The sequence below is a fragment of the Bacillus australimaris genome, assembly GCF_001307105.1.
Taxonomy (GTDB): Bacteria; Bacillota; Bacilli; order Bacillales; family Bacillaceae; genus Bacillus; species Bacillus australimaris.
Genome location: NZ_LGYN01000023.1, coordinates 288,358 through 346,028, shown reverse-complemented (window position 1 = coordinate 346,028; position 57,671 = coordinate 288,358). Strand labels below are relative to the sequence as shown.

General features: G+C 41.4%; 52 protein-coding genes (2 of these 52 only partly in view). 31 read left to right on the top strand and 21 right to left on the bottom strand.

Features of this window, described 5'->3' with window-relative positions:
- Positions 1–547, top strand: the final stretch of a protein-coding gene (locus AKG37_RS11100) for a glycoside hydrolase family 1 protein (RefSeq protein WP_060698863.1). The gene continues 920 nt to the left of window position 1, outside the view; the window shows 547 of its 1,467 coding nt (coding positions 921–1,467); its start codon lies beyond the left edge, outside the window; it ends in the stop codon at positions 545–547.
- 30 nt (positions 548–577) lie between these two features.
- The gene (locus AKG37_RS11095; RefSeq protein ID WP_060698862.1) at positions 578–1,426 is read left to right on the top strand and encodes a PRD domain-containing protein; all 849 of its coding nucleotides are present in this window, start codon (positions 578–580) and stop codon (positions 1,424–1,426) included.
- Positions 1,427–1,526: 100 nt separating this feature from the next.
- On the opposite strand, the gene AKG37_RS11090 is transcribed toward AKG37_RS11095, so the two are convergent.
- The 5 genes from AKG37_RS11090 to AKG37_RS11065 form a co-directional block, all read right to left on the bottom strand.
- Complete coding sequence (locus tag AKG37_RS11090) at positions 1,527–2,705, bottom strand: response regulator aspartate phosphatase (protein ID WP_060698861.1); 1,179 nt, start codon at positions 2,703–2,705, stop codon at positions 1,527–1,529.
- 660 nt (positions 2,706–3,365) lie between these two features.
- Positions 3,366–4,127: an ABC transporter ATP-binding protein gene (locus tag AKG37_RS11080; RefSeq protein ID WP_060698859.1), complete on the bottom strand. Its 762-nt coding sequence runs from the start codon at positions 4,125–4,127 to the stop codon at positions 3,366–3,368.
- Positions 4,128–4,140: 13 nt separating this feature from the next.
- The gene (locus AKG37_RS11075; RefSeq protein ID WP_060698858.1) at positions 4,141–6,468 is read right to left on the bottom strand and encodes an FtsX-like permease family protein; all 2,328 of its coding nucleotides are present in this window, start codon (positions 6,466–6,468) and stop codon (positions 4,141–4,143) included.
- Positions 6,465–7,718: an MFS transporter gene (locus tag AKG37_RS11070; protein WP_060698857.1), complete on the bottom strand. Its 1,254-nt coding sequence runs from the start codon at positions 7,716–7,718 to the stop codon at positions 6,465–6,467. Before AKG37_RS11070 ends, AKG37_RS11075 begins: the two co-directional genes overlap by 4 nt.
- A gap of 68 nt (positions 7,719–7,786) precedes the next feature.
- Positions 7,787–8,437, bottom strand: a complete 651-nt coding sequence (locus AKG37_RS11065) for a TetR/AcrR family transcriptional regulator (RefSeq protein WP_060698856.1) — start codon at positions 8,435–8,437, stop codon at positions 7,787–7,789.
- Positions 8,438–8,839: 402 nt separating this feature from the next.
- On the opposite strand from AKG37_RS11065, the gene AKG37_RS11060 reads away from it, so the two are divergent.
- The 5 genes from AKG37_RS11060 (at position 8,840) to AKG37_RS11040 (ending at position 13,066) form a co-directional block, all read left to right on the top strand.
- Positions 8,840–9,979, top strand: a complete 1,140-nt coding sequence (locus tag AKG37_RS11060; RefSeq protein ID WP_060698855.1) for a glycerate kinase — start codon at positions 8,840–8,842, stop codon at positions 9,977–9,979.
- A 93-nt stretch (positions 9,980–10,072) separates the two neighbouring features.
- Positions 10,073–10,411: a zinc ribbon domain-containing protein YjdM gene (locus AKG37_RS11055; protein WP_034281410.1), complete on the top strand. Its 339-nt coding sequence runs from the start codon at positions 10,073–10,075 to the stop codon at positions 10,409–10,411.
- A gap of 292 nt (positions 10,412–10,703) precedes the next feature.
- Complete coding sequence (locus AKG37_RS11050) at positions 10,704–11,663, top strand: ABC transporter ATP-binding protein (protein ID WP_060698854.1); 960 nt, start codon at positions 10,704–10,706, stop codon at positions 11,661–11,663.
- Positions 11,660–12,613: an ABC transporter permease subunit gene (locus AKG37_RS11045; RefSeq protein ID WP_034323368.1), complete on the top strand. Its 954-nt coding sequence runs from the start codon at positions 11,660–11,662 to the stop codon at positions 12,611–12,613. Before AKG37_RS11050 ends, AKG37_RS11045 begins: the two co-directional genes overlap by 4 nt.
- 24 nt (positions 12,614–12,637) lie before the next feature.
- Entirely contained in the window at positions 12,638–13,066 is a 429-nt protein-coding gene (locus AKG37_RS11040) for a DUF4064 domain-containing protein (protein WP_060698853.1), read from the top strand.
- A gap of 42 nt (positions 13,067–13,108) precedes the next feature.
- Here AKG37_RS11040 and AKG37_RS11035 read toward each other — a convergent pair whose 3' ends face one another.
- The 7 genes from AKG37_RS11035 to AKG37_RS11005 all read right to left on the bottom strand — a co-directional run bounded on the left by AKG37_RS11035 (position 13,109) and on the right by AKG37_RS11005 (position 22,685).
- Entirely contained in the window at positions 13,109–14,437 is a 1,329-nt protein-coding gene (locus AKG37_RS11035) for a CitMHS family transporter (protein WP_060698852.1), read from the bottom strand.
- A 275-nt stretch (positions 14,438–14,712) separates the two neighbouring features.
- The gene (locus AKG37_RS11030) at positions 14,713–16,779 is read right to left on the bottom strand and encodes a beta-galactosidase (protein WP_060698851.1); all 2,067 of its coding nucleotides are present in this window, start codon (positions 16,777–16,779) and stop codon (positions 14,713–14,715) included.
- A 23-nt stretch (positions 16,780–16,802) separates the two neighbouring features.
- The gene (locus AKG37_RS11025) at positions 16,803–18,011 is read right to left on the bottom strand and encodes a glycoside hydrolase family 53 protein (protein ID WP_060698850.1); all 1,209 of its coding nucleotides are present in this window, start codon (positions 18,009–18,011) and stop codon (positions 16,803–16,805) included.
- An 11-nt stretch (positions 18,012–18,022) separates the two neighbouring features.
- Positions 18,023–18,865 (bottom strand): sugar ABC transporter permease, encoded by an 843-nt coding sequence (locus AKG37_RS11020; protein WP_060698849.1) that lies wholly within the window; start codon positions 18,863–18,865, stop codon positions 18,023–18,025.
- Position 18,866: 1 nt separating this feature from the next.
- Positions 18,867–20,105, bottom strand: a complete 1,239-nt coding sequence (locus tag AKG37_RS11015; protein ID WP_060698848.1) for a carbohydrate ABC transporter permease — start codon at positions 20,103–20,105, stop codon at positions 18,867–18,869.
- Positions 20,106–20,251: 146 nt separating this feature from the next.
- On the bottom strand, positions 20,252–21,517 hold the full coding sequence (locus AKG37_RS11010; RefSeq protein WP_060698847.1) for a galactooligosaccharide ABC transporter substrate-binding protein GanS: 1,266 nt from the start codon (positions 21,515–21,517) through the stop codon (positions 20,252–20,254).
- Between the two features lie 172 nt (positions 21,518–21,689).
- Positions 21,690–22,685, bottom strand: coding sequence for a LacI family DNA-binding transcriptional regulator (locus AKG37_RS11005; RefSeq protein ID WP_060698846.1), 996 nt, complete (start codon positions 22,683–22,685; stop codon positions 21,690–21,692).
- Positions 22,686–22,857: 172 nt separating this feature from the next.
- Here AKG37_RS11005 and AKG37_RS11000 point away from each other — a divergent pair, with 172 nt between their 5' ends.
- Positions 22,858–23,757: a LysR family transcriptional regulator gene (locus tag AKG37_RS11000; protein WP_060698845.1), complete on the top strand. Its 900-nt coding sequence runs from the start codon at positions 22,858–22,860 to the stop codon at positions 23,755–23,757.
- A gap of 14 nt (positions 23,758–23,771) precedes the next feature.
- Here the strand turns inward: AKG37_RS11000 and AKG37_RS10995 are convergent, their stop codons facing one another.
- The 3 genes from AKG37_RS10995 to AKG37_RS10985 all read right to left on the bottom strand — a co-directional run bounded on the left by AKG37_RS10995 (position 23,772) and on the right by AKG37_RS10985 (position 27,437).
- Positions 23,772–25,448, bottom strand: coding sequence for a hypothetical protein (locus AKG37_RS10995; RefSeq protein ID WP_060698844.1), 1,677 nt, complete (start codon positions 25,446–25,448; stop codon positions 23,772–23,774).
- Positions 25,449–25,529: 81 nt separating this feature from the next.
- Positions 25,530–25,940, bottom strand: coding sequence for a hypothetical protein (locus tag AKG37_RS10990; RefSeq protein WP_060698843.1), 411 nt, complete (start codon positions 25,938–25,940; stop codon positions 25,530–25,532).
- Positions 25,941–25,952: 12 nt separating this feature from the next.
- Positions 25,953–27,437 carry a lipase family protein gene (locus AKG37_RS10985; RefSeq protein WP_060698842.1) on the bottom strand — a complete coding sequence of 495 codons (1,485 nt, stop codon included), beginning with the start codon at positions 27,435–27,437 and terminating at the stop codon, positions 25,953–25,955.
- 127 nt (positions 27,438–27,564) lie between these two features.
- Between AKG37_RS10985 and AKG37_RS10980 the strand changes: the two genes are divergently transcribed.
- From AKG37_RS10980 to AKG37_RS10955, 6 genes are all read left to right on the top strand, one after another.
- Positions 27,565–28,065 (top strand): DUF1433 domain-containing protein, encoded by a 501-nt coding sequence (locus AKG37_RS10980; protein ID WP_060698841.1) that lies wholly within the window; start codon positions 27,565–27,567, stop codon positions 28,063–28,065.
- A 99-nt stretch (positions 28,066–28,164) separates the two neighbouring features.
- Positions 28,165–29,100 (top strand): nucleoside hydrolase, encoded by a 936-nt coding sequence (locus AKG37_RS10975; RefSeq protein ID WP_060698840.1) that lies wholly within the window; start codon positions 28,165–28,167, stop codon positions 29,098–29,100.
- An 88-nt stretch (positions 29,101–29,188) separates the two neighbouring features.
- The gene (locus AKG37_RS10970) at positions 29,189–30,046 is read left to right on the top strand and encodes a MurR/RpiR family transcriptional regulator (protein ID WP_060698839.1); all 858 of its coding nucleotides are present in this window, start codon (positions 29,189–29,191) and stop codon (positions 30,044–30,046) included.
- A gap of 184 nt (positions 30,047–30,230) precedes the next feature.
- A complete protein-coding gene (gene gntK / locus AKG37_RS10965; RefSeq protein ID WP_060698838.1) occupies positions 30,231–31,775 on the top strand; it encodes a gluconokinase in 1,545 nt (514 codons plus the stop codon).
- A 24-nt stretch (positions 31,776–31,799) separates the two neighbouring features.
- Positions 31,800–33,128, top strand: a complete 1,329-nt coding sequence (locus AKG37_RS10960) for a GntP family permease (protein WP_060698837.1) — start codon at positions 31,800–31,802, stop codon at positions 33,126–33,128.
- 278 nt (positions 33,129–33,406) lie between these two features.
- Positions 33,407–34,318, top strand: a complete 912-nt coding sequence (locus AKG37_RS10955; RefSeq protein WP_060698982.1) for a DNA alkylation repair protein — start codon at positions 33,407–33,409, stop codon at positions 34,316–34,318.
- A gap of 72 nt (positions 34,319–34,390) precedes the next feature.
- Here the strand turns inward: AKG37_RS10955 and AKG37_RS10950 are convergent, their stop codons facing one another.
- The gene (locus AKG37_RS10950) at positions 34,391–35,728 is read right to left on the bottom strand and encodes an amino acid permease (protein WP_060698836.1); all 1,338 of its coding nucleotides are present in this window, start codon (positions 35,726–35,728) and stop codon (positions 34,391–34,393) included.
- A gap of 316 nt (positions 35,729–36,044) precedes the next feature.
- Here AKG37_RS10950 and AKG37_RS10945 point away from each other — a divergent pair, with 316 nt between their 5' ends.
- On the top strand, positions 36,045–37,559 hold the full coding sequence (locus AKG37_RS10945; RefSeq protein WP_060698835.1) for a methyl-accepting chemotaxis protein: 1,515 nt from the start codon (positions 36,045–36,047) through the stop codon (positions 37,557–37,559).
- A gap of 41 nt (positions 37,560–37,600) precedes the next feature.
- On the opposite strand, the gene AKG37_RS10940 is transcribed toward AKG37_RS10945, so the two are convergent.
- Positions 37,601–38,584 carry a Gfo/Idh/MocA family protein gene (locus AKG37_RS10940; RefSeq protein WP_060698834.1) on the bottom strand — a complete coding sequence of 328 codons (984 nt, stop codon included), beginning with the start codon at positions 38,582–38,584 and terminating at the stop codon, positions 37,601–37,603.
- A gap of 131 nt (positions 38,585–38,715) precedes the next feature.
- A complete protein-coding gene (locus AKG37_RS10935) occupies positions 38,716–39,075 on the bottom strand; it encodes a MerR family transcriptional regulator (RefSeq protein ID WP_060698833.1) in 360 nt (119 codons plus the stop codon).
- A gap of 308 nt (positions 39,076–39,383) precedes the next feature.
- Between AKG37_RS10935 and yidA the strand changes: the two genes are divergently transcribed.
- On the top strand, positions 39,384–40,196 hold the full coding sequence (yidA, locus tag AKG37_RS10930; protein ID WP_060698832.1) for a sugar-phosphatase: 813 nt from the start codon (positions 39,384–39,386) through the stop codon (positions 40,194–40,196).
- Between the two features lie 35 nt (positions 40,197–40,231).
- On the opposite strand, the gene AKG37_RS10925 is transcribed toward yidA, so the two are convergent.
- Positions 40,232–41,236 (bottom strand): helix-turn-helix transcriptional regulator, encoded by a 1,005-nt coding sequence (locus tag AKG37_RS10925; protein ID WP_237697724.1) that lies wholly within the window; start codon positions 41,234–41,236, stop codon positions 40,232–40,234.
- Positions 41,237–41,368: 132 nt separating this feature from the next.
- Between AKG37_RS10925 and AKG37_RS10920 the strand changes: the two genes are divergently transcribed.
- Positions 41,369–42,076: a class I SAM-dependent methyltransferase gene (locus tag AKG37_RS10920; RefSeq protein WP_060698830.1), complete on the top strand. Its 708-nt coding sequence runs from the start codon at positions 41,369–41,371 to the stop codon at positions 42,074–42,076.
- Positions 42,073–43,161, top strand: a complete 1,089-nt coding sequence (locus AKG37_RS10915) for a saccharopine dehydrogenase family protein (protein ID WP_060698829.1) — start codon at positions 42,073–42,075, stop codon at positions 43,159–43,161. Before AKG37_RS10920 ends, AKG37_RS10915 begins: the two co-directional genes overlap by 4 nt.
- Positions 43,162–43,189: 28 nt before the next feature.
- Here AKG37_RS10915 and AKG37_RS10910 read toward each other — a convergent pair whose 3' ends face one another.
- Positions 43,190–45,019: an acyltransferase family protein gene (locus tag AKG37_RS10910; protein ID WP_060698981.1), complete on the bottom strand. Its 1,830-nt coding sequence runs from the start codon at positions 45,017–45,019 to the stop codon at positions 43,190–43,192.
- Positions 45,020–45,258: 239 nt separating this feature from the next.
- Between AKG37_RS10910 and AKG37_RS10905 the strand changes: the two genes are divergently transcribed.
- From AKG37_RS10905 to AKG37_RS10855, 11 genes are all read left to right on the top strand, one after another.
- Positions 45,259–46,134, top strand: a complete 876-nt coding sequence (locus tag AKG37_RS10905) for an aldose 1-epimerase family protein (RefSeq protein WP_060698828.1) — start codon at positions 45,259–45,261, stop codon at positions 46,132–46,134.
- 60 nt (positions 46,135–46,194) lie between these two features.
- Positions 46,195–47,139 carry a sugar-binding transcriptional regulator gene (locus AKG37_RS10900; protein ID WP_060698827.1) on the top strand — a complete coding sequence of 315 codons (945 nt, stop codon included), beginning with the start codon at positions 46,195–46,197 and terminating at the stop codon, positions 47,137–47,139.
- An 83-nt stretch (positions 47,140–47,222) separates the two neighbouring features.
- Positions 47,223–47,894, top strand: coding sequence for a deoxyribose-phosphate aldolase (gene deoC / locus AKG37_RS10895; protein ID WP_060698826.1), 672 nt, complete (start codon positions 47,223–47,225; stop codon positions 47,892–47,894).
- 166 nt (positions 47,895–48,060) lie between these two features.
- The gene (locus AKG37_RS10890) at positions 48,061–49,242 is read left to right on the top strand and encodes a NupC/NupG family nucleoside CNT transporter (RefSeq protein WP_060698825.1); all 1,182 of its coding nucleotides are present in this window, start codon (positions 48,061–48,063) and stop codon (positions 49,240–49,242) included.
- Positions 49,243–49,267: 25 nt separating this feature from the next.
- Positions 49,268–50,569: a pyrimidine-nucleoside phosphorylase gene (locus AKG37_RS10885; protein ID WP_060698824.1), complete on the top strand. Its 1,302-nt coding sequence runs from the start codon at positions 49,268–49,270 to the stop codon at positions 50,567–50,569.
- A 193-nt stretch (positions 50,570–50,762) separates the two neighbouring features.
- Positions 50,763–51,206, top strand: a complete 444-nt coding sequence (locus AKG37_RS10880) for a MarR family winged helix-turn-helix transcriptional regulator (RefSeq protein WP_078061006.1) — start codon at positions 50,763–50,765, stop codon at positions 51,204–51,206.
- Positions 51,207–51,221: 15 nt separating this feature from the next.
- Complete coding sequence (locus AKG37_RS10875; protein WP_060698822.1) at positions 51,222–51,860, top strand: nitroreductase family protein; 639 nt, start codon at positions 51,222–51,224, stop codon at positions 51,858–51,860.
- 25 nt (positions 51,861–51,885) lie between these two features.
- Positions 51,886–52,179: a putative quinol monooxygenase gene (locus AKG37_RS10870; protein ID WP_060698821.1), complete on the top strand. Its 294-nt coding sequence runs from the start codon at positions 51,886–51,888 to the stop codon at positions 52,177–52,179.
- 188 nt (positions 52,180–52,367) lie between these two features.
- Positions 52,368–54,749, top strand: a complete 2,382-nt coding sequence (locus AKG37_RS10865) for an immune inhibitor A domain-containing protein (RefSeq protein ID WP_060698820.1) — start codon at positions 52,368–52,370, stop codon at positions 54,747–54,749.
- 208 nt (positions 54,750–54,957) lie between these two features.
- Complete coding sequence (locus AKG37_RS10860; protein WP_060698819.1) at positions 54,958–55,212, top strand: ORF6C domain-containing protein; 255 nt, start codon at positions 54,958–54,960, stop codon at positions 55,210–55,212.
- A 5-nt stretch (positions 55,213–55,217) separates the two neighbouring features.
- Positions 55,218–55,589: a DUF1304 domain-containing protein gene (locus AKG37_RS10855; protein ID WP_060698818.1), complete on the top strand. Its 372-nt coding sequence runs from the start codon at positions 55,218–55,220 to the stop codon at positions 55,587–55,589.
- Between the two features lie 34 nt (positions 55,590–55,623).
- On the opposite strand, the gene AKG37_RS19010 is transcribed toward AKG37_RS10855, so the two are convergent.
- Positions 55,624–55,788: a hypothetical protein gene (locus AKG37_RS19010; protein ID WP_162838478.1), complete on the bottom strand. Its 165-nt coding sequence runs from the start codon at positions 55,786–55,788 to the stop codon at positions 55,624–55,626.
- Between the two features lie 255 nt (positions 55,789–56,043).
- Between AKG37_RS19010 and AKG37_RS10850 the strand changes: the two genes are divergently transcribed.
- Positions 56,044–56,700 carry a type 1 glutamine amidotransferase domain-containing protein gene (locus AKG37_RS10850; RefSeq protein ID WP_060698817.1) on the top strand — a complete coding sequence of 219 codons (657 nt, stop codon included), beginning with the start codon at positions 56,044–56,046 and terminating at the stop codon, positions 56,698–56,700.
- A gap of 140 nt (positions 56,701–56,840) precedes the next feature.
- A protein-coding gene (locus tag AKG37_RS10845; RefSeq protein WP_060698816.1) for a hypothetical protein crosses the window boundary here: on the top strand, positions 56,841–57,671 show its 5' portion. 297 nt of this gene lie beyond the right edge of the window; only the first 831 of its 1,128 coding nucleotides appear in the window; its start codon is at positions 56,841–56,843; the stop codon falls past the right edge of the window.

Genomic DNA, 57,671 nt, shown 5'->3' with positions numbered 1-57,671 from the left:
AGATGATCTGACTATTTTAAAAGAAAATACAGTAGATTTCATCTCATTCAGCTACTATATGTCTTTAACTGAATCAGCCCAAGAAGGATTAGAAAAGACAGAAGGGAATACCATTCGTGGAGTCAAAAATCCTTATCTTCCTTCAACTGACTGGGGATGGCAAATTGATCCGGTTGGTCTGAAAATTTCTTTGATCGAATTGTATGATCGCTATCAAAAACCGCTTATCATTGTCGAGAACGGCATGGGTGCAAAGGATGTCGTTGAAAGTGATGGCTCTATCCATGACGAATATCGAATTAACTATTTTAAAGAGCATTTCCGTCAAATGAGAGAAGCGATTGAAGAAGGCGTCGATCTCTTTGGATATACGAGCTGGGGCTCGATTGATATCATTAGTGCAGGTACATCACAAATGTCAAAACGTTATGGCTTCATTCATGTAGATCAAGATGATGACGGGAACGGGACATTAAAACGATCTCGAAAAGACTCATTTTATTGGTACCAAAAAGTCATTGAGACAAATGGTGAATCGCTTGATTGAACACCACAATCTTGAAAACAGGTGATGACGATGTTTAAAATTAAAAAAGTTTTAAACTCGAGCGTGGTCCTGGCTGAAGATCAGAACCAACAGGAGGTAGTTTTGTTTGGCCGAGGAATTGGCTATGGACAGAAAACAGGTCAAATGATAGAAGAGAAAAAAGCGGACCAAGTCTTTATGTCAGTCGATAACATGAGAGCGAAAGAATTTCTTCAGCTGTTAGATTCAATGCCTCAGGAGTTGATCGATTTAACTCAGCACATCGTCCAATATGCAGAAAAGCGTTTAAACTCAAAGCTCAATTCAGGTGTTTATTTTACCTTAATGGATCATTTGAATTTTGCAGTTGAACGGCATAAAAAAAATATTAATATTACGAATCGTGTGTACTGGGAAATCAAAAATTACTATACGGAAGAATTTGAAGTAGGGAATTACGCACTTGAGTTAGTCAATGATAGATTGGGTATACAATTACCAAAAGAAGAAGCTGCCAATATTGCCTTTCACTTAATTAATGCTCTAGGTGAAGAATCTGATTCGAAAAATGGTATGAAATACGCCAAGATGATCGGGAGTATCGTCAATCTTGTGCGCTATACGTTGAATATGAAAATGGATCAAGAGAATATTCATTACAGCCGGTTCATTACACATGTGAAATTCTTTGTCGAAAGATTTTATGCAAATAAATTATTATCAGATCAAGAAAATGAGTTATTTGAACAAATTGCACACTTGTATCCTCAAGCGATGGATGTTGCTTTTAAAATCAAGGATTATATTAAACAGGTGCATAGTATCGTCATTCCTAATGATGAGCTTACTTATCTTGCGGTACATATACACCGCCTTATATCTTATCAACAATTAAAATAAATGTGGAACCACTTGCCTTTGGATGAGACGAGTGGTTCTTTGTATGAAAAATTTTCTATGTTAAGTTCCGATAGGTCGTTCTGTTGTGCCAGGGTTTGTATCATTTAATGAATTGATAGCCCCTGTTTGTCCTAAAACTACGATGCTTAAAGCGAAAATCAATAAACTCATTTTTTTCATTAGAATTCCTCCAGTCAATGATAGGATGTTTCATGTGATAAGCTTCCTTTAAAAAGTGATAGGCTTGATGTGTTGCGCCCAGCTCTTCAAAGTGTTTTGCGGCTAGTGCACTTAATTCACATACACCTTCAGCATCTCTTAATTCTTTTAGAATGCTGATTTCAGCGAAACAGGCTCGAGCTTTTTGAGCCATATCATTAGTGAAATATAAATGGTAAAGCAGATTCATTTTTGCTGTATAGATGGGGCACTTCTCTGTTGCATGTTTTTGTTTGACCAATTCGAAGTAATAGAGAGCTTGTGTTCTCTCATCGATAGAGAGCAGCTCTTTCATTAACATAAACATGGTGTGATGGAAATAACTCGATGAGAGATAGTCTTCATGACTAAGAGCCTTTTCTAGGGCATCGATGCATTTTTTTGATTTTCCAACTTCGGCGTACAAAATGCTGATATTATGATGAAGCTGTGATATTAGAAAATGATCGTTTAGACTTTCTGCGGTGTGTAATGCTTTTTTGTAGTAGGTTTCTGCTCTTCTGAAGTCACCAATGTCCATATAATTAGCAGCAGCGATGACAAAGGCTGTGGCTAATCTTCTTTCATATCCTTCATGACTTTTGAAAATATCAATAGCATTCTGAATATAGTGAAGAGAAACTAGGCTTTGGCGAAGAAGCATATATAAGTTGGCGATTTTCGTATGAAATTCTGCTACTTCTATTTCATCAGGAATGTGTTGTAGTTTTTTCTCAGCAATTTCAAACAATCCAATGGCTGATGCATAATCTCTTTTATATGAAGCGTAAAGGGCTTTATATAGGTAAAAATAGTATTCAATTAAATCGTTTGTTTTAGAGGGGCAATCTAGATCTGTTTGTTCCTTCAGTTTTTCACCTCTCCGTTCATATAACATGAGTTTATACTTGCCTTCTAGTAATGAATAATAGGTCAATACCTCCTGATTCTCTTCCATTTCTTGAAGTAATACTTTTAATTCTGCGTACATTGCTTTTGCACTGTGTACATCATGCTTGCGAATGGCAATTCGCCAATCGTTTAAACGGTTCCCCACCTGTTCAGCTGAAATGATAGTCATGAAAATTTCACCTCTTTAAGATCCTTTCACCTGTTTCACTAAAAAACGATATCACAATTTTTGGAAGAATATAATCATTTTTGGGAGGTGATTGACAAGAGGTAATAAAAAGGACCTAAGGTCATGTGATGTACGATATTGTAAAGCTGATTGCTTGTTTGCACAAATGAATAAAATTTTTTTTTGAAGTCTAAAAAAGGGATATATACAATAGATTTTTTAATTATGTTCGAAAATATCGCTTATATATTTGGGATAAAGAAATTTCAGTTATTTCAGGAGGGAAATGGGAGGTCGATCTATGAAAGAAAATCGTGTATGATGTTGCTAGATCATGAAGTAAGAAACTGATGAATGTAGACAAAGGCAAGTGCCAAACACGAACTCTCACTCTTTTGAAAGGATGCTGAAATGAAAAAAAGATTTCAAAGTGTAAACAGGCAAATCACAGTTATTATCACGACTCTTTTAATTGTTTTAGTAACTCTTTATATGTCAAAGAGATACTTTTATAGCAAAGAAATTGAACTTCTGACAGAATCATGTCAACAAGCTGGTGGCAAAATTATGTTAGACACAAATAGTTTGTCTATGGATTACTCATTTGATTGCCAGAAAAAGTAGAACAAACAGGCAGTTTCCTGCCTGTTTTTCCTCAAATTAAAAACCTAAATCTTGCAGCCATTGATTTAATCTAATTTCTCTAATCTCGTCGGTTGAGTGATCATACTTCCCTAGTCGTAAACTTGATGCAATTTCTCCGTCATTCATAAACATGATTCTTTCAGAACGAAGAGCAACCTTGGGGTCATGTGTGACAAGCAGCAATGTTGCTCCTTCAGAGTGGATCCGTGAAAAAATATTCATTACTTCCTTCGTTGTACTGGAGTTAAGAGCACCTGTTGGTTCATCAGCGAAAAGAATGTCTGGTTCATTCATGAGTGCTCGACAGATAGAGGCTCTTTGAAGCTGTCCTCCCGATACTTCTGTTAAATATCTATTTGATAAATGATCAATATCAAGTTTTTTCATTAAATATTGAGCTCGTTCATTCAATTCTTTTCTTGGCTTTTTCTTTGCTAAATAGGCTGCAGCAATGATGTTGTCAAATAGATTAAGATTTTTTAATAAGTGGCTGTGTTGAAAAACAAATCCCATCTCTGTTAAACGCAGAGCAGTGAGCTGTTTATCTGTCATTTCTGATAGTAATCGGCCTTTATATTTGATCTCTCCCGTAGAAGCTGTGTCTATACCGCTAAGCTGATAAAGTAATGATGTTTTCCCACATCCAGAAGGCCCCATAATGGTCACGAATTCCCCAGGCTTTATCGATAGATGAATATCCTTAAGAATAGTTTGTTTCTGTCCCTTTAATGAATCAATTTGCAAAGACAGTTGCTTCGTTTCAATCAAGTGTTCCATGTGAAACATCTCCTTATAACAGTGTATGCCGTGTAGTTTGTCTAGAAAAAAACGTCTTCAATAAACAGGCGGTTAAAGCTAAGTTGACAATCAACAATGTGACTGGGTACACGATTGACACCCATTGTGGTGACAGCCACTGAAGGCTGGATGCCCCTAAAGATGCTCCGCCTGCACTCATCAAAGCGGGACCTATGGTATTGACTGCGATTGTTCCAATAAAGGTGCCAAAAGAGAGTACGACGATAAAACTAGTTATATATTGTGATGTTATATCTTTTATAGAAAATCCAATTGTTCTTAGCATGTAGTTTCGGCTTGAATCTTTCGCCTTTAACATGTGCAGAAACATGAATAGCATTAAGCTGGCTGTTGCAAAAGCAGCTAATGCAGAAAAAAATGCAACGACTTTTACTATAGAAGCTGTGCTGCCAATGGTTTGATGAACGTATTCTTTCATATCAGTCACTTTTGCAGGAGTTGCCTTTTTTTCAAATACTGCCTTTTTCTCTGCAATATTTACTCCTGGTTTTAATTGGATTTGAATGGTTCTCCAAAGAGCTGATTGAGGGAATGGCTGTGATAGTGCTTTTGCTGTTTTCCCTCCATTGGTAACGTCCTGATAAATGCCTGTCACCGTTCTTTGGATTTCAAGTCCATTAGTTACGAGAGTCATTTTTTCTCCTACCTTTTTCTGAAGTGAATCTGCATTTAACACAGATAAGGCAATTTCTTCATTCTTTAAAGGTTGCCTTCCTTGTAAATAGGTGAGGGGAAAGGCTGAGAGTTCACCTGTTTCTAAATAGAGCGTTTCTAATGTGTTCTCCTTTGATTTTGCCTGAAGAGATGTAGTTTCATAGATGGCTGATGTTTGAATGCCCTGATCTTCACGAAGCATTGATTCTATTTCGTTTGTATTATCCTTTAGATGATTTCCTTGCCGTATATCAATTCGAAGGTCACTTTTACCAGAGCCAAGGTATGTGATGAAATCCGGTGATTGTAAGGTATGCCATAGTTGAATTGGTATCAGCATTAAAAATGTACAAAGTGCGATAATACAAGTAATCGTTGTGTACAACTTCATTCGTGATAACAAGTCTTTTAAACCAAGCCAAATATTGACTGGTAGGAATCTGTTTTTCCTGAGGTGCATAGGTATTTGTTTCTTATGATTCGATGAAGTGAGACCACCTTGAATAGCTTGAGCGGCTGATATTTGACCAAACTTTCTTAGGACAGCATAGCTGAAAGAGATAACGATGATTGCCGTCACAATAGAAACAAGAAGCGGAATCAACCAATGGGCAAAAGAATGCTGATTCCCCATGTATTGTTGAATATTGGCTGTAAACATATCACCAAATATAAGTGTTAACACATAGCCTGCTATACATCCTGCACAAGCAAGCACAGCATACTTTCCAACGTATAATTGCTTAATTTTTGTTAAAGGAATTCCAAGTACCTTCAGTATGCCAATTTCCCGTTCATCCTCTTCTATGGAAGCTGTCATAGCAAGACGGAGAGAGAGGAGAGCTATACTGATGAGCAGTATGCAAACAAGCAGGAGAATGGCAATCACCATTCCATCTGTTAATGCATTCAGCATACGCAGCAAAGGTAATGTGACAGATGGACCTTGTTGTGGCAGCTGTGTTGATTGATAGATTGCTTGAAAAGCATCTGCCTGAGCGGCATCATGCAGCAAAAACTCGATCAAGTATTCCTTTTTTTGAAATACTTGATTCAGTGTATTCCAATCGTCATTATGAAGAAGGAATCTTTTTGAACTGACAAGACTGGGATTCATTTGCGCATCTCGCAAGAATGCTTTGATGCGAAAGGAAAATTGATTAGTCCCTTTCTCAATCAGTAATGTTTCACCTATGTTGAGGTGATACTTTTGTTGAAAGTAAATTGGGACAGCGACTTCACCTTTATTGACCGTGAGCTTTTCGTTTTGTTCGTTTAAAAGAAAATCGAAATCACGGTTTTGTTTCACAAATAAATGGTCCATCACACCTGTTTTGGCAGGCTCATGTCCGAATCTGATGTTCGCATGTTCGATTTGAATCATTGGGACGATTTGATGTGCTTTTACCATGGACTGCTTGCTTGAAAATATATCAATATCTTTTTCATTTAGAGTGCCGTCATGCATTTGGACAAAGTCTGGCGCTTTGGCAGAATGGAGCAGGTTAGAAATGGAACCATTCAGCTGTATTGTCATTTGAGCTGCACTTGCTGCGAGAAACGAAGTCATCATGATGCAAATAGTTAAGCCAATTGAAATAAGACGATGGCGGGTTAAGTCTTTCTTTATAAACTCGCATCTCATGAGGCTGATTCTCCTTCATGCTGAAGCATATTTTTTGTTAGGTAGGCTAGTGCAAACATCAAAATACTGACGATCAGCACAGTCACATACATGTTGGCTGAAAACGTATTAAACAAGAACCCATACATCATTTGACCAAGCGGAACAGCACATTGAGAAACCATTGTCAGGTTGGCCATCACTTTTCCTAATTGATGATTTGGTGTTTTCTTTTGAATATGTGATATCACAACGATCGAGATCATTGTAAGCAGCATAGCAATTGGAAGACATCCTACTAAAAAGAGAAAATAAGCTGGATAAGTGCCAAATTGTAGAGCTGTAGTGGATGTTGAGAACGCCACAGGCAGCAAGATGATGGCGATGACAAGCAGCCAGCGATATAAAGTAGGAATGCGCCAATGCTTCGCTACAAGTCCAACTAGCAGAGCCCCTGCGATGACAGCGAACTCAATCAAGCCCATTCCTATTCCATACATGATGTCACTGGTTTTCATTGTGACCCTTAAAATGATTGGACCACCCACGATAAAAAATGGTGTAAGGATGAAATTTAACATTGCAGCAAGTAGCATGGTTCTTTTTAAAAATGGCTGGCTGCCAATATAAGAAAATCCTTGTTTCATATCTTTTATGAGCACTTTGCCCATGGACTCTGTCAGCGGACTAGGAGAGAAGGAAATTTTTAACCGTAACAGCATGCACGCTGATAGGAAAAATACGATGGCACTGATACCTATGATGAATTGACTTCCAATCATTCCGTATAGAACTCCACCGATAACAGGTGCGAGAACACCTGAAAGTGCCTGAACGCCATTGACGATGCCGTTGGCTTGTTCTAATTGCTCTTGTTTCACTAGCTGTGGAATGCTGGACATCACAGTAGGTGCATAGAACGTACTCATCACACCAAGCAGTATCATGACAGCTCCGATCATATAGAGTGAATCATTTCCAGATAATAACCAGAAATAAAAAGCCAGAATCATGATGCCAGTGAGGACGTCAAATAAAATCATCAAGTTCCTTCTGTTAAATCGGTCAGCGACTGCACCAGCTAATGGGGAAAGAAGGAATGGGATATTGGATAAAGCGAAAAGTAAGGCAAATAAATCAACTCGTTGCGTTATATCCAGCACATGTAAAGATAGAACAAAACGAATAAGGGAAGACCCGAAAACGGAAATAATCTGTCCGAGAACGAGGTAGATAAAGTGGGATGAATCTCTTTTGAATAACAAACTCATGAATATCACTCTCCTTTAGACCGACCGTCAGTCTATAATGTATGCAGGATTGGTATTGAAGTGACCAATCACTGATTATTTTCATCCAGTTCTCCAGTTAAGCGCCGGAGCAGAAAGGAGAAGCTTCCCTTTTCTGCATGTAATGATGATTCAAGCATATCAATAAAAGCTAAAGCGCGTTGTATACTTTCTTCGGCCGTCCATTGAAAAAGGCCCTCATCAAATATGACTTGTGCAGAAGCAAGAAGGAATTCGACTGTCTCTTGCGGATAATTCGTTTTGAATGTCCCTTCCTCTACACCTTGCTGAATAACATCTGCCAAAACGGGTGATAGTTCTTTAATGGCTTTGATTAAGCTCTTTTGATGCATTTCTGCATTAGAAGGTTGATGAAATTGATCGATCATACCTTGTTTATGACTTCCTTGCTGAGGCGATTGCGCCATGATGATACGAAATAGTTTGTCAACGACTGGAAGGTCTGGCTCAGCCGCAATACGTTTTGCCACGACGATATCTTCTTTGATGATCCTGTCAATAATGGCATCCATTACTTCTTCTTTGGATGCGAAGTAATAATAAAAAGTGCCTTTTGCAATGCCAACGGCTTTTAATATGTCTATGATCGTTGTTTTCTGATAACCTTTGGTTGAAAAAAGCTCTTGTGCAGCGTTTAATATGTCATTTTTACGTTCCTCAGGATGTTTAACAGTTCTCATAAAGCCATCCTTTCTTTTAACTAGACTGTCGGTCGGTCCTTTGATTTGATTAAACACTTTTCAACGTACCTTTGTCAACAGCTGGTTTTTGAACACTTTGCATTTATTGTGCAATATCACTATGATACATTGAATGAAAACATCTTCAGGAGAGCTGCTTTAACTAGTGAATTGGCTCATGAAATGTTGAACGAACAACCCATATTGATTTAAAAACAACAATGTGATGAATGCATTTGTGTAACTATTGATGAGACAAAGGACATTCGGCATTGTAGCGAGCGGTTGAAACTCATGCCTTTTAAATCGTTAATCGATTTGACGTTAACCATTGTATGACCATTATTTTTGACGTTTTCCAGCTGTTTAGCTGAGACATGATAAGAAACGAGGGGCTTTAGGATGAAAATTGTGATCGCGCCAGATTCATTTAAAGAAAGTTTATCTGCTTATGAGACAGCCTGTGCCATTGAACGAGGATTTCGTTCTATTTTGCCAGCCGCAGAGTATATCAAACTTCCAATGGCAGATGGAGGAGAGGGCACTGTTCAATCGTTGGTTGATGCGACGGACGGATATATTGTCAGTCAAGTAGTCACGGGCCCGCTTGGTGAACCTGTGGATGCCTTTTTTGGCATGCTAGGAGATGGTCAGACAGCTGTCATAGAGATGGCCGCAGCCTCTGGGTTACACCTTGTTCCGCCAGAAAAGCGCAACCCGTTGTTCACGACGTCGAGAGGAACTGGGGAATTAATACTTGCGGCGCTGGATAAAGGAGCGAAGCATGTGATGATTGGGCTTGGCGGGAGTGCGACAAATGATGGGGGCGTTGGGATGATGCAGGGATTAGGTGCGGCTTTCCTTGATCAAACAGGAAACGACTTAACTCCAGGCGGGGGCACACTTCATCAATTAGCTTCAATTGATCTCTCTGGACTTGACCCAAGACTGCAATCTGTTCGGCTTGAGGCGGCTTGTGATGTGGATAATCCTTTAACGGGGGAGAGAGGAGCATCTGCTGTATTCGGCCCTCAAAAGGGAGCAGATGAAGCAATGGTTCAAGTGTTAGACAAGAATCTAGCTCATTTTGCACAAATAGCTGAAAAGCAGTTGAATGTATCCTTTGGAGATGCAGCAGGGACAGGAGCGGCAGGAGGACTTGGTGCGAGTTTATTAGGCTTTTTACAGGCCGATTTGCAAAAAGGAATTGATATTGTGCTGAAGGCAGTTCATTTTGATGACGTCATCAAGGAGGCAGACCTTGTCATTACGGGAGAAGGCCGAATTGACCAGCAGACCATTTATGGAAAAACGCCAATTGGTGTAGCCAAAGCAGCAAAACAGTATAACCTGCCTGTGATTGGCATTGCTGGCACACTCTCTAAAGACAGTGCCATCGTACACGATCATGGTATTGATGCCCTTTTTAGTATCGTTCCAGGTATCGCTACCCTTTCAGAGGCGATGAGAGATGCGGCTCTTCATGTTGAGAGAACGGCTCGAAATATTGCGGCTGTGATAAAAATTGGAAGAAATAAGTAAACAGTGAAAAATGTTTCCTTTTCTATCACGTTCCTTTCGATAGAAATGTGGTAAAATTGTTATAAATCATGTAGAAAGTTGGAGGAAACAAAAATGTCTAATCTACCGAATTGTCCTTCGTGCAGTTCACCTTATACTTACGAGGACGGCAGCCTGCTGATTTGCCCTGAATGTGCGCATGAATGGTCACTTGAACAAGAGCAAGCGGCAGAGGAACAGCTTGTTGTCAAAGATGCGAATGGGAACCTGTTAAGTGATGGGGACACGGTCTCTGTCATAAAAGATTTAAAAGTAAAAGGTTCTTCATCCGTTTTGAAAATAGGGACGAAGGTCAAAGGCATTCGTTTAGTTGAAGGCGATCATAATATTGATTGTAAAATTCCTAGCTTCGGCGCAATGAAGTTAAAATCAGAGTTTGTGAAAAAGATATAATAAATGAAAGGGGCTGTCAGTAAGAGGCCTCTTTTCTTTATTTATAGGTGAAAGGAATAATCTTAATTAGAATTCCATACATATATACCTGTTGAAAAAGGTTCATTTTTTTAAAAAATCAAGCCTCTTTTCACATAAAAATCTGCCGTTTTCTTAACCCTACCTTAAAAAAGGCAGATGATTCGCTAAATTTCGGCAAATCCCCTTCACAACTTTTGGGCATTGCTGTACCATATGGAAGTGTTCTTCTATTTTTGACGGATCATGGTGTTTATCAGGAAATAGATGATAGATGATACTTAGACAAAGAAGGAGAGGTAACGTGACGAACGTTTTAGAACTGCATAATGTATCTAGGCATATTCGCGGGAAAAAGATTGTTCAAGACTTGAGCTTTTCTGTCCAAGCGGGCGAAGTCTTTGGCTTCTTAGGACCAAATGGTGCAGGGAAAACAACAACCATTCGCATGATGGTCGGTCTTTCTCCCATTACATCTGGTGATATTCTGATTAATGGTCATAGTATTCAAACCTCATATCAGCATGCGATCCAAGATGTCGGTGCGATTATTGAAAACCCAGAAATGTATAACCACTTAACAGCAAGACAAAATCTTGTTCACTTTGCCAGAATGAATGGAAAAGTGGATGAAGGACGAATTGATGAGCTGCTAGAACTTGTCAGCTTACAGCATGTGAAACATAAACGTGTCCGTACGTTTTCATTAGGAATGAAACAGCGTTTGGGTATTGCACAGGCACTCATACACAGACCGAAACTGCTGATCTTGGATGAGCCGACCAATGGACTTGATCCTGAGGGAATTCGTATGATACGAGATTACTTGAGAAGGCTTGCGAAGGAAGAAGGGCTGGCTGTTATTGTCTCAAGTCACCTCATGTCAGAAATGGAATTGATGTGTGACCGGTTTGCGATTATCCAAACAGGAAAGCTCATTGCGATTGAGGATCAGCGTGCTGAGACGAAGCAGGATGATTTGATCAATTATCGAATGAAGGTAGCCGCTGGGGAGCTTGAAGAAGTACAGAAGCTCATTGGTATATTCGAGGAAGGCATCACTGTAAGAGAAGAGGAGCAGTACTTATTCTTCTCTATGCAAGAAGAAAAAATGCCAGAATTAATCCGTCATTTAAGCAGCGCGTCTATTCATTTGTACGAAATCAAAATCGAAAAACAAACCCTAGAAGATAAGTTCTTAAGCTTAACAGGTAAAAAGGAGGCAGACGTATGATTCGCCTCATTCAAAACGAGTGGATGAAAATTAGTTATCGTGTTGGTACTTGGATTATGGTTGGACTTCTTGTTTTAGGTATGATTGCCACGCTCATCTTTGCAGTGAAAACAAATGACGAAGATCAAGCTTCAGGTGATTGGAAAACCGAACTGAGAATGATGAATAAAGAGAAGAAACAAGAATTGAAAGAAAATGACTTAGCATTTTATAAGAGAACCCTTGAACAGGAAATAGCGATCAATGAGTACCGAATCAAACATGATTTGCCTCCTGCGGATCAATTCGGTAAAAATGCATGGTCTTATGTGAAGATCAATGCTGATTTGCTTCAGTTGGTTGGTGTATTTGTGATTATCATTGCAGCCACGATTGTCTCGGCTGAATATAAGCATGGTACAATTAAATTATTACTGATTCGTCCACCATCAAGAATGAAGATTCTCTTATCTAAATACTTTACTGTTCAACTTTACTCTCTATTTTTGATTGCGGTCCTATTTATCCTGTCATTTATCCTTGGTGCGATATTCTTTGGACTCAGTCATGATTATGTGTATTTGTCCTATCAAAATGGAGAAGTCATTGAACGATCTCAGCTTGCAAATATGATCTCTTATTATTTGGCACATTGTGCTATGTTTGTTGTATTAGGGACACTTTCTTTTGCCATTTCAACGGTATTTAGAAGTGAGGCCATATCTATTGCAATCAGTGTGTTAGCTTATATTGTTGGAGCATCCATCACAAGTATTTTGATGTTCTTCTTTGATTGGGCGAAATACTTATTGTTTGCCAATGATCCTGCACAATATTTCGCAGACACACCTACTTTTATCGAAGGTATGTCTCTAGGATTCTCATTAACAGTCCTAGTCATCTATTGGGCTATTTTCTTGGCCATTGCCTTGATTGTTTTCCAAAAGCGAGAAGTGAAAACAGGCAGTTAATTTAACTTTTTAGGAGGTTTACACATGATTAAACGTAAAGGTGAAAAAATTATGGGGATTATCAGTGTTGTCCTCAGTGTCATTGGTGTTGGTTTTGGTGCTTTAATGCTTTCCGTGGATCCATCATTTTATGAGGAAATGAATGATGTATTACAAGAGGAAGGCAGCGCATTGCCGATTGAAACACTTGAGGCTTCAGTTCATGCATTTGGTATTCAGTACATGATCGTTTCGGCGATTGCAGCTGTGTTAACCATCGTAGGTTTGATTTTCTTGAAAACAGACCGCCGTGCTGTGCTTTCTGGTATTCTCTTCTTGGTTTCTGCTGTGACTCTTTTAATTGGAACAGTAGGCCTTGCATTCGTACCGATGGTTCTATTATTTGTGATTGGCTTGATGTCACTTATTAAAAAGCCGAAAACAGACATTCACACAAGTGAATATCCTTCATAATCAAAGAAAAGACATGCGCCCATCAGCGCATGTCTTTCTTTTTTAAATGATGCCAATCAGCATGGCAATGAACAGAAGGATAATGCTGAATCCCCACATCCAAAAGAAGGAGTAGCGGATGTGTTTCCCCATATCAACCCCTGCAAGACCTACAGCGAGCCAAACAGCGGGAGCAAGCGGGCTGACAAAGGTTCCGATGATGTTTCCAATCATCATGGCATATGCCGCAGAAGTGCCTGGTACGCCAACTTCAGATGTAATGGATTCAACAATTGGCAGAAGGGCGTAATAATAGGCATCTGTACTAGTCAGCATATCAAGCGGCACCCCAAGCATCCCAACAATGATATGTAAAAATGGCAGCAAGAAGGCTGGCAAAATGTGAATACTGTCAACCGCAATGGCTTTGAGCATCCCTGTGCCTTCAAGAATCCCTAAAAATGAACCTGCGGAGAAAATGACAGCCGCCATCATCAGTGCACTAGGTGCGTGTGCCTTGATCCTTTCCATCTGCACATTCACATTCGGAAAGTTAATCAACAGTGCCAGTGACAGGCCAATCATAAACATATAGCTAGCAGGCATCACGTTCAACACGAGAAGCACGACAACAGACACAAATAGGATGAGGTTGACCCAGATGAGATGATAACGCTTTAAAGAGGCGTCTCCAGTTTCGCTGATCGACTGAATGGCGCGATCCCAATCTGCGCCTTCAAGTTGCACCGCAGCTATCTCGTTAGCAGCAATTTTCACCCGAATTCGTTTTTCTTCCCTTTTTCCTAAAATAAATGCCATTCCTAACACGAGTACAACGCCAATGAGCTGAATGGGAATGAGCGGAACCCACAGTTCAGATGGGTCCATATTGAGGACGCTCGCTGCCCGTCCAGTTGGCCCGGCCCACGGAATCATATTGGTTAATCCGGCACTTGTCCCGATTAACAACAGCAGTAAGTAAGGACTCATATGTAATTTTTTATAAAGCGGAAGCAGTGCAGGTACAGTTAATAAAAAGGTCGTAGCCCCTGCTCCGTCTAAGTGTGCAATGACCCCAATTAAGGCTGTTCCCATTGCAACAGTGACAACATTTCCTTTTGTCAGCTTAATTAATGCTTTGATTACAGGTTCAAAGAACCCTGTATCTTGCAAAATGCCAAAAAATAAAATGGCGAAGATAAACATGGTCGCCACCGGCAATACTTTGATAATCCCTTCCTCAAAGAAGGTTTGAATGTCATTGATCCCAAATCCCGCAATCAGCGCACCTATTAAAGGCACCATGACCATGGCGACAATTGGACTTGCCTTCCCCCAAATCAGCAATACAACAATCGTTAAAATAATCAACAATCCAATAAACGTTAACATAAGCCCCTCCCCCTACAATAAACCGTTTACATTTGTCTATTCTTTTTATATACAATGCATTCTTACAAGTGCATTGAAAAAAAAGGGTATCAAATATATGAGCATGAAGCAACCGCTTTCATACCTATACAATGGTAAAAAAGGATGCCAACACCAAACGTGGCGTGGGATCAAACATGTTAAAAAAATTAGATAAAATATAATAGATAAATTTATATAGGTATTTAGACTTATTTAAATGAAAAAGCGCCCAATCAAATGGACGCTTCTTTAAACTATTTTTTCAAGATGATGTATTCGTAAGGTTCAAGCTGAAGCTGCTCAGGCACATGCTGTCCAGTCAGCACATTTTCATAGTTTTCCGTTGAATTAAGTGAGAGGAGCTGCTGCTCTTCTGTAAAATTCATCAGAAACACATAATCCTGTGTTCCGTCTGTTCGTTTTTGTACACTGACTCCATCTGGAATCGCAGTAGATAGAACAGGTTGTAAGCCGATGCCTGTGATGAGATCTTCGTAAAAATCATCATAAAAAGCCTGCTCATTTTCTGAGGCTATATAGTATGCCTTCCCTTTTTCTAAAGAACGGACAGTCAGGGCGGGCTGTCCTTCGTAGCAGCCATTCTCAAAATGTCCTAACACAGAGGCTGTTTCAGGATGGATGGATTCGCAATATTGTCCGACATGATAGGTGCGTCCATTTCCTGTGGTCATTAACACATGTTCATCTGGCATCAATGTGTTGATTTCCTCTGCCCAAATGCCAAGTACATCGCGGAGAGGACCAGGGAAACCGCCGAGGAAACAGAGGTCATTTTCATCGACCATGCCGCTCCAGTACGTCGCAATAAAAATACCGCCTTCTTGAACAAACGCTTCTATCCTTTCCGCAACGCCTGGTTTGATCATATAGAGCATTGGCCCAACGAGCACCCGGTAGGAGGAAAAATCCTTTTCCATGCTGACTATATCTACAGGGATGCCCTTTTTCCAGAAGCTTCGATAATGAGTTTGACATGCTTCTACATATCGTTTGTTTGTATTATTTAAGCCTTGCGCATCATCAATCGCCCAGTGGTTTTCCCAATCGTATATAATGGCGACCTCAGGCTGTACAGATGTGCCCGCAATTGGCTGAAGCTGCTCGAGTTGTTTCCCTAGATCAGCCACCTCTTGAAACACGCGCGTATGTTCATGGCCAGAATGATCGACAACAGCGCCGTGGAATTTCTCAGAGGCACCTCGACCTTGCCGCCACTGGAAATAAAGAACAGAGTCTGATCCGTGGGCAATGGCCTGCATGGCAGAAAGGTGTGCCATTCCTTTATGTTTAACCTTGTTCACTTCATGCCAGTTTACAAGGCTCGGTGTACTCTCCATGACGAGAAACGGCTTTCCGTCTTTTAATGAGCGATACAAATCATGCACAAAGGCGACGTTTGATGCTAATTCGGCAGTTGTTTCTCTGCCGCTGTGCCAAGCAGGGTAGCTATCCCATGAAATCACGTCGACCTCTTTTGCAAATTGATGATAATCTAGCCCAAGGAATGGACGCATATGCGGATAATCGCCCATAAAGTTTGTGGTTACTGGGATATGAGGCGTCAATTCCCGAAGCGGCTCAATTTCATTTTGATAAAAATTGATCGTTTGTGCTGTAACAAAGCGCTTCCAATCTAGATTCATCCCGTGAATCATGTGCTCCCCGTGCGGTGCAGGTGACTCGATTTGTGACCAATCACTATACGTGTGGCTCCAAAATCCTGTCCACCATGCTTGATTCAAAGCCTCAAGATCATGATTGTATTTATCTTTCAAATAGTCTCGAAATGCTTCCTGGCAAAGATCACAATGACATTCGCCGCCGTACTCATTCGAAATGTGCCACATGATCAGTGCTGGGTGATCCTTGTAGCGTTCCGCAAGCATCCGGTTGAGTGTATTCGTTTTTTCTCGATAAACGGGTGAGGTGAAGCAATGATTATGGCGCAGTCCATGTAAATTGCGCTGACGGTTGGCCTCGACCCGTAATACCTCTGGATATGTTTGTGACAGCCAAGCAGGTCTTGCCCCGCTTGGCGTTGCGAGAATGGCGTGTGCCCCCTGCGCTGCCAAGCGGTCCATAATGTCATCCAGCCAGGCAAAGTCATACTGCCCTTCTTTTGGTTCTAGCTTACTCCATGCGAAAATGTTGATGGAGAATGTTTGACAGTGTGCAAGTTTCATTAATCGAAAATCTTCGTCTATGATCTCTGGCATATGAAGCCATTGATCTGGATTATAATCGCCACCATGTAAAAAGCCTTTTACATTTGGGTGAACGAGTGGGTAACGCTTTCCCATTTTGTCACGTCCTATCCTTAATATTACGGTGTCATTTGTTTAAATACATCAAGAGAAGGCAGTGCTTTTCCGTTGAAATCAAACATCGCTTGATTTTCCCAAGCATTTCCGACAGTACCGGTTGTTTGAATATAAGCGAGTCCATATTGGCTAGACCATGGAGCGCCTTTCGCTGGAATCCAAAGCGGCTCCCAATAAAAGAACCCCTTCCCGCGGTTGTTGTTTACTTGTGAAATTTTTTCGGAAAGATCTCGTATAAAAGAAGCCTGGCCTTGTGGTGATGCTGGATAACCGGCTGTATTGACGGAGTCTTGATTAAATGAGTTTTCTAAGTTGTCACCATTTGCTGTCGTAAAGCCGTAAGCAGTTTCTACCACGATGACGTCCTTGTTATAGCGGTTGCTAATGTCATTCATATTGGAGGTCAGACCGCTAAAGCCGCCGTCCCAATACGGGTAATAAGATAAACCGATCGTATCGAATGAGACGCCTCGTTTTGTGATTTCATCAAACCACCAGCGGGAGGCACCATTGTCCCCTCCATGTGCAAGGTGAAGCATAATTTTGATATTTGAATCGACAGAGCGTACGGCATTTGTGCCAGCCTTTAGCAAAGCGGCAAGCCGGTCAAATTCACCTCCGCCTTCCCCCCAGCTTTTGCCGTTTGGCCACAGCATACCTGAGTTCAATTCATTCCCGACCTGAACCATATTCGGCAAAGCATTTTGTGCTCTCATTGCTTTGAGTACATCACTTGTGTAAGTACCGACCGCTTTTTCTAAGTCGCTTTGTGAGAGGGACGCCCACGCTTTCGGTTTGAATTGTTTACCAGGATCCGTCCAGAAATCACTATAGTGAAAATCAAGCAGCACTTTCATGTTTTGTGCTTTTGCACGTTTCGATAAAGCGATGGCTGTATTGAGGTCATTTGTCCCGCCGTTATAGGCGCGGCCTTGATTGTCATATGGATGGTTCCACAGTCTGATGCGCACATAGTTAACGCCTTTATCCTTTAATAGCTTGAGCGGATCAACCTGCTGTCCGTTCTGGTTGTAGTATTTGCCGCCGCTTTTCTCTACTTCTGCAAGCATAGAGATATCGGCTCCTTTGATGAAATCACCTTTCAGTCCATTGATCGGCTGAACAGAAATCGTATCTGCCTTTGCTTCAGGCAAAACACCTAACCCTATCAGAAAGAAAAAGGCAACAGTGACAAGCAACCATTTTTTCATCAAATCTCCCCTTATCCTTTTGTCCCGCCTTGTGTGAGACCGGACACAAATTGTTTTTGTAAAACAAGGAACAGTAAAGCGACTGGAATCGCAATGAGTAAAGCCCCGGCTGCAAAGGTCGTGTAGCTGGCACCCATTTTGTCTGACACAAGATTGTACAGACCAATCGGGAGCGTATACATTTCGGGTGAGCGGACAATGACACTGGAGATGATGAAATCACCCAGTGGTCCTGTAAATGAGTTGATCGCGACAACAGCTAAGATGGGCTTAGCGAGCGGCATAATAATTTGGATGAAAATCCGGAAATGCCCTGCGCCATCCATTCTGGCTGATTCATCGAGATCTTTCGGAATCGCATCAAGATAGCCTTTCATTAAATACGTATTCATCGGAATTTGTCCGCCTGCATAAATCAAAATCAAAGCAAGGTGGCTGTTAATCAATCCGAGCATTTGAGCTAAAACAAAAATCGCAATCAGCGCTGAAAATTGAGGAATCATTTGTAGCAGCAAAAAGAGCATGAGCCCATTTTTCCGCCCTTTGAAACGAAATCTAGAAAAGGCATAGCCTGTGAAGCTGACAAGAATCAGCGTTAATATCATTGTGGCAATACTGATTTTCATAGAGTTCCAATACCATTTTGCATAAAGTGCCCCTTGACCGAAGAACAGCTCGGTGAAATGGCTGAACGTTGGATTTTTCGGAAACATGCTGGTACTCATGAGGCTGTTGCCAGGGTTAAAGGAAGCACCGATCGTCCAAAGCAATGGATATAAAATACAGATGGAGGCAATGAAAAGGATAAAATAAGTGATGCTCAGGCGAATGAGCTTGTTTTGTTTTGATCCCATATCACATCATGTCCTCCTCTTTGAATGAATTCGTTCTCTTAAACTGCCAAAGTGCAATGGCAATGACAAAGATCGAAAGTAAGATCGTAACAGCGGCAGCAAGTGCATATTGCGAAGACTGCATCGTGAGTTTGTAAATCCAAGAAACCAAGATGTCCGTTCCCCCAGCAGTTGACCCAGCAACAGGCGGCCCTCCGCCATTAAATAAGTAGATGATATTAAAGTTGTTAAAGTTAAACGTATATTGCGTGATAAGTATAGGTGCAATGGAATAGAGGACAAGCGGTAACGTGATAGACCGGAACTTCTGAAAGAAATTAGCCCCATCAATGGTCGCTGCTTCGTATAAATCCTCCGGAATCGCCTGCAAAACACCGGTTGTCATAATAAAAACAAAAGGAAATCCGAGCCAAGTCTGCATCGCAATGAGTGCAATTTTGCTCCAAAATGGATCTGTCAGCCATGGTTTTGGGTCAATTCCAATTGAAGCAAAAAGTGTGTTGTTAATGGCCCCAAATGTATCATTGAATAGTCCAGCAAACACCAAAATGGTCACAAAACCCGGAACAGCCCATGGAAGAATCAATATGGTTCTAAAAAATCGTTTTCCTTTTAAATCCTTTTGGTTGAGTAGAACCGCAAGAAAGATGCCGATAGCACATTGAAGGGTCGAAGCAGCCAACGTCCATACGACGGTCCAGCCAAGTACATCAATGAAGGTATCTCTCCAAATATCAATAGAAAAGATATTTTGAAAGTTCTTAATCCCCACCCAATCGATCAGATTGGCAGGAGGCGAATGGTATAAATCGTAGTTCGTAAAGGCAAGTGCAAAGCTAAACATAATAGGAAAAACAACAGAGAATAGAAGTAAAAAGAAAGCAGGAGTGCTCATTAAGTATGGAAAGCCTTGGTCGATGAGCTGATGATATTGTGCACGGATGGAATGGAGCGGAATCCCTTGATCACGCTTTTTTCCGTTCATAAATGCATCACGTATCATGAGTACGTAAAAGCCGATACCAAAACCAGCTGTTAACAGCGCAATAATCCCCTTTGCCAAAAGGAAAACAGAATTGTCACGAGGCAGCATCGTACCAAGTGTGAACAGCCCCCAGAAACCAATATTAAATAAATCATAAAATACGATGATAAAAGAGACGCCAAATAGGAAAAAAAGTGCCCCTTTGCCGTACTGCTTGTTGTAAATCTGCCCCATCCCGGGTATAAGGGAGAACATTAGCGCCCGTCTCCGGTGTGTCTTTGATTCCACTATGTGTGTGCGGTCTAGTTCAAGGTTACCCGTCACGTCTAACACCTACTTCATATGAAATTAGATCAAATACGGGCAGCTTGTTAGACTTAAAGGCTACCCGCGTTTGATGATTATTTGGAGTGATTTGCTTTAATTTGAGAGTCAATTTGATTGACCGCATCATCAAATGCCTTTTTCACATCTGTTCGGCCTGTCGCAATAAGACCTAATGCGCTATCAATCGGCTTCCACACCTCTGCCATTTCAGGGTTGTTCGGTGTCAGCGTGGCATATTTCGTTTGTTTTGAAACAGCATCCGCATTGGCATTTTCAGTAATGACTGGATCTTTCATCAGCTTTTTCACTGGTGGAATTTCCTCTGTTACTTCAAATCGCTTCTTCGAATTTTTTTCATTCGTAATAAACTCAACAAATTTCTCAGCAAGATCTTTATTTTTAGAATAAGAGGAGACGTTGTAGCTCTTTACACCTAAGAATGAGCTCATATGCTTTCCATTAGGGAGTGTTGGCAGTTCGGTTACGCCATAGTCAATACCAGCTTCTTTGTATGGACCAAATGACCACGGACCAGAAATCACAGCTGCCGCCTTTTTCTCTGTGAATAAGGAGTTGAGGACATTGATTCCTTGTTCACCAATGATACCTTTCGGGAAAAGTCCTTCACTAAAGAATGTCTCGATGTACTTTCCGCCTTCAATCGCGCCATCGTTGTTCAGGCCAATATCCTTCACATCATAGGAGCCATCGCTTTTCTGTTTGAAAATATAGCCCCCTGATCCGCCTAACACACTTTGTGCATAGTAAATTTCATCCCATTTCGCAACAAAACCGTATTTCCCGCCTTTTGTCAGCTTTTTCGAAAGGTCATACCAGCCATCAAGTGTAGTTGGTGCCTTTTTGACAAGGTCTTTGTTATAGAAAAGCACGGTTGTTTCAACGGATTTAGGAAGTCCATACAGCTTGCCGTTTACCGTTTGTGATTGAATGGATTCGTCTGTGAAGGAATTGATCACTTTTTGATCAGGCTTGATTTCCTGTAACAGTCCCTCAGTGACGGCTGATCCAATTTGATCGTGAGGCATCGTAATGACGTCTGGACCTGTCCCGGCTGCTCCATCAAGACGGAGAGCTTCGATTTGGTCAGCATACGCTTTTTCGACCACTTTGATTTTCACATTATTTTCTTTTTCGAATTCTTTAACAGCGTCTTGAATCCCATCAGACTTTTTGACATCCTCCCAGACTAGCAAGGTCTTTGTACCTGTAGATGCTGGCTGGGACCCGCTTGAATTGTCATCTCCCGGCCCGCATGCTGAAAGCAGAAGTACAGCAGTACCAACGACTGCTGATAATGTCGCCCATTTTCCCTTTTTCATTGGTAATCCCCTCTCGTTCTTTTTTCACAGATGATAAGAAAACGCTTTCTTAATGTGAGAATATCAACTTAAGTAAAAAAAGTAAACATATTTTATTAAATTTATTAAGTAAAATTTTTTACTCGTGTAGAGAGAAAAGAAGCCCTCTGCATTGGGAGGTGCTTCCATTTGTTTATATGGTGCTTTTCCGAAAAACAGGCTCAGAGGCAATTAGCACAGTTTTGGGTAATGTTCTGCCGTCCACAAGTCTTTCTAAAAGTAAATCGATCGCCGTCTCACAAAGTAATGATGTATGGATATGATACGTAGTGAGCGGTGGTGACACATATTGAGACACATGAATATCGTTGATACTAAAGACACTGACGCGATTCGGCAAAGAAAAGCCGCGCTCATTTAATGCTTGTAAGCAGCCGATGGCAAGAGGGTCACTAGCGACGCAAAAAGCGGTGGGTAGATCATCACCAAGCTCGCCGATCGCCGTCATCATCAGCGAATAACCTTCATCGACTGAGAAGTGGCGGCCGATATAGACCAATCGTTCATCAAGCAAATTTTGAGTCATCATGTATTCACGGAAGGTCGTTTCACGAATATCAGGAATATGCACATTTGTATTCAGATCAAGGTCTGTGCCGCCAATGAACCCAATGGATGTGTGCTCTTTTTCGATAAAAGAATCGATGATCTTTTGAACAATTCGTTTCAGGTTCGGCTTTACCGAATCAAAACGGTCTTCATCTGGTGTTGTATCAATAAAGACGATATGCTGGGTGATCGCATATAATTGGTCAAGCTCTGACGTTTTAAATCGGCCGATGGCGATGATTCCTTCTGTAGAAGGATCTATGGAATGAAGGCCATCAGATGGATTGTAAGCGGTAACATTTAAGCTTCGAGTATTGGTCAGTTCTTCAATGCCTAGACGAATGGATTTAAAATAAATATCTTCAAGCTCTTCCTTTTCGGTCATCCAATAGAGAAAGGCAATTTTTTTTAATGAATGTTTGAATGTCTTCTTTTGATAGGACAAAGCTTCTGCGGCGGCATATACTTTTTCGCGTGTTTGATTGGTGACAGATAGGTTGGGGTCTTGGTTCAGTACGCGCGAAACAGTCGCAATGGATAAGCCTGCTTTTTCTGCAATGTCCTTTATTTTAGCTGCCAAATCAGCACCTCCTATAGAAAATATCTCCTCTTAGTATAGAGTCTTTAAAAAAATTAGTAAATATTTTTATTAAATTGTTTTCGTTTAGACGGTTCTTTACGCGCTGGAAAGGAATTAGTAAGATGTATATATGTAAGGTGTTGGATTAAGATTTCTGATAGGAGAGGGACTGATGTATTACGATGCACTGAAGACATTTGTGACAGTGGTGGAGGAGAAAAACTTTACAAAGGCAGCTCAGAAGTTACGGATTTCTCAACCGAGTGTTAGTCTTCATATTAAGAACTTAGAGCAGGAATTCCAGACAGTTCTGCTGAATCGTTCGCCAAAGCAATTAACCGTTACACCAACAGGGGATATGTTGTACCATCGATCAAAACAAATCATTCGCCTATATGAACAGGCGAAGCAGGATATTTATGAGCATCATCATCTGGCAAGGGGAAAGCTGACCATCGGGGCGAGTTTTACTATTGGTGAGTACGTGCTGCCGCAAATCTTGGCGGAATTTCACCAGCTCTATCCGCATGTGGATATTGAGGTGGTGATTGATAATACAGAGGCGATCGCAGGGCATGTCCGCTTATTCCATGTCGACATCGGTTTGATTGAAGGACAGACCAATGACAAAGAGCTTTCTGTAGAAACTTTTTTAGAGGACGAGCTTTATATTGTGGCGCCGTTAGATCATCCTTTTGCTAAGAAAAAGGATGTCACGATTGATCAATTGCAAAACGAAACATGGGTGACGAGAGAAGAAGGATCAGGCACCGGAGAATACTTACAGCACGTCCTGAAGTCAAATGGACTGAAGGCACGAACCTTTGTGACATTTAGCAGCAATCAAGCGATAAAAGAAGCTGTAATCCATGGAATGGGGCTTTCTGTTTTATCTAAATATGTCCTCCAGCGAGGCAGCATTGGCGGGGAATTGGCTGTCATCTCTGTGAGAGGAATGGACTTTAAACGGAAATTCTCCTATGTCGAATCCCCGATGACAGGCGGGAATAAAAATAAGGAATTGCTCGTGGATTTGTTAAGGAAAGAGAGAAAAGACGCTTCTCCGGAGTAGGAGAAGCGTCTTTTTTATAACCCTTTTATTTTGATTTCATCGACTGGGAGGAAGATTTCACCTGTATCTGTATATTTGATCGTGACCTGATCCCCTTCTTTTAAATAAATGACAAGGGGCTCTTTTTCAGATGACATGGTGTAGTTTTTCCCATCGCCAAGCAAGAAGGTGACAGTTGTATAATCACCGGTCTTTTCTTTATAGACGCGTTTCACTTTCCCTTCCGCCTCTTTCTTTTCTTGCTTAGATGAACTGTTGACGGTGCCGCCGCCCTTTTGAAGAGCTGTTTTATAGGCTCTCAGTGCTTCGTTTGGTGTTGAAGCATACGCAGCGATTTCAGGATTGGCTGCAGAAACAATAAAGTAGTTTTGCAGGAATCCATTTGAATCGAGAACAGGTGTGAGCCAGCTGGCTTCCCCATAGAAATTATAGAGAATCGGCATGCGCCCTTTCCATTTCTTCTCAATGAATCGCTTCTCAATAATTTGCAGAGCGCCCTGAGAATCCATGTAGGATTCTTCAAGATTTCCGGTATAATAAGTAGCTTTTCCTGTCCGGGCATTTGTCAGGGCATATCCGAGCATGGAATCAACGCCTTCTTTCGGACTTGTGAAATCTGTGAAGTAATACATATCTCCTTTTGAATCAAACACCGGACTCACATTGGCTTCCGTTCCTTCATCTGAAGGCAGCTTTACATCTGACTTTCCAAACATACTGTTCCAGAACCCGTGAATATAGTTTCCGAAATAGCTGTTTTGCAGACTGACCGCTTCTGGAGAAACAGCGCCATCAATAAAGGCTGGCACTTGATCTAGAGTATATTTCTTCGTTGCACCTGTTTTGGCATCAACCACGACCACGCCGGAAGCTTTAAAGCCGTTTCGGGCAGAGATAAAATCACCATATGTTTGAATGTAATAAGGCTTGCCGTCATCATTGATTTCCAGCTGGGTGTCGCCGTAGAAAATCAAATCTGGATACTGGAGACGAATATGCCGCTCAATTTCTTTGTTGAAATAGGAGGAAGGCGTATAAACCATCTCAGTCTTCACGAACTTTGGATTAGCAGATGAGTCGGTCGCACTTAATGTAAAATAACCTGGTGTGCTGCCTGCACGAATCCATTTAAAGAAGTCCGAGAATTCCACTGGGGCAATGTATACATACTCACCATTGACCTTCTGAATTTGCAAGCTACCAAGCTCGTAGTAGCTTGTGTTTGGAACCTGTCCGAACGATTTCTTCATTTTATTACGGGCAAATTGAGGCGGTACACTAGCAGGTGTTTCTGTTTCTTCAAATGCTTTGATTTCTACTTTTTGCTCCATTTTGGAGACAGCGAATTTCTCATTCGCATTGAAGAGAGAAGCTGTCGCCATGTAAACGCCGAGCAGCAATAGAATAAGAAACAAAACACCTTTTACCTTACGCTCCAATCCCACTGATAAAAAGGCGCCTGCTGCTGTCACAACAAGTCCAATCAGCCAGAGGGATGAAGGATTACGATCTAAATTGGTCATGTAGTAGAAGACAAAAATACCGATCATGAACAGCAAAGCAAGGCCTGCAATCCACATAAGCGGCACCTGCTGTTCCGTGCCTTTCTTTCTAACGATCAACCTGAGCGGTGTGAGCAAAAGGGTCAGGACAAGACCGATCACAACCGAAAACAACAATATATATCCCACAAACAGATCTCCTTTCAAAAATCACTCTTTTAGTATATACGAGTGAAGCGGGCAAAAGATTCATCGGATGGAAGGTTCGTTTTAGATGTCAATTGAGTCGATGACGGCTTGAACATCTTCTTTCAGTTCGACAAATGTGAGTCTTTGCTCGATTTTCTCTGTTAAGGCGTCAATTGCTTGACCTGACATATGCGTTTGGATGCGATTTTGATGTTTATACACTTTGATCTGAAGTTCATCAATTAGACCTAAAATTTTTTCCGCTTCTTGACGGTCTTCGGCAAATTCATTTTGAAGCTGATGCCGAATGGCTCGTGCTAGCGCTGTTTTCTGTTCTTCTTTGATTTTTGCTTTCAAAGCAGCCAGCTCTGCTGGTGTCATCTCTTCTGTGTGAAAGTTTGTTTGAGAGAAGATCGAGGTTGCTGTATGCGTATCTGTCATTCTTTGCAAAAAACGATCTGCATCTGTTGGTTGTTTCTTTGAAAATTCCATTTGTCGTACTCCTTAAGAAATACCCATATTCTTCGCCAGGGCTGTATCTGCATCGTGGTATTGTTTTCCGAGTGCGCTCATATCATCTGATATTGAGTCGATCCACCTTTTCATATTCATAGCGCTATCAATCGCTGTATCATACTTCTTGACCGAATAGAACTCATTTTCAAGACCCTCTGTTTTTAAGTGGCGAATCACGGCATCTACATCTGAAGCTGTCAGCTGGTCATATGAACCAAAGCCCACGATCTGTTTGTATCTTGAACGTACCCGTTCAACAGATTGATCCACTTTGTCATCGAGTTTTTCGATTTTGCGAATGATTTGCTGCATATGGTGATCGGCATATGTCGAGAATTTACGTCCTGTGTTCATGAGAACGTGGGACTTAATTAAAATCGCCACTACACTATGCGGATCAACATTTGATTGACTTAATTGATGTAACATAGCAGTGGTGAGAGATGGATTTTTTCGCAGCATATCATCAATGGTTTGAACGGAGCCATTTGGCGAAAAGGTATAACGATCTAAGCCATGGCTGCCAGCGAGGGCTTCAAGGAATAAATTAGCATCCAGTGAAGGATTCACACTCATTGCCCGATTGAGGAGGTTTTTCATGAATTGGACGGCTTTTGAGGAGTCCTCGGAGTAATCGACGCCTTCAGGGAGAGCGGCATCATACATCACTTTCACTCGACCGATTTCTGTCGTATGCCGATTTAAAAGAGAAAGCCCGTCATTGAGATTGATATATTCTGTTAATCGATTGCGGTAATCGCCTTTTAATGCTTTAGCCTGTAGACCATCCGATAGATTTGGATAAATATTTGGATTTTCAAATGTGACCCCGCCTTGAATAAAGTCATTTTTGACAAGAACATAGGAAGCATTTGACCCGCCGAGTGAATGACCTGTTACATACATTTTGGCATTCGGCATTTTCTTATGTATTTCTTTCGCATATCGGTCTGCTTGAACCATTTGATTCTCTGCCCCATGCTCAAATGGAATATTTTGAATCAGATATTTTGTATCCGACACCATCCAATCTTGAACAATTTCATTTGTATAGGTGGTTGTGCCTGTTGTCATCTTAGTCGTCACTTCCTGTGAAGCCTTCGATCGACTAAAAGGAGGCAGCTTCGTCAAAATGGTAGAAAGAAGATCATCTGACTCTTTTTTTCCATGTTTTTTAATGGTATCTTTATATTGCCCTGCGCCAATCGGTTCAGAACCACGGTAAGCGATGACTGCGTTTTTGATTTTGGTGAGGTCTTTGCCTTTGTTTGAAATACGATAATCTTCTCTCGAGACAAGGGTTAGTGCATTTAGACCTTTTTTTGTTTCTTTATAGTTAACGACGTACATTTTTCTACCGTTGCTAATTTCAATCTCTTTAAAATCCTTAAAGTTATTAATAGCATAGGATTTTGATGATATTTCCTTATAGTCTTCGTCAGTAAGCTTAAATATAGCTGGCTTATTGGTCAATATTAACACTCCTGTTATATTTATCTTTAATAATTATATTATAGAGTGGTATAAATAGCTATTGTAAATACATCGCTTGTTATACAAAAAAGCTGTGTTATATCATAAAAAGGTGGATATTGTATAAATGAAAAATATAATTAAAATTATATGTGTTCTAGTTCTCGTCATAGCCATCTCAGTGATTTTACTTATTTTACAATTTGATAAGAAAAAAGAATCAAACGATGCGGGAGGAAGAAATATAGTGGAAGAAAGAGAAAAAAGCGATCAAGAAAAAGCAGAAGAGTTTGCAGAGAAGATGAAACCTAAGATTGAAGAGCATTTACATAAAAGAGACATTCATCACTTTATTAAAACCATCACGTTTGAAAAAGGTGTGACTATCAACCCTATGGGAGATATTATGATTGATGGATATGTAAATGATGAACCGGAAAAGTACGGATTTTCAGCTTCTTTACAATATAGAGCTAAAAAAATAGGTTCAATGAGCTATGATCCTGACTTATCAGACCGCTTTGAAAACTGGGATGACTTTGATCCTCAAGTAAAAGAAGATTTTCTAAATAGTCTTTCTGAAAAAGAACGTGAACAGTATCTCAAAGACATTGGAGAAAAAGAGTGATTACAAGTGTTCAACTTCTGATGATCTCCAAATCGTTGAAAAAAGGTATATGCTATCATTCCCCTAACGACACTTTAAAATAAGGGAGAGATTTCACCCATGCCAAATAATAAGAAATTGATCTTGGACGTAGATACTGGAATTGATGATGCGATTGGGATTTTGCTGGCGGTGAAAAGTCAGCAGTTCGATATTTTGGGGATTACAACTGTATGCGGGAATGTGTCTGTTGATGCAGCTACATTGAATACGTGTAAAGTGCTTGAGCTGGTTGAGGCAGATAACATTCCTGTCATCAAAGGTTCAGCAACCCCTCTTTTAAGAGCACCTCATTATGAACATCGGGTACACGGAGAGGATGGAATTGGCGGTGCTTTAAAGGATGTCCAGCCAAAGAAAAAAGCAGATGCTGGTTTTGCGCCTGATTTTATCATTGAACAAGTGATGCAGTATTCGAAGCAGGTCACGCTTGTGTTGACAGGACCTTTAACGAATTTAGCCCTTGCGGTGAAAAAATGCCCTGATTTGATTCATCACGTGAAAGAAGTCATTTTTATGGGTGGTGTCGTGAAGGGACAGGGGAACGTCACCCCGGTTGCGGAATTTAATACATATGCAGACCCAGAAGCAGCGAAAGTGGTGCTGGAAGCGGGCTTCCCTTCATTGGTTCAAGTTGGATTGGACGTCACGAGACAGGTCTTGTTAACAGATGAGAGAATCGATGCCATTCAAAATGAAAAGTTGGCAGCTTATATCAAACAAAGTACAAGCATTTACCGCCAGCGCTATTTTGAGCGGAATGGTGTGTGGGCGTGTGCCATGCATGACCCGCTTGCTGTAAGTCTTGCCATTGACAAGCAGCTTGTGAGCACACAGGCTTTTCATGTAGAAGTGGAGACGAAGAGTGAGTTTTGTGATGGTCAGATGATCTGTGATTTTCAGCATCAATGGGAAAAAGAACGCAATGTCCAAGTATGTACGGATGTAGATGCGGAAGCCTTTTTTGATTTATTGATCAAGGTGATGAATTCCTAAAAAGCCTGTGCAAACAGGCTTCTTTTTTATAAGATGGGAACATGAGGAAATGTATGCGCTCACATGAATAAGGGAGGAGTGATGTCAATTGGGTTCTGTCAGTGTAAGTAGTATTGAAAGAATACGAGCAGCAAGCAGAGGATTGCCGCCAAAGCTGAAAGGAATTGCAGAACATATCACGAGTGAACCGAGTGATGTGATTCATTTGTCTATTGTAGAGCTTGCCAAAAAGACAGCGAGTTCAGAGGCAACTATTTTTCGTCTTTGTAAAAGACTTGGATTTGAGGGTTTTCAAGATTTGAAAATTACTATTGCCCAGGAAATAGATCAAACAAAGCCTGATTATGTAGATGAAGAGATGAGTCTTGAGGATGATATGGACGTTTTTATGCAAAAGGTTTTCCAAACAAATATTTCTGCATTAAAGGATAGCTTTCAATTGTTGAATCCAGAGGATGTAGAAAAAGCCGTACAAATCATTCATGAAACAAAACGTTTAGAGTTTTATGGGAGTGGTGGGTCTGGTCTCATTGCAACAGATGCTTTTCATAAATTTATGAGGACAGGCATCAATTGTATTGTTCACACAGATTCTCATTTTCAAGCAATGTCTGCCAGTCTCCTAGATCAGCACAGTACAGTGATCGGTATATCTCATTCTGGCCGTAATAAAGATTTACTCGATGCGATGAAAACAGCAAAGGAAAAAGGAGCTAAAACGATCGGTATTACAAGTTATCAGCGCTCTCCATTGAGCCAGCTTGCCGATGTCACATTGTATACATCGACTCAAGAAACGGCTTTTCGGACAGAAGCGATGTCTGCAAGGCTTGCTCAGCTTACTGTTATTGACGTACTATACTTTGCACTTGCTCACTTAAGACAGCAGGAAACATTAACAAATTTAAAACAAATGCGAGAAACCATTTCACAAAAAAGGGTGTAATGGTTTCAAAAATAAATTTTTCTATAAGTGAAAAATGCTGTTGTGGTAACGATTGTGAGCTTTTAAGTGAAAAAAATTTTCTTTTCGGTCGTTGAATGTCGAAAAAAATATTCCTATAATGGGATTTAACAGGCAGATCAAAATGACAAATGTGATTTCAAATCAATGATTGGGCGTGATACAGATGGAGGGAAACCAAGCGGTAATTGGTTTGGATATTGGAACAACTAGTACAAAGGCGGTTCTGTTTGGACCGCAGGGGAAAGTGATAGCAAAGCATTCGGTTCCTTATGATCTCATTCAGCCTCAGCCAGCATGGGTTGAACAGGATCCCGAACATATATTAGAAGCCGTCATTGCGAGTGTAAGAGGTACGTTGACGAAGGCAGCATTCGATCCAAAACATCTCATAGGCGTCGGCATTAGTACAGCGATGCATTCTTTGATTGTAATGGATGAGGATGACAAGGCGTTAACGAACAGTATCATTTGGGCAGATAACAGAAGTGCAGAACAAGCGAAACGTATCATTACGGACATGGATGGCTTTCAAATTTATAAAAGAACCGGCACACCGATCCATCCAATGTCACCGCTTTCAAAAATACGTTGGTTCAAGGAAATGTCACCTGATGTCTTCGAGAAAGCAGCGAAATTTATTTCCATCAAAGAATATATTCTTTATCATTTCTTTGGCCAGTATGTGGTCGATTATTCAATTGCTTCAGCAACAGGGCTGTTCCGATTGGAAACGCTTCAATGGGATGAAGAGGCGCTTCGTATTGCTGGAATTAAAGCCAATCAATTGTCTGAACTTGTTCCGACGACGCATCAATTGAGAGGACTTCAGCCAGAGATCGCACTGCGAATGGGCATTGCGGAAGATACACCATTTATTGTTGGTGCGAATGATGGGGTTCTAGCGAATTTAGGTGTGGGCGCAATTGGAAAAGGTGAGGTCGCAGTCACGATTGGGACAAGCGGTGCAGTTCGTACGGTTGTAGACAAACCAATCACAGATGAACAATCAAGAACGTTCTGCTATGCGTTGACAGATAAGCATTGGGTGATTGGAGGACCGACGAATAATGGCGGGATTATGCTGAGGTGGCTGAAGGATGAATTTGGATCTTCAGAGGTCGAGGTAGCAAAGCGCCTTGGGGTGGACCCTTACGATCTGATGATTGATATTGCAGAAAAAGTTCCAGCTGGCTCAGAGGGATTGCTGTTTTTGCCATTTTTAACAGGTGAACGTGCGCCTTATTGGAATCCAAATGCGAGAGGTACTTTCTTTGGGATCAGTCTTCAGCATAAGCGGGAGCATTTTATTAGAGCTGTGCTAGAAGGCGTCATTATGAGTGTTTTTTCGATCGGTGTTGCCTTAAGGGATTTAACCGGTTCAGCAAAGGATGTCAGGGCATCGGGCGGATTTGCGCGATCTCCGCTGTGGCGGCAGATTTTAGCGGATACGATGGGAAGAGAAGTGCTTGTCCCAGAAAGCTACGAGGCTTCGGCACTGGGAGCGGCTGTCCTCGCACTTCATAGTCTAGGTTATATGGAAGAGATAGAAGAGGTTCAAGAGTGGATTCGGATCTCTGACCGACATGAACCAAATATGGAGAACAATGAAACTTACATAGAGATGTTTTATTTATATGAGCGCCTCTATGACAAACTGAAGGATGAATTTGATGTCATCAGTGCGCTGCAATTAAAACAAAATCGATAAACATCAGGGAAAAGGTGGGAGAGCATGCTTTTATTCATCGTGATTGCGGCAATTGTCCTTTTACTCATTCTGATTACAGTCGCTAAGTTGAATCCGTTTGTGAGTTTAATTATTACCTCTATGCTAGTCGGCTTTGCCACTGGGATGGACTTGCAGGAAATCATTCAATCCATTAAAACGGGATTAGGCAATACGTTATCATTGCTGGCCATTGTTCTAGCGCTTGGAACCATGCTTGGGAAAATGATGGCTGAATCAGGGGGAGCTGAGCGGATCGCTCACACATTAATCGGCCGGTTTGGGACGAAAAATGTACATTGGGCAATGATGTTTGTTGCCTTTATTGTGGGGATACCTGTCTTTTTCCAAGTCGGATTCGTCCTTCTTATTCCTTTACTCTTTACGATTGCGATTGAAACGGGTATCTCGCTCGTGACAATTGGCATTTCTTTAATCGCGGGATTGTCTGTTGTGCATGGGCTTGTACCTCCTCATCCAGCAGCTATGGCAGCCGTCGGCATCTATCATGCCAACGTGGGGAAAACCATTTTCTTTTCCATTATTGTCGGTTTGCCGACAGCTATCATCGCTGGGCCGCTTTATGGAAAGTGGATTGGCAAACGGATACATAAACCAGTTCCAGAGTTGCTGAGAAAGCAATTTACTGAACGAAATGAAGATCGACAGCTTCCCGGCTTTGCGAATACGATGTTTACCATATTGGTGCCGGTGATTTTAATGCTTCTTGCCACACTGGCGGACATTATTTTACCAGAGGACAGTTTATGGTTTCAGATTTTCAAGTACATTGGAGATCCAATTACAGCGCTGCTGATTGCAACGGTGTATTCTTTCTTCAGCCTTGGTTTTATGCAAGGAATGAGCCGTGACAGGGTGCTTTCCTTTAGTAATGATTGCTTAGGACCGATCGCTTCGATTCTGCTTGTCATTGGAGCAGGCGGGGCCTTCAATAATGTGCTCATTGATTCGGGTGTTGGCGATTATATTGCAGATTTAGCCAAACACTCTCCGATCTCACCCATTTTGCTTAGCTGGCTGATTGCTGCGGTTATTCGTGTGGCAACAGGATCTGCTACGGTGTCCATGATGACGGCAGCTGGTATTGTCGCTCCTATTGCTGCGTCAATGCCGGATGTGAGCAGAGAACTTCTTGTGTTAGCCACAGGAGCGGGTTCGTTGATCCTGTCTCACGTCAATGACTCTGGCTTTTGGTTGATCAAAGAATATTTTGGTATGACCATTAAAGAGACGTTCTTGACATGGACGGCTATGGAGACAATCATCTCTGTTAGTGCCATTGCATTTATTATGATTATTAATATGTTTATATAGTGAAAGTAACAGCCTCGTTCTACGGAATTGGGCTGTTTTTTCCTTGTGATGATACCACTTCTTTCAGATTGGGGTAAAATGAAGATATTGAGAAGTGGGAGGCGGACACGATCGAACCATTAAAACATGTTTATCATGAGAAATTTATTCAAGAATTAGCGGAGAAACTTGCAAAAGCGTCGACTGGATTTGATGCTGGTGAATTTCAGCAGCTCGTGCTACAAGAGGATTGGCAGCAGCTTGAGTTAAAAGGACGAATGAGAAGAGTCACTGAATCAATGCATGCCTGTCTGCCTGCGGATTATGAACAGGCAATCGATGTGCTGCGTCAGGCAGCTCCGTATTTTTCAGGACTTAGTGCGCTCGTATTTCCAGACTACGTTGAAACGTACGGTCTTGCACATTGGGACATCTCGATCAAGGCACTCGAATTCTTTACGCCTTTTTCCTCTTCTGAATTTGCCGTACGGCCTTTTCTGATTCAGGATCAAGATAAAATGCTGGCGCAAATGCTCGTATGGTCACAGCATCAAAATGAGCACATCAGGCGTCTTGCTAGTGAAGGATGCAGACCACGTCTGCCATGGGGATTAACAGTTCCTGCGCTTAAAAACAATCCTTCAGTTACACTGCCTATTTTGGACAATTTGAAGTCGGATCCGTCGCGGTATGTGCAAAAAAGTGTAGCGAATCATCTAAATGATATCTCTGCGATTCAGCCTGATCTGATGAAGAAGACGGTTAAAAGCTGGTATGGAATCAATGAACATACCAACTGGATTGTCAAACATGCTTCCCGTACTCTGCTAAAAAAAGGTGATCCAGATATCATGGCTTTGTTTGGTTATGGAGACGATCCATCCGTTCAAGTAACGGATTTAAAGGTAGTGCAAGACCCTGTTTGTATTGGAGAGAAATTGACATTTCAATTTACTCTTCAGGCCGAGAAGCCGCTAAAACTGCGTGTAGAGTATGCCATAGACTATGTCAAAGCTCGGGGTACCCGCAGCCAAAAGGTGTTTAAAATCACAGAGTTTGAAACAGGTTCAGCGTTACATAGAGAATTCGTCAGATCACAGTCCTTTCAAAATATGACGACGAGAAAGCACTATGAGGGAACACATACTTTAACGATCATCATTAACGGCATCCCAAAAGCGTCGGTTGATTTTGAAGTTAAAGCAGTTTGAAGCGTTGTTAGCTCGCGCTATAGGCTCATGCAATGTCAATAAAAAACCCGCCATTTCGGCGGGTTTTGGCATTTAAGCTTTCTTCTTCATTAAGAATGAAGCAATGATGGCAGCGACTAAGAAGCCGATGCTGATAATGGAGCTAGGCAAGTTTTCTTGTCTGAATAGGAACAAAACAAAGCTCAAACTGAGTACAAGACCTGCAAATAAAGTCAAATACGGAAACAGCCACACCTTGAAATACGGCTCCTGTGGATATTTTGGACGGAGCTTCAGATGTGCCGCGCAAATGCTGATCCAAATAAGTGAAACAGCAAAGCCGGGAATAGCCAGCATATAGCTGAAAATTTGCTCTGGATATAAGTAAGCGAAAAATGTTCCGATGAGAAGAAACAGAACAGTGACCCATAAACTTAAAATCGGTACGCCTCTTTTGTTGACCTGTGCCAGCTTTTTCGGACCGCCATCTGATTTAGATAGAGAATGAATCATTCTCGTTGTTCCATAAATACCAGAATTGGCCGCAGATAAAACGGCAGTAATCAATACAAAGTTAATGAAATGAGAGGCGCCTTGCATACCAGCAGCAGAGAAGACTTGGACAAAAGGACTGTTATTTGGATCAATTTGATTCCAAGGAATGAGTCCACAGATGATCAAAATCGGCAATGTGTAAAATAAGATAATCCGCCACATCATACTTTTGACAACACCAGGCAAGACCTTCTCGGCATCCTTTGTTTCTGTAATGGTCAGCCCAATCAATTCAGAGCCTCCATAAGAGAAAATAACCACTAAAAGCGAAGCAAAGATCGCACCCCATCCGTTCGGGACGAAGTTTTGATAGTTGGTGAGTGCTGGTGTGCTTTGTTCGTTTGGAATGATCCCAAATAATAAGGCTGCACCGAGAATAATAAACACAATAATAACGAAAATCTTCATTCCAGCGAACCAGAACTCAATTTCACCAAAGTATTTTACATTATTTAAGTTAATTCCGATGACTAAGAGTGAGCAAAGTAAACAGAGTGACCATAGCGGCACGTTCGGCATCCAGTATTGAAGCAAACTGCCTGCTGCAATGATCTCGATGACACACACAGTGAGCCACATAAAACAGTAAACCCAGCCGACGACAAATGAAAAACGTTGACCAAGCGCAATCTGTATAAGGTCGCGAAGATTATTTCCCGGATAGACAATGGCCATTTCGGCTAATGCTGCCATGACGATGAGCAGCAGCAATCCGGCAAATACATAGGAAAAGATGACCCCAGGACCTGCTAAACCAATTGTATCGGCACTTCCTTTAAAGATTCCTGTACCAATGACCCCGCCCATTGCAATCATGCGAATGTGACGCGGTGATAAAAGCTTTTTTAATTCTTGTTGCTCCTGATTCGCGCTCATGACGTTCTCCTTTTTTAAAAATGCTTATGTTCCATTTTCTTTTTTCAGGACGTCAGTGTCAATATAAAAAAAGAGATTTTTCAGACAAAATAGGCGGTTGATTCTATCAATTTACCCACATATCTCCATAAAAAACTTCCTTCATTCAAATCCAGCATATGAAACCTCATGAAATAATAAACATTTGCCTTCTTTCTGACATAAACAATTTGCAGTTTTTGTCGATATATCTTTTGTATAACTAAAGTCCTAATAAAGAATTATTTATAACTGTAAAATATTTCAAAAGTATTAGAGTTGAAAGGAGTTATGAAAAATGTTTAAGAAAAGATCAGGTGATTCATCGGCTGGAACCCTTCTAAGTGAAAGTAGTCAATTAGTAGAAAAAATCGAAAAGGGAGACCTTTCAGCAAGACTAGACACTGCTGCATTCTCTTCTAGCCAAACGATAGAAGCAGTGGCACAAATTAATGAAGCTTTGCAAAAGATGCAGGAGTCAAATGAAAATATTCAAATGCGGATGGATTTAGTGACAAAAGCCATTCAAGTTGGCTTATGGGATATGGTCGTTATCGCTGGAGATCCAGTTAATCCAAAAAACGAATTCACATGGACGGATGATTTCCGCAAAATGCTTGGCTTTCAAAATGAGCACGATTTTCCGAATCTATTAGACAGCTGGGCATCTCGAATTCACCCAGATGAACAAGAATATACCCTAAATGCCTTCTCTTCGCATTTATTGGATCATTCTGGGCGTACGCCATATGATATCGAATATCGCATAAAGTTGAAAAACGGAGATTATCGCTGGGTCAAAGCAACTGGAACGACCGTTCGTGATCGAAACGGTGTCCCTCTTCGTGTGGCGGGAGCTCTTTTTGATATTCATGATCAGAAATTGAAAGAAGAAGAGCTGCAAGCCTTGGTGACAAGATTTGACTTGATTAGTAGAGCGCTTGTCGAAGCTCCTTGGGACATGGTCTTAGAAGACGGCGATCCAGACCATCCTAATACCGAAATCTGGTGGTCTCCACAGTTCAGAAATACGCTTGGTTTTACGGATGAAAAAGATTTCCCGAATGTTCTGAGCAGCTGGATAGACCGCCTGCATCCTGAGGATCAAGAAAATGCTGTTAAAACCTTTTTAGGTCATGTAAATGATCACTCTGGACGTACACCACTTGATGATAATTTCAGATTACAAAGTAAAAATGGTGAGTACCGCTGGTATCATGCAGGTGGTGAAACCATTCGTGATGAAAAAGGTGTTGCTCTTCGTGTCGCAGGAACCATTCGTGACATCACGTTAGAAAGAAACAAAGAGGAAACAGCGAATGAAATGGCGTCACAAGTAGAACAGCTTTCAAGTTCAATTAGCGAGATGGTATCGGGCATTAGCTCTGTGACAAATCAAGCACAGGAGCTGGCTGTCGCTCAAGAGCAGTCAACGTCTGCCGCACACTTAGCAAAAAATAGTGCAGATGAGACGAAAAATATTTCTGACTTAATCAAAGAAGTAGCAAACCAAACGAACCTGCTTGGTCTAAATGCTGCGATTGAAGCGGCCAGAGCAGGTGAACAGGGACGTGGATTCTCTGTCGTTGCAGATGAAGTACGAAAACTCGCGCTGCATAGTGCCAATGCAACGGAAAATATCGAATCTAGTTTAACGGATATGAAAACACAAATTGATGAAATTCTTGATAATATCTCTAATATGACAGCTCTTACGCAAACTCAGGCTGCTTTAACAGAGCAAGTGAATGCTGCAGTCGATGAAGTGAATCACATGTCTCAGCGTCTTGTGGCATTTTCAAAGAGCATTTAATCGTCAAAAACCGCCCTCTCGTGTAGAAGGCGGTTTTTTCATTAAAATTGATCTGCTGGGAAGACAATACCTGCATCTTTTCTTGCAGCGTCAAGGACTTTCATCACAGAGAGACTTTCATCAAGCAGGGCATAGCACTGTTCATGATTTTCTGTTTCAATGATCTGCTTGAAAGCTTCTGCTTCATAAAACAGACGGTTTGGATTCGTTTGTGCATTGAGTGAGATGACTCTGTCATCAACATGCAGCAGCACTTCTTCACAGCCATTCGCCCCATTTTTCACATGAATGAAGCCTTTTTCTCCTTGAATCAGTGCAAAATTCATGCTGCTAGTATCCTTACTGCCAACACTTGTCGCAATAAAATCATTGTAAGTGAATGTCAAAACACCAGATGTGTCAATGCCGTTTGGATGACGGTTTGCTTGGTAACGGACCTGCTCCGGTGATCCAAAAAGGTTCATGATGAAATGGACATTATAAATATTAATATCCATCAGCGCTCCCCCGGAGAACTCAGGGTTAAAGACATTTGGCGTTTCGCTCGCTAACAGCTGGTTATATTTACTAGAATATTGACTATAGTTGCATTGAACCAGCTTGATTTGACCTAATTGATGAAGGTGCTTTTTGATTAAATGATAGTTTGGCATATGGACGGTTGTAATGGCTTCAAATAAGAGAAGCTGCTTTTCCTTTGCGAGAGCGATTAAGGCCTCCAGCTCTTTCACGTTAGAGGTGAAAGGCTTTTCGCATATCACATGTTTTCCGTTGTTCAATGCAGCTGCTGCATGCTCGCTATGTAAACGATTTGGTGATGCGATGTAAACAACTTCTATGTGGGGATCTTCTAGCATAGCAGTTAGATCCGTATAAGTTGTTTGCACCCCAAATTGGTCTGCGAGCTTCTTTGCCGTTGCTTCCTTTCTTGAATAGACAGCGTGACAAGAAGCACCTTCGAGCTGTTCAATCGCTTGCAAAAAGCCTTCCACAATCACACCTGTTCCGATGGTTGCAATGTTCATTCTTCAAAACCCCTTCCACTCGTTTCCTATCATCTAGTATAACCGATCGATGTCTTCATTCAACGTGTACTTGGTACATTGGAGGAGAGATGCCAGTGGCAATACCGGCCCACTTTTGACGGTCCTTACAGTTAGCTGATGTTTGCTAATGTTTGCTGTGTTAACAATTGAATGGCAGCCTTCCTCTTTTTTAACTCATGAATGGAGTGTTGAATATCTTCGATTTTTTGTTCGAGCAGCTGTTCAGCCTCTATTTTTGACTGCTTTTCAAATAGTGATTGAATAATTTCGCGAATTTCTTTGAGTGAGAAATCTAGCTTTCTCGCTTCTGTGATAAAGGAAAGCATAAGGATATAATTTTTATTATATAAACGATAGCCGTTATGTGCTCTCTTTGGTTCGGGGAGCACACCCTCATTTTCGTAAAAACGAATGGTTTCAATATGTACACCAGACATTTTTGACAATTTACCTCTAGTAAACGTAATCATTTCCTTCAACTCCTTTCTTTTCTATCTATCATACAACTAGATTTGTTAGTTTCAAAATATTCTATAGTGAACAATTGTTCCATTGTACTTGTTTAAATGAGAGATCAGCACAATGGAAGCAGGATGATTAGAATACGTTATAATAGTGTAGACTCATGTGATATTTGTTACAGATGTGAACAAGTAGACAGCGTGAAGAAAAAACGATAGGCTAAAATAGGTAAATAGTAATGAAATAACGTGTCATCATGTAAATGATGGCTCAAAATAGTGACAGCACGTTTTTGCTGAGAAAAGGGGACCAGTGAATGTATAAATTAGTCGCAATTGATATGGATGGTACATTATTAAATGATCAACATATGGTGCCGGATGAAGTGTCTGAAGCCATTCAACAGGCAAAAGCAGAAGGAATTAAAATTGTTTTATGTACCGGACGGCCAATTGGCGGGGTGAATCGCTATTTAACTGAGCTTCAGCTTGATCAAGAGGGAGATTATGTGATTGCCTATAATGGGGCGCTTGTTCAAAACAGCCATACAAATGAAGTGGTGTCAGAGCTGACGTTATCCTATGATGACTTGACATCTTTATATGAATTGAGCCGTCAGCTGGATACACCGATGCATTATTTCGATTCAGCCAATTTGTACACACCGAATCGCGATATTAGTGAATACACAGTGCATGAAGCCTATTTAACAAAGCTGCCGCTTAAATATTTACCTGTTGAAGAGGCGGATTCATCCATGAGACTTCCGAAGATGATGTATATTGATCAGCCAGAACGTTTGGAAAAGACGATACAAGCCATCCCGTCTGAAGTGAAGGAAAAGTACATGATGGTGAAAAGTACAGATTTTTTCCTTGAGATTCTCCATCCTGATGTGAGCAAAGGGAATGCTGTGAAACTTTTAGCTAAGGAGCTGGGAATTGCTCGAGAAGAAGTCATGGCCATTGGTGACAATGGGAACGACGTATCAATGCTGGAGTTTGCGGGCTGTGGCGTCGCTATGGGAAATGCCATTGATGATGTCAAAGCAGTAGCAGATGTTGTCACAAAGTCTAATAATGAAGCCGGAGTAGCACATGTTCTGCATGAGCTGGTCATAGGAAAATAAGAAAAGAGCGGTCTGCCAATACGGTAGCCGCTTTTTTATATATTGGAGAAAAAGTAAACAAGCATACGTCTGCTGCTTAAATTTGTCTTTTGCAGCATGGCTTTCACATGATCATGGACGGTATGGGTTGAAATAAATAGTGTACTGGCAATTTCCTTTGTAGATTGTCCCTTTAATAAGCAGTCGAGGACGTTCATTTCCCTTTCTGTCAGCCTGTATGTTTTCGCCGCATACGGAAGAATATCATTGGTTTGGGCTCGTTTGATGTGAATCATCACAGCCTCTTCCTGCCCGTCTGCCTGCGCTAATCGAAAGGCTTGAAGGGAGAGAAAAAGTCCCGTAGGCATTCTTGTCATGCTTGCTGCTGTTTGGACGCTGCCGCCATATAAAAGTTTAGCGCCTAATGCTCTGAACGGACGTGGCATGACGGTCTGGTCATGAATTTGCTCAAAGGCTTGAAATGTATGAAGCCAATGAAGCCCTGTCTCATTTCCATAAAGAAGCTTGTAATGAGTTGAAAGAATGATAAATCCTTGCTGCTCCGCCTCGTCATTCTCCTCAGTGTCTCTTTTTTTGAAAAGCTCGTCTCTCAACTTGGCTGCAAGTGCCGGTGTTTGCTCAATGACCGCTTGTATATCTCGTTCCTGAAAAGGTTCCTTGCCCTTTTGACGATAAAGGCTGGCGATTCCCCAGCATTCTCCTTGAATCACAAGGGCTGCCCGCAATTCATCAGTCCATCCTTTAGGTAACAAAATATGCTGATATCGCTCGCTATTGAGATATTCCCCGCTTTGGATCAGGCTCGCAGCATGAATAGGGCCTTTGGCTAGAGTTTCATGCTGATGCACGTCCTTTTTTAAAAATTCATTTTGAAAGAGCTCGTTATGAATTTCTTCAATCGGTTCATCTGTGAAAGAACCTGTCGAGAGGAGAGTGGCTGGATCAATGGTCGTGATACAGGCGGAGTCAAAATCAAGGACGGCAGCAAGCTCGTCCCGAATGTGTTGTCTCAGCTGCTGAAATTGAGTGGCTGGATTCATCACATGATCTCCTCCTCAAAAATCCCCACTTTTAGGGATCGTTTTTTCCAGTGTCTCTTTTTACAATAAAGATGTCATATTGTTAGTGTACAGGAAACGATGGAAAGCGGAAAGGAACTGGAGGAGAATCACATGAAAGGAAACCAGCATTGGCACGATCCTGTTGCTGAATCATACAGAGCAACAATTTCACATAAAGTACCCGGCTATCACCTTTTGCATGAGTTGACAGTAGATGTACTAGAAACTGAAGTAAAGAAAGCAGACTCTCATATTCTAACTATTGGAGCGGGCGGGGGCGAAGAGATCGTCAACATGCTCCAAAGAAAAGAAGACTGGTTCATCACAGGAGTCGATCCGTCCACTTCTATGCTGGATATGGCGAAGCGGCGGGTTGCACAGCTTCGTATGGAGGCGCGCGTCACATGGTATGAGACCGTATTAAACAAGGTTTCTTCTGAAACTGTTTACGATGCAGCGGTGAGCCTGCTCGTGATTCATTTTGTAGAAAATCGGTTGCCATTTTTACAGGAGATTGCACATCGGCTTCGACCAGGAGCACCGCTTGTACTGGCTTTTATACAAGGAGACATGACGTCTCGCGTATTTCAGCAGGAGCTTCATATGCTTTCTCTTTTCATGCAGCGGCAAGGTTTAGAAAAAGAAGTGTTTTCATCCTTTAAAGACAGATTGGGACATGCGACACATCCTGTGCCTGAGGAGGAGATGAGAGGGCATTTAATCGAGGCGGGGTTCACAGACATCAGACCTTATTTTCAAGCAGGAATGATCAAAGGGCTTGTTTGCAAGCGAGATTGTAGAGAGGCGGATGACAGATGAGATCACAGGTGATGGTGATTGGCGGCTACGGACATGTAGGACAGCAAATATGTCTTCAGTTAAGTGAAGTATATCCTGGGCAAATTGTGGCGGCAGGCAGAAGTTATGAGAAGGCTGAACAATTTTCAAAGCAGACAAAAGGAAGAGTTCGTCCTTACCAATTAGATGTGAGCCAGCCATCTCATTCAGAATGGATGGATGATACAAAGCTGGTAATCATGTGTCTTGATCAAGAAGACCCGTCTTTTACTGAAACAGTTCTGCGGTCAGGCATTGATTATATCGATATTTCTGCAAAGGGAGCGTATATGGAGCAGGTGGCAAAATTGAATCAACAGCACATGGGTGGGACGGCTTTGCTCAGTGTAGGGCTGGCGCCCGGTCTTACGAATTTATTGGCGGCGAAAACGGCATCTATGCTCTCGTCAGTCGATCAAATAGATATTGGCATTATGCTTGGGATGGGCGATCAGCATGGAAAAGCCGCCATTGAATGGACCCTTGATCATGTCCATACGGATTATGAACTTACCGAGCATCATCAACGAAAAAGAGTGAAAAGCTTTACAGGAGGCAAACAGGTCGACTTTGGCGGGCAGCTTGGAAAGCGGTATACCTATCGATTCCCCTTCTCTGATCAACAGACATTGCCTTCAACACTTCATGTGCCAACTGTAACGACAAGGCTTTGTTTTGATTCACGTATAGCGACGAGGGCATTGGCATTCACAAGGAGTCTTGGCATGACGTCGTTTCTCACTTTACCGAAGATAAAGGAGCGAGCCATTTCGATGATTCAATCTTCTCAAGTGGGAACAGATCAATATGCGGTCAATGTGGAAGCGACAGGGACGGATGGGAAGCAAGCAGCGCTTGGAATAAAAGGGCACGACGAGTCTCAAGCAACAGCTCAAGTCGCCTGTGCCGCGGCCCTGCATTTATTGAGCAGACGGTTTCAACCAGGTATTTTTCATATCGAAGAGTTATTTTCACTAGCATATGAGAACGGTCATTTTGCTTTGGTGGATCAACAAACGAAGGAAGAGCAGGTATTAGGGGTGAGAGCCAGCCTTTTGACCGCATAAAGAAAGACTAGCATTACTGCTAGTCTTTTTATGATGACGACGACACATCTCCTTTTTTCTTGATGCTCATTGTGATGAGCTGTGTTAATGTGTCAGATCCTTTTGTTGAAAGGTGAACACCATCTGGTTGAAAATAGGATGACTGTTCTGAGGCGGCTGAATGCCAATCGACTAAGGTCACATGATCATATTGATTGGCTACGCGCTGAATCACTGCATTCACATCATTTTCCCACGATCGTGGAACTCTTGTATTGACAAGAAAAATGTGTGCTTTTGAAAAATGCTGAATCAATGATGTTAAAGTGCCCTCAGTAAAATACCCATTTGTGCCCAGCTCAATAATGACAGCAGCATCAGTCTTGTTAAATGAAGCGTATTGAGGAGCGATCCTGATGGCTTCGTTCATTTGTCTGCCAACCTTTGCATCAATGGTGATTTGTTTATATACCTTTTCGAGATGAGGCGCAATATCCAGCATGACAGAATCACCAATGGCAAGTACTTGGTGAAATTGTTTTGGGTCTTCTGCTTTTTTCTTTTTCTCGTGTTTGTCTTTCTTTTTCTTCGCTTTTGCTTCAGAAGAATCTCCAGCCTTTTTTGGCGCTGTTTTAATCTGTGTCACTTGTTGCGCCTTCGGGGATGTATGTGACGAGCTGGACATGCCAATCGTAAATAAAATCAAAAGAACTGCGGAAATCCCAAGAAACACTTTATTAGACGTAGACCATTGTTTGATTCCTGTTTTCCAAATAGACCAAGAGGAAAAATATTGTCTGAAACCAAGCTTTCGTATCGGCTGTTCGATGAAGCGATAAGAAGCCTCTGCAATTAGTAAAATGGCGATGAGCTGTAATGTGACTCGCCCTATGGAGGGCTGTCCAATTTCAATGACTGGTGTGGTCAGTACGATAATGGGATAATGCCACAGGTAAATACCATAAGACCGCTTTCCAAGCCAGACGAGCGGCTGGAAGGACAGCCATTTCCCAATAAGACTTGCAGGGTGGCAGACACATGCAATTAAGATCGCTGCATTTAGACAGAATAAAAGCATGCCGCCTTGATAAAGAAAGCCGTCAAATTCGTCAACAGCATAAACACATAGGAGGAAAACTGCAAACGAACCAAACCCGGCGATATGTAAAATACGTCTGCCAACAGGCAGCAGCTTTTTGCTGGACAGTCTTTGCATAGGCCACACAAAGGCTAGACTGCACCCAATCAAGAGCGCAAATGCACGAGTATCGGTCCCATAATATACCCTGCTTGGATCTGTTTCTGGTGAATAAAGAATCGCCATCCATAAGGCGGAGACAAGTGCAAGACCAAAGGTGATCACAGGCAGATGGGCTTTATTTTTTACCCATTTCAGTCCTGCAATTAACAGAACCGGCCAAATGATATAAAATTGCTCTTCTATCGCCAAAGACCACAAATTTTTCAGTGGAGATATGGCGTTGAAGCTATCGAAATATGACAGCTGATGAAAAATGTACCACCAGTTACTGACATAAAAAAAGGACGATATGGCATCGCCACGAATAGACAATAATGCGTTTGAACCAGCAACCGCACACCAGCTGACAGTTAAAAAAATCATGACGTAAGCAGCTGGAAGAAGCCTTCTAATCCTGCCCATCCAAAATGGCAAAAGCTCTTGATAGCCTAAATCCTGTTTATGTAACAAGATCGTTGTAATCAAGTAACCAGAAATGACAAAAAATAAATCAACGCCAAGAAACCCGCCGCTTGCAGGTCCGATATGTAAGTGATAAGCAATGACCGCCATTACAGCAACGGCTCTTAGCCCATCTAATCCTAAAATATAACGTAAACGATTTTCCTTGCTGTTCATGAAAGTAAATCCCCCATCAATGTCAAACGCTTCTTTTTGTTGTTCATTCAAAAGATCAACGATTCTTTTATTTTATATAAGAATAGACGAATCAGCATCATATTTTGTTGGCGAATTTCTGTCTTTTTTAAATTTTTTTTAATCGATGAAAAGAATTGATGGGTTAAGTGATGTCGAATTTAATACTCAAAACCAAAATCCCTGTCATAATAAAAGAAGAAGGAAAGGGGATGTGTTGAGTGAGAACAATTGAAAATGATCAGTTATTGGTTCAGATTCATGAAAAGGGAGCGGAAGTGAGGGAGGTGCTTGACAAGGAAAGCGGGCGTCACTATATGTGGTCTGGTGATCCTGTTTATTGGGGCAGGGTGTCGCCTGTTTTATTTCCGATTGTTGGGCGATTAATGAATGATCAATACAAGATTGACGATCAAACCTATGAGCTCACGCAGCATGGCTTTTTGCGTGATGTTGATTTTGATTTATATGAAGAAACGAAGCATGCGCTGACCTTTCAATATGAATCAAAAGGCCGCCACATTGAGCAGTATCCTTATGAATTTACCGCCCGTATTCGTTATGAACTGTTGGAAAATGGGCTGACGATTTCCTGGGAAATTGGTTATGACGGAGAAGACACGATGTATTTTTCCATTGGAGGGCACCCAGCATTTCATGTCCCTCTTGTTGAAGGTGAGCAAACAGCAGATTATTCACTGACATTGACACCTTCCACTGAACAGCTCCCAGTGCAATATGAACTGCGGAATTCACTTGTGAGGGAGAAAGGAGAAGGCATTCAGCTTGATCCGATTCAGCTTAGGCCAGAGCTTTTTCAACATGATGCGATGATCTTTAGCCATATCAATCGAGTATCGTTGACTTCCAGGGCAGGTCACGGGGTTGAGGTCGATCTCACTGGCTTTCCGTTCGTGGGCATTTGGTCGCCTTATGATCAAGAAAAAGGAACGATGGCTCCGTTTGTATGTATTGAGCCTTGGTATGGCATCGCTGATATGGAAGGGACAAATGGGCAGTATAAAGAGAAGTTCGGTATTCAAACCTTAGAAAAGAATGAGATTTTCCAAGCCGCCTATACGATTTTCTTCAAATGAACATTTGTGCAACATGAGGTGAACAATTTGTTATGATAGAAGAAAAAAGGAGGCGTACGAATGGATCGGGAGAAACAACAGCTGAGTATTGAAGCGGCAAGGCTTTATTATTTGTCTGATTACAGCCAGCAGGAAATTGCCAAGCAGCTCGACGTGTCGAGACCAACTGTGTCTCGGCTGCTTCAATATGCGAAGGAGAAGGGATATGTCCAGATTAAAGTGATGGACCCCTTTGAAGATTTAAATGAGCTGTCTTTATTGCTCAAGGAAAAATATGATCTGCTCGAAGCTCATGTCGTGTTTTCCCCAAAGGACGACTATCCAACCATCACTGATTACTTGAGCCGATTTGGTGCAGATTACTTACAAGACACAGTGAAAGACGGTGATATCGTTGGGGTGAGCTGGGGAACCACCATGTATCAAATTGCACAAAAGATGCAACCTAAACAGGTCAAAGGTGTAGAGGTTGTCCAGCTTAAGGGCGGGATTAGCCACTCCCATGTGAATACATATTCTGCGGAAACCATCCAGCTGTTTGCAGAGGCCTTTCAAACAGCACCACGCTATTTGCCGCTACCTGTCGTATTTGATAGTGCTGCAGTCAAGGAGATGGTTGAACAGGACAGACATATCCAGCGAATTATTGAAATGGGTAAACAGGCGAATATCGCTGTGTTTACTGTTGGAACGGTACGAGACGAGGCACTTTTGTTTAGACTAGGTTATTTCCGTGAAGAAGAGAAAGCGTTGCTCAAGGCATCCAGCGTCGGAGACATATGCTCGCGCTTTTATGATCAAGATGGCCGCATTTGCAGTGAAGCGATTAACAATCGCACAATTGGTGTGGAACTTGATGATTTAAAGACAAAAGAACGCTCTATTCTTGTCGCTGGCGGACATCGCAAGGTTGCTTCTATCCATGGGGCACTTAGAGGAAAATATGCAAACGTATTGGTGATTGACCAGCATACAGCAAGGGCTCTTTTAAATGTCACAAAATAGATGAACAAAATTTCATAACTATGTTTACATTTGTTCATATGTCGTATAAGATGAAAGTATCATAATTAAAAGGAAGTGTAAGCATGACGATAGCAAAACTCATTGATCATACAGCACTAAAACCAGATACAACTAGAGCTGCCATTATGCAGTTACTTGAAGAAGCAAAGACTTATCAATTTGCATCCGTTTGCGTGAACCCAACATGGGTGTCTCTTGCGGCGAAAGAACTAGCAGGAACAGGCGTTGATGTATGTACAGTCATCGGTTTTCCGTTAGGCGCAAATACAACAGCGGTGAAAGCATTTGAAACAAAAGATGCGATTGAAAACGGAGCGACAGAAGTAGATACTGTCATCAATATCGGGGCACTAAAAGACGGCGAATATGATGTCGTTGAGCAAGATATTCGCGCAGTTGTAGACGCGGCAAAAGGGAAGGCACTTGTGAAAGTCATTATTGAAGCGTGCCTACTCACAGATGAAGAGAAAGTCAAAGCTTGTGAGCTTTCAGTAAAAGCCGGAGCTGATTTTGTGAAAACATCAACTGGATTTAGTACAGGCGGTGCAACGGCTGAGGACATCGCATTAATGCGTAAAACAGTAGGACCTGACATCGGTGTGAAAGCATCAGGCGGTGTGAGAACAAAAGAAGACGTTGAGGCAATGACAGCTGCAGGCGCTACACGTATTGGCGCTAGTGCAGGCGTTTCCATTATCAAAGGGGATCAATCAGCTCCTTCGAAAGACTATTAATTCATACGATCCTATGGTAGGATAACATTCATGACTCATAAATGATGAAAAAGTCATATGCGGAAGGATCTCATTTCTGGGAATTTCTTCCGCGCTTTGTTTGCGAAATAGGGTTTGTTCTATACAAGCGCATTAATGTAAACGAATTCATTCAAGGAGGAAAAACATGAAATACGTGATTGGTATCATCGGTTTGCTGGTAATTCTCGCCATTGCATGGCTGGCTAGTAACGGGAAAAAACGAGTGAAATTTCGTCCAGTAATAGTCATGATTGTACTGCAATTTATTTTAGGTTATATTCTGCTCAATACAGGTGTTGGGAACTTCCTAGTTGGAGGTTTTGCAAAAGGATTCCAGATGCTTCTAGGCTATGCCGGGGAAGGAATCAACTTCGTATTTGGCGGGTTAATGAATGATAAAGCATCCACTTTCTTCATCAACGTTTTACTGCCGATCGTCTTTATTTCGGCGTTAATTGGTATCCTGCAGCATTGGCGTATCCTGCCGCTTATCGTACGCGGAATTGGATATTTGCTTAGTAAAGTAAACGGTATGGGGAAACTAGAATCTTACAACGCAGTAGCGTCTGCAATTTTAGGTCAATCAGAAGTCTTTATTTCTATTAAGAAACAGCTTGGATTATTACCTCAGCAGCGTCTTTATACATTATGTGCATCTGCAATGTCGACGGTATCAATGTCGATTGTTGGTGCGTACATGCAAATGATTAAACCAGAGTACGTGGTTACAGCACTTGTGCTGAACCTATTTGGTGGATTTATTATTGCGTCTATCATCAATCCATATGAAGTGTCTAAGGACGAGGACATGCTTGAAGTCGTTGAAGAAGAAAGACAATCCTTCTTCGAAATGCTTGGCGAATACATTATGGATGGTTTCAAAGTAGCGATTGTTGTTGCTGCAATGCTTATTGGATTCGTTGCATTAATTGCGATGATAAATGGTATCTTTACAGCTGTTATTGGTGTTTCTTTCCAAGATGTACTTGGATATGTCTTTGCTCCATTTGCGTTCCTTGTCGGTGTTCCTTGGAGCGAAGCGGTACAAGCAGGAAGCATTATGGCAACCAAAATGGTATCCAACGAATTTGTAGCAATGCTTGCTCTATCTGGAGACGGTCTGCATTTCACTGCTCGTACAGAAGCGATCATTTCTGTATTCCTAGTGTCATTTGCGAACTTCTCTTCTATCGGTATCATTGCTGGAGCAGTCAAAGGCTTAAACGAAAAGCAAGGGAACGTTGTCGCACGCTTTGGATTAAAGCTGTTATTCGGTGCAACTCTTGTCAGCTTCTTAACAGCAGGCGTAGTCGGTTTGATTTACTAATTTTAAAAAAGGAATGGTGAAAACAATGAGAATGGTAGATATCATTGCGAAAAAACGTGACGGAAAAGAATTATCTTCAGAGGAAATTTCTTTCTTTGTCAAAGGCTATACGGACGGAACAATTCCTGACTACCAAGCAAGTGCCTTGGCTATGGCGATTTTCTTCCAAGATATGACGGATCAAGAACGTGCAGACTTAACACTCGCTATGGCAAACTCAGGCGATACGATTGACCTGTCTGCCATTGAAGGCATTAAAGTAGACAAGCACTCAACAGGCGGCGTAGGCGATACAACAACACTTGTACTCGCTCCCCTTGTTGCGGCACTTGATGTACCTGTTGCGAAAATGTCAGGGCGTGGTCTTGGACATACAGGCGGTACAGTGGACAAGCTTGAAGCGGTGAAAGGCTTCCACGTAGAAATTACAAAAGATGAATTCATCGAGCTTGTGAATCGTCATAAAGTAGCGGTTATCGGGCAATCAGGTAACCTGACACCAGCTGATAAAAAGCTGTACGCCCTTCGTGATGTAACAGGAACGGTTAACTCGCTCACGCTTATCGCAAGCTCTATTATGAGTAAGAAAATTGCTGCTGGTGCAGATGCGATCGTACTTGATGTGAAAACAGGTGCAGGTGCATTCATGAAAACACCAGAAGACTCTGAGAAACTGGCAAAAGCAATGGTGCGCATCGGAAACAACGTAGGCAGACAAACGATGGCTGTTATCTCTGATATGTCTCAGCCGCTAGGATTAGCGATTGGAAATTCCCTTGAGGTGAAAGAAGCAATTGATACACTTCGAGGCGAAGGTCCTGAAGACTTAAACGAGCTTGTACTCACTTTAGGAAGTCAAATGGTCGTTCTTGCGAAAAAAGCGGATACACTTGATGAAGCAAGAGAAAAGCTAATTGAAGTAATGAAAAACGGCAAAGCACTTGAGAAATTCAAAGAATTCCTAGAAAACCAAGGTGGAGACAGCTCGATTGTGGATCAGCCTGAAAAACTGCCGCAAGCACCTTACAAAATCGAAGTACCTGCAAAAGAATCAGGTGTGGTAGCTGAAATCGTTGCAGACGAAATCGGCGTTGCAGCGATGATTCTCGGAGCAGGACGTGCAACAAAAGAGGACGATATCGATCTATCTGTCGGCATCATGCTGAACAAAAAAGTGGGCGATCGTGTTGAAAAAGGAGATTCACTCGTGACACTCCATACGAATCGTGAAGATGTTGCGAATGTCATGGAGAAAATTTATGACAACATCCGCATTGCTGATCATGCTGATGCACCAACATTGATCCACACAGTCATTACAGAATAAAGGAAAAGGACAAAAGTGATTCATCGCTTTTGTCTTTTTTTTATGGTCATTTTAGGCTCGCCTTTTTCTATCAAAATAAAAAAATTCACTTTATGAAACAAACCTCTTGCAATCATCAAACAATGGGTGTATATTAATTGACGAGTCAATGATTGATATATCAAGTAATTGATTTCCGAATAGAAAAGAGGGGATGGCATTGACTGCATTTTGCTCTGAACAGGCAGAGGTATTGTATCGTTTGCAGTGCGTGAACCGTATGATGGGCGTGAAGTTCGAAGCATGCACGGGCATCAGCCAATCAAGACTTGAGTTACTATCACTGTTATTCCAAGCCGATGAAATCAGCCAGTCAGATTTGCAGAAAAAAGTAAATATTGATAGTGCGGCTGTGACGCGTCACTTAAAACAGTTAGAAACAAAAGGAATGGTCACGCGCAGAAGAAAACCAGAAGATAATCGAGTCACACTTGTTCGCTTGACAGACGAAGGCAGAACGAGAATCGAAGCATCTAAAATAGAAAAAGAACGATTTATCTCAGAAATGCTTGAAAACGTAAGTGAGGAAGAACGAAGGCTTCTCACTGATGTGCTCATCCGTATACAACAAAACATCGAAAAGATTCAAACAACCTAAAGGAGTGTTACACACATGGCTACAACATTAAAAACAAACGATTTTATGGAAATTATGAAAGGGCGCCGCTCTATTCGTAACTATGATCCATCTGTGAAAATCAGCAAAGAAGAAATGACAGAGATTTTAGAAGAAGCAACAACTGCACCATCATCAGTGAATGCACAGCCTTGGCGCTTCATGGTGATCGACAGCCCAGAAGGAAAAGAAAAGCTTGCACCACTTGCAAAATTCAACCAAACACAAGTGTCAACTTCATCAGCTGTTATTGCCGTATTTGCAGATATGAAAAACAATGAATACTTAGATGAAATTTATTCAAAAGCAGTAGAAAATGGCTACATGCCACAAGAAGTGAAAGACAGACAAATTGCTGCATTAACTGCACACTTTGACGTTCTTCCAGCGCAAGTGAATCGCGAAACGATCTTAATTGACGGTGGGATTGTGTCTATGCAGCTTATGCTTGCTGCACGTGCACACGGCTATGATACAAACCCAATTGGTGGGTATGATAAAGAAGCCATCGCTGAAACATTTGGCTGGGATAAAGAGCGTTATGTACCAGTAATGCTGCTATCTATTGGGAAAGCAGCTGACGAAGGCTATGCATCTTACCGCTTACCGATCGACCGCATTGCTGAGTGGAAATAATATTTTTTAAAAAGGAGACGATCACATGATTATTATTCATGCAGGGATGACCATTCATCCAGAAAAAGAAAACGTATTTCTAGAAGAAATCAACGGATTAATGAAAGCATCACAGACTGAAGAAGGAAATGTTTCCTACAAACTGTTCAAGGATACAGAAAAGGAAAATACCTTTTTAATGGTAGAAGTGTGGAAAGATGACGCTGCGGTTCAAAGCCACAATGCAAGTGCACATTTCCAGGCTTTCGTAGCGAAGGCAAAAGAATTCTTAGCCGCTCCACTTGACGTAGTTGCTTTTAAAGGCGAGCAGCTTTCATAGAAAAACAACAATTACCCTAGGCGATATCGCCTAGGGTTCTTTTATTTCAGGCAAATAGTCTCGACCATTTCATACCCGTATTGTGCATTTTCCACAAAATTTCTGAAAATAAAATGTTTTTCGACTTAAGTATAATGGAATATGCTAGAATTAGATATTATTTATTACCATATTAGGGAGGAACCAATATGAAAAAAGGGAAATGGACGAGCATTGCACTAACTGCTGTCCTTAGTTTAGGCACATTGACAGCTTTCAGCACCCCTCTATCTGCCCACACCACAGAAAAATCAACATCCTCAGATGGTGGTCATTATTCAGGCATTCCATTTGACTCAAGTGTCGTGAATGAAGACCGTCTGATCAAAGCCTTGAAAAAACAAGGAAAGATCAAAAAGAATGCCAATGAAGCAGAAACCCAAAAAGCATTGAAAAACTATTTAAAGAAAAAAGAAGAAGCTGCCATGAAACAAAGTGCCAGCACCTTAACAGAAGAGCCTGAATTCCTAAAAGAGTACAAGCAAGAGGTACATAATAAATTAGCCAAAAAGAAAAAATTGAAGAAGCATAAAGGCAAAGAAGGCAATCAAGTAAAACCGGTCAAAAAGGAAAAGTATAAAGGCGAAGTCCGCAATGATAAGGTATTGGTTTTATTAGTAGATTTTAAAGATTATAAGCATAATAGTATCAAAAAAGAAGAGACTGATATGTACTATGACAAGTACGATCAACAGCACTATCAAGATATGCTTTTCGGAAAAAATGGCTACATTGGTCCAGATGGGAAACGAAAAGTATCCATGAAGCAATATTATGAAAAGCAGTCCGGCGGTAGTTACACAGTCAGTGGAACAGTTGCAGGCTGGTATACAGCGAAGCATGAAGCAGCTTACTACGGCGGGAACGTACCTGACGAATCAGGAAGTGACGGAAAACCGCGCGAATTGGTGAAAGAAGCGCTTGAAGCAGCAGCGAAAGATCCGAATATTGATCTCGGCGAATATGATCAATGGGACCGCTATGATATTGATGGCGACGGCGTTTATAACGAGCCAGATGGCATCGTTGACCATCTCATGGTTGTTCACGCTGGCGTAGGTGAAGAAGCAGGCGGTGGACAACTCGGCGCTGATGCGATTTGGTCACACCGCTGGTCACTTGGTGATGTATTTGAAATTCCGAATACTGAATCTGAAGTAGGACAAGGCGGAAAATTAGGCGCATTAGATTACACCATCGAGCCTGAAGATGGCGCAGCAGGTGTATTCACACATGAATTCGGACATGATCTTGGTCTTCCTGATGAGTACGATACACAGTACACAGGAAGAGGAGAGCCTGTTTCTTACTGGTCGATCATGTCAAGCGGAAGCTGGGCAGGTAAAGTTCCTGGTACTGAGCCAACAGGCTTTAGTCCATATGCGAAAGAAATGCTTCAAAATCTGCATGGGGGCAACTGGCTTTCTGGACAAACCATTGATGGTACAACATTAAAGAAAAGCAAAACTGTATTAATTGATGAAGCAGCAACAAAAGGAACGAATCAAGATGCCGTTCGAGTCGATTTACCAGATAAAGAGATTGTTGTCACAACACCTGCTCAAGGGAAATATTCATACTTCAGTGGAACGGGTGACAATTTGAATGCAACCATGACGACAACTGGTATTGATTTGTCGAAGGGAAGCAAAGCAGAGCTTACATTTAAAGCATGGTACGATATCGAAGAAGATTATGATTATGCTTATGTAGAAGTACGTGAAACGGGGACGGATCAATGGAAGACCATTGCAGGTAACATCACGAATGATCGAAACGAAGCCGGTGCGAACGAAGGAAATGGCATCGATGGGAAATCGGAAGGCTGGGTAGATGCAGACTTTGATCTTTCTGCTTATGCAGGGAAGAAAATCGATCTGCAATTCCGTTATACAACTGATGCAGGCTATTCACTGCCAGGCTTATTCGTAGATGATCTGAATGTTACAGCAGATGGAACGAAAGTGTGGTCAGATGATGCTGAAGGAACGTCAACATTCACGTTCAATGGATTCTCGCAATCTAATGGAAAACAATATGCAGCACAATACTATTTACTAGAATGGCGCTCTTACGCTGATGTCGATAAAGGCTTAAAGCATATCAAACGCGGGGCAAGTCTGATGAGCTATAATAACGGTTTGGTCGTGTGGTATGTTGACCAATCTTATAGTGATAACTGGGTAGGAAAACATCCAGGGAACGGCTTCCTTGGTGTAGTAGATGCAGATCAGAAAGTATTGAAATGGAGTGACGGATCCATTGCCGCCACAGGGTTCCAAGTACATGACGCAGCATTCTCTTTGAATCCAAGTACGAAGCTGAATATAGATTATACAGGAACAACAGGCTTAACTCTGGAAGACCGTTATATTCGCCCAGCTCATACATTTAGTGATCAAAAGAATTATGTGAATCCTAATAACCCAGATGCAGGACGCGATGTACCGACTTATGGTTTATCCTTTAAAGTCGTTGGACAAAGTAAGGATCGTTCTGTTGGAAAAGTATTAATTTCAAAAAGTAACTAAACAGAAAGCCGGATTCTACCATTGAATCCGGCCTTTTGATATGGTGAGAAAAGGATTGTGATGACACGATAGGATTTTTGGTCGAATGTCTGTTCTTTTTTGTTTTGATATCCGAATGAAACCATTATATAATAGAGACTGGAAGGTTTTTCTTTCATTCGTGATTCTTTTTAGCTGTTAAAACAAAGGGAAAGGATGAGCGTTACCAATGAGTTGTGTCACTACCAAGCAATTAAAGGTGATTCGAGGGACGATGCAGACTTTTTGCAGCCATTTGGAGTATGATGGCCACGGTAAGCTTCATATCAATACCATCATGGCTTTTATTAAAAAGGAATTCGGCGTGAGAAAAATGAAAGATATTCCACAAAGTCGATTTAATGAAGCGTTAGAATTAATACAAGACTTTGATTTATACACGGATAAAATAGAGATTCGTGAACGTCTACCAGAAAGGAATTAATTAAATTGAATATTTTAGCAATTATTTTAGTGGGAATCGTCGCATTAGAACATCTTGTCATCATGTTATTAGAAATGTTCTTTATGGAATCAAAGATGGCGAAGAGATCTTTTAAGCTGCCAGAACACTTGCAAAAAGATCCAAATGTCAAAGTGATGTTTGCCAATCAGGGGCTTTATAATGGGTTTTTAGCTGCAGGACTTATTTGGGGGCTCATTTTAGGATCGAATACTGTTGGATATATGATTCAGCTATTTTTCATTCTTTGTGTGATCATCGCAGCAGTATTTGGCGGTGTAACATCCAATAAATCAATTATCATCAAACAAGGAGTACCAGCGATGCTTGCATTAATTGCTCTGCTGTTGGCGATCTAATCTTAAATAAAGCCGCCCCTAGTAAGGGCGGCTTTTATCTTTTCCGAAGACCCATCAAACGAATAATGGATGTCAGACAAAGAGCAACGGCAACTGCCATAATGATTTTTCCGTACATGACCCCTGTTAGGTTCATCAAAAAGACGGCCAATATAATACAAAGTGTGATGATAATCATCACAATCGAATAGGTTTTCATCGCTTTTCCACTCCTTTAAAAGTTCTCGCGCATGACGAGAAATCTGTCAATCTTTCCTCATATGATATCATCCAATGACAATTTTACATGAAATTCCCTGACAATAGAATGTGACATATTGATTAGATTTTAAGAGATGTCATATTTTTTAGAAAAACGGGTATAACATGAAGAGCTGAATCAAAGTCTGATTGCTTGATATTTAATTGCGCAAAATATAAAATGACCACATGGTAAATCGAAAGGATGATGACGATGAGTAAGAAAGTGTTATTAGTTTCGACAAGCAGTTCGGAAATGAATGGACATCCAACAGGCTTATGGCTAGAAGAATTGGCAGAGCCATTTCATATTTTTAAAGAAAATGAACTAGATGTACAAATCGTCTCCATTCAAGGAGGCACTGTACCGATTGACAAAAATTCGATTCCAGAAGGTGTCCCAGCGCAATATCAAGATGTGTATGAATTACTTCAAGACACAAAGGCGCTTACAGATGTGAACCCAGCTGATTATGATGGAATTTTCTTTGCGGGAGGACACGGCCCCATGATCGACTTTGCGTCTAATCAGCTGGTAGCTGATGCAATCTTAGCGATCTCAGATAAAAATGGTGCGATCGGAGCCGTTTGTCACGGTGTTTCAGCATTCATTGATGTGAAGAATCAAGATGGAAAATCATTTATCGAAGGCAAAAAAATCACAGGCTTCACAAACGAAGAAGAAGAGGCCGTCCAGCTGACATCAAAGGTTCCATTTTTATTGGAAACAAAGCTTCGTGAGCAAGGAGCAGCGTTTGAAAAAGGAGATGTCTTTGCACCATTTGCTGTAGTTGACGGGCAAATCATTACTGGACAAAACCCTGGATCAAGTGCAGAAACAGCACGCTTGTTTGTCAAAACCATTGCATAAAACGATCAAAAACCAGTCGTAGTTCATACGGCTGGTTTTTTGTTATGAAAATGTACCAAAAAAGACCAAAACAATTATTGGAATAATGGTAAAATGATCTCAGGGTAAAAAACCCAAATTAGGAAAAAGGGGATGTTCCTGTGAGAGCATTTTATGTCAAAATTACCGCAGCTTTACTATCTGTTTTACTTGTTGCAACAGGTTTATTTTCACCAGCATTAAAAGCAGAAGAAGCACCGAAATCAGAAGGGAAAATATCACCACTGACGGAAAAGGCAATTCAGCAAGTGCAAGAGTCGTTTTTGAAGCAGGATGAAGGAATTGCGATCAAACAGAAGCAAGTGAAAAAATCATTTAAAGTGGATAAAAAGAAAGGAATGAGCATCAAGCGAAAAGCTGCTAAAGATGGCAAAATGCGCACGTCTGCTGTTCATTCCATTGATGGACTAGCAATCAATCAATCTTCTGTTTTAACAGAGGAGGACCCTGTTGATTTATGGTTTTTAAGCACGTCTTCATCTCAGGCACTCATCAGCCGTATTACCTCTTCAAATCCTGATTATTTCGTTCAATTATTTGTTGTAGATTATGAAACAGGACAAGCCTACCCGACAGATCTAATTCAGCCGGCAGGCAGTCTGCTAGGGTTAACCAATTTACCAGCAGGTGATTACGCATTTGGTATCACAAGCGGAGGAGATTTCGGGGATTCTTACACGTTACAAGTGAATGCAAAAAACCCGCCTGATTTCACAGGAGCTGAATCCCTATCGTCTACTTTGCAATACTTTGTAGCCGAGTATGCAAACGGTGATGTATTTGCAAATGGCACAAAAGTGTACAACAAGCAAACGAAGACAGCCGATTATGAATGGAAACGTGTATTTTACTTCCCTTATGATGGAAAATATGAACAAAGAACCCATCAGGTTTCAAGTGTGAAAGTGAAAAATATTTCGGTACCTGTGTCG

Bases quoted from the DNA above. Each gene is read 5' to 3' on its own strand.
- AKG37_RS11050 (WP_060698854.1), top strand. From the start codon at position 10,704: ATGATACTTAGACAAAGAAGGAGAGGTAACGTGACGAACGTTTTAGAA.
- AKG37_RS10880 (WP_078061006.1), top strand. From the start codon at position 50,763: ATGGCATTGACTGCATTTTGCTCTGAACAGGCAGAGGTATTGTATCGT.
- AKG37_RS11015 (WP_060698848.1), bottom strand. From the start codon at position 20,105: ATGTTCTCCCTTATACCCGGGATGGGGCAGATTTACAACAAGCAGTAC.
- AKG37_RS11045 (WP_034323368.1), top strand. From the start codon at position 11,660: ATGATTCGCCTCATTCAAAACGAGTGGATGAAAATTAGTTATCGTGTT.
- AKG37_RS10975 (WP_060698840.1), top strand. From the start codon at position 28,165: ATGCCAAATAATAAGAAATTGATCTTGGACGTAGATACTGGAATTGAT.
- AKG37_RS10910 (WP_060698981.1), bottom strand. From the start codon at position 45,019: ATGAACAGCAAGGAAAATCGTTTACGTTATATTTTAGGATTAGATGGG.
- AKG37_RS10990 (WP_060698843.1), bottom strand. From the start codon at position 25,940: ATGGAATTTTCAAAGAAACAACCAACAGATGCAGATCGTTTTTTGCAA.
- AKG37_RS19010 (WP_162838478.1), bottom strand. From the start codon at position 55,788: ATGAAAACCTATTCGATTGTGATGATTATCATCACACTTTGTATTATA.
- AKG37_RS10885 (WP_060698824.1), top strand. From the start codon at position 49,268: ATGAGAATGGTAGATATCATTGCGAAAAAACGTGACGGAAAAGAATTA.
- AKG37_RS10935 (WP_060698833.1), bottom strand. From the start codon at position 39,075: ATGATTACGTTTACTAGAGGTAAATTGTCAAAAATGTCTGGTGTACAT.
- AKG37_RS10865 (WP_060698820.1), top strand. From the start codon at position 52,368: ATGAAAAAAGGGAAATGGACGAGCATTGCACTAACTGCTGTCCTTAGT.
- AKG37_RS11095 (WP_060698862.1), top strand. From the start codon at position 578: ATGTTTAAAATTAAAAAAGTTTTAAACTCGAGCGTGGTCCTGGCTGAA.
- AKG37_RS10945 (WP_060698835.1), top strand. From the start codon at position 36,045: ATGTTTAAGAAAAGATCAGGTGATTCATCGGCTGGAACCCTTCTAAGT.
- AKG37_RS11020 (WP_060698849.1), bottom strand. From the start codon at position 18,865: ATGGGATCAAAACAAAACAAGCTCATTCGCCTGAGCATCACTTATTTT.
- AKG37_RS11040 (WP_060698853.1), top strand. From the start codon at position 12,638: ATGATTAAACGTAAAGGTGAAAAAATTATGGGGATTATCAGTGTTGTC.
- AKG37_RS10940 (WP_060698834.1), bottom strand. From the start codon at position 38,584: ATGAACATTGCAACCATCGGAACAGGTGTGATTGTGGAAGGCTTTTTG.
- AKG37_RS11070 (WP_060698857.1), bottom strand. From the start codon at position 7,718: ATGAGTTTGTTATTCAAAAGAGATTCATCCCACTTTATCTACCTCGTT.
- AKG37_RS11030 (WP_060698851.1), bottom strand. From the start codon at position 16,779: ATGGGAAAGCGTTACCCACTCGTTCACCCAAATGTAAAAGGCTTTTTA.
- AKG37_RS11055 (WP_034281410.1), top strand. From the start codon at position 10,073: ATGTCTAATCTACCGAATTGTCCTTCGTGCAGTTCACCTTATACTTAC.
- AKG37_RS11065 (WP_060698856.1), bottom strand. From the start codon at position 8,437: ATGAGAACTGTTAAACATCCTGAGGAACGTAAAAATGACATATTAAAC.
- AKG37_RS10925 (WP_237697724.1), bottom strand. From the start codon at position 41,236: ATGAATCCAGCCACTCAATTTCAGCAGCTGAGACAACACATTCGGGAC.
- AKG37_RS10890 (WP_060698825.1), top strand. From the start codon at position 48,061: ATGAAATACGTGATTGGTATCATCGGTTTGCTGGTAATTCTCGCCATT.
- AKG37_RS11075 (WP_060698858.1), bottom strand. From the start codon at position 6,468: ATGAGATGCGAGTTTATAAAGAAAGACTTAACCCGCCATCGTCTTATT.
- AKG37_RS11000 (WP_060698845.1), top strand. From the start codon at position 22,858: ATGTATTACGATGCACTGAAGACATTTGTGACAGTGGTGGAGGAGAAA.
- AKG37_RS10920 (WP_060698830.1), top strand. From the start codon at position 41,369: ATGAAAGGAAACCAGCATTGGCACGATCCTGTTGCTGAATCATACAGA.
- deoC (WP_060698826.1), top strand. From the start codon at position 47,223: ATGACGATAGCAAAACTCATTGATCATACAGCACTAAAACCAGATACA.
- AKG37_RS11035 (WP_060698852.1), bottom strand. From the start codon at position 14,437: ATGTTAACGTTTATTGGATTGTTGATTATTTTAACGATTGTTGTATTG.
- AKG37_RS11080 (WP_060698859.1), bottom strand. From the start codon at position 4,127: ATGGAACACTTGATTGAAACGAAGCAACTGTCTTTGCAAATTGATTCA.
- AKG37_RS11025 (WP_060698850.1), bottom strand. From the start codon at position 18,011: ATGAAAAAATGGTTGCTTGTCACTGTTGCCTTTTTCTTTCTGATAGGG.
- gntK (WP_060698838.1), top strand. From the start codon at position 30,231: ATGGAGGGAAACCAAGCGGTAATTGGTTTGGATATTGGAACAACTAGT.
- AKG37_RS10915 (WP_060698829.1), top strand. From the start codon at position 42,073: ATGAGATCACAGGTGATGGTGATTGGCGGCTACGGACATGTAGGACAG.
- AKG37_RS10960 (WP_060698837.1), top strand. From the start codon at position 31,800: ATGCTTTTATTCATCGTGATTGCGGCAATTGTCCTTTTACTCATTCTG.
- AKG37_RS10900 (WP_060698827.1), top strand. From the start codon at position 46,195: ATGGATCGGGAGAAACAACAGCTGAGTATTGAAGCGGCAAGGCTTTAT.
- AKG37_RS10860 (WP_060698819.1), top strand. From the start codon at position 54,958: ATGAGTTGTGTCACTACCAAGCAATTAAAGGTGATTCGAGGGACGATG.
- AKG37_RS10850 (WP_060698817.1), top strand. From the start codon at position 56,044: ATGAGTAAGAAAGTGTTATTAGTTTCGACAAGCAGTTCGGAAATGAAT.
- AKG37_RS10980 (WP_060698841.1), top strand. From the start codon at position 27,565: ATGAAAAATATAATTAAAATTATATGTGTTCTAGTTCTCGTCATAGCC.
- yidA (WP_060698832.1), top strand. From the start codon at position 39,384: ATGTATAAATTAGTCGCAATTGATATGGATGGTACATTATTAAATGAT.
- AKG37_RS10870 (WP_060698821.1), top strand. From the start codon at position 51,886: ATGATTATTATTCATGCAGGGATGACCATTCATCCAGAAAAAGAAAAC.
- AKG37_RS11010 (WP_060698847.1), bottom strand. From the start codon at position 21,517: ATGAAAAAGGGAAAATGGGCGACATTATCAGCAGTCGTTGGTACTGCT.
- AKG37_RS10875 (WP_060698822.1), top strand. From the start codon at position 51,222: ATGGCTACAACATTAAAAACAAACGATTTTATGGAAATTATGAAAGGG.
- AKG37_RS11090 (WP_060698861.1), bottom strand. From the start codon at position 2,705: ATGACTATCATTTCAGCTGAACAGGTGGGGAACCGTTTAAACGATTGG.
- AKG37_RS10955 (WP_060698982.1), top strand. From the start codon at position 33,407: ATGCATGCCTGTCTGCCTGCGGATTATGAACAGGCAATCGATGTGCTG.
- AKG37_RS11060 (WP_060698855.1), top strand. From the start codon at position 8,840: ATGAAAATTGTGATCGCGCCAGATTCATTTAAAGAAAGTTTATCTGCT.
- AKG37_RS10950 (WP_060698836.1), bottom strand. From the start codon at position 35,728: ATGAGCGCGAATCAGGAGCAACAAGAATTAAAAAAGCTTTTATCACCG.